54 protein-coding genes (1 of these 54 cut by a window edge) are annotated in these 57,671 nt (G+C 33.3%); 20 read left to right on the forward strand and 34 right to left on the reverse strand.

Annotation, left to right across the window (positions count from 1 at the left end; all coding sequences use genetic code 11):
* Nucleotides 1-14: 14 nt before the first annotated feature.
* The 6 genes from AAEO57_RS01940 to gcvP form a co-directional block, all read right to left on the reverse strand.
* On the reverse strand, nt 15-776 hold the full coding sequence (locus AAEO57_RS01940) for an ABC transporter ATP-binding protein (RefSeq protein ID WP_341688993.1): 762 nt from the start codon (nt 774-776) through the stop codon (nt 15-17).
* Nucleotides 776-1,522 (reverse strand): MlaE family ABC transporter permease, encoded by a 747-nt coding sequence (locus tag AAEO57_RS01945; RefSeq protein ID WP_341688995.1) that lies wholly within the window; start codon nt 1,520-1,522, stop codon nt 776-778. Before AAEO57_RS01945 ends, AAEO57_RS01940 begins: the two co-directional genes overlap by 1 nt.
* 80 nt (nt 1,523-1,602) lie before the next feature.
* The gene (locus AAEO57_RS01950) at nt 1,603-2,451 is read right to left on the reverse strand and encodes a glycosyltransferase family 2 protein (protein WP_341688997.1); all 849 of its coding nucleotides are present in this window, start codon (nt 2,449-2,451) and stop codon (nt 1,603-1,605) included.
* 95 nt (nt 2,452-2,546) lie between these two features.
* Nucleotides 2,547-3,068 (reverse strand): methyltransferase, encoded by a 522-nt coding sequence (locus tag AAEO57_RS01955; RefSeq protein WP_341688999.1) that lies wholly within the window; start codon nt 3,066-3,068, stop codon nt 2,547-2,549.
* A 236-nt stretch (nt 3,069-3,304) separates the two neighbouring features.
* On the reverse strand, nt 3,305-4,363 hold the full coding sequence (locus AAEO57_RS01960) for a 3-oxoacyl-ACP synthase III family protein (protein WP_341689001.1): 1,059 nt from the start codon (nt 4,361-4,363) through the stop codon (nt 3,305-3,307).
* Between the two features lie 350 nt (nt 4,364-4,713).
* Complete coding sequence (gene gcvP, locus AAEO57_RS01965) at nt 4,714-7,563, reverse strand: aminomethyl-transferring glycine dehydrogenase (protein WP_341689003.1); 2,850 nt, start codon at nt 7,561-7,563, stop codon at nt 4,714-4,716.
* Between the two features lie 217 nt (nt 7,564-7,780).
* Between gcvP and AAEO57_RS01970 the strand changes: the two genes are divergently transcribed.
* The 4 genes from AAEO57_RS01970 (at nt 7,781) to AAEO57_RS01985 (ending at nt 11,533) form a co-directional block, all read left to right on the forward strand.
* Complete coding sequence (locus AAEO57_RS01970) at nt 7,781-8,593, forward strand: UbiA prenyltransferase family protein (protein ID WP_341689005.1); 813 nt, start codon at nt 7,781-7,783, stop codon at nt 8,591-8,593.
* A gap of 308 nt (nt 8,594-8,901) precedes the next feature.
* Nucleotides 8,902-9,231: a hypothetical protein gene (locus tag AAEO57_RS01975; protein ID WP_341689008.1), complete on the forward strand. Its 330-nt coding sequence runs from the start codon at nt 8,902-8,904 to the stop codon at nt 9,229-9,231.
* A gap of 299 nt (nt 9,232-9,530) precedes the next feature.
* A complete protein-coding gene (locus AAEO57_RS01980) occupies nt 9,531-9,944 on the forward strand; it encodes a DUF1842 domain-containing protein (protein WP_341689010.1) in 414 nt (137 codons plus the stop codon).
* A gap of 134 nt (nt 9,945-10,078) precedes the next feature.
* Nucleotides 10,079-11,533 carry a hypothetical protein gene (locus tag AAEO57_RS01985; protein WP_341689012.1) on the forward strand — a complete coding sequence of 485 codons (1,455 nt, stop codon included), beginning with the start codon at nt 10,079-10,081 and terminating at the stop codon, nt 11,531-11,533.
* A gap of 79 nt (nt 11,534-11,612) precedes the next feature.
* On the opposite strand, the gene AAEO57_RS01990 is transcribed toward AAEO57_RS01985, so the two are convergent.
* Genes AAEO57_RS01990 through AAEO57_RS02020 form a run of 7 tightly spaced genes read right to left on the reverse strand, consistent with a single transcriptional unit; the run spans nt 11,613 to nt 15,072 of the window.
* Entirely contained in the window at nt 11,613-12,065 is a 453-nt protein-coding gene (locus AAEO57_RS01990; RefSeq protein ID WP_341689014.1) for an SRPBCC family protein, read from the reverse strand.
* Nucleotides 12,062-12,451: a hypothetical protein gene (locus tag AAEO57_RS01995; RefSeq protein WP_341689016.1), complete on the reverse strand. Its 390-nt coding sequence runs from the start codon at nt 12,449-12,451 to the stop codon at nt 12,062-12,064. Before AAEO57_RS01995 ends, AAEO57_RS01990 begins: the two co-directional genes overlap by 4 nt.
* Complete coding sequence (locus AAEO57_RS02000; RefSeq protein WP_341689018.1) at nt 12,448-13,359, reverse strand: TIGR01777 family oxidoreductase; 912 nt, start codon at nt 13,357-13,359, stop codon at nt 12,448-12,450. Before AAEO57_RS02000 ends, AAEO57_RS01995 begins: the two co-directional genes overlap by 4 nt.
* Nucleotides 13,360-13,416: 57 nt before the next feature.
* Nucleotides 13,417-13,803: a hypothetical protein gene (locus tag AAEO57_RS02005; protein ID WP_330911263.1), complete on the reverse strand. Its 387-nt coding sequence runs from the start codon at nt 13,801-13,803 to the stop codon at nt 13,417-13,419.
* Nucleotides 13,804-13,821: 18 nt separating this feature from the next.
* Nucleotides 13,822-14,169: a hypothetical protein gene (locus tag AAEO57_RS02010; protein WP_341689022.1), complete on the reverse strand. Its 348-nt coding sequence runs from the start codon at nt 14,167-14,169 to the stop codon at nt 13,822-13,824.
* Complete coding sequence (locus AAEO57_RS02015) at nt 14,166-14,513, reverse strand: hypothetical protein (protein WP_341689024.1); 348 nt, start codon at nt 14,511-14,513, stop codon at nt 14,166-14,168. The genes AAEO57_RS02010 and AAEO57_RS02015 overlap by 4 nt, the downstream gene beginning before the upstream one ends.
* 55 nt (nt 14,514-14,568) lie before the next feature.
* Entirely contained in the window at nt 14,569-15,072 is a 504-nt protein-coding gene (locus AAEO57_RS02020) for a GbsR/MarR family transcriptional regulator (protein ID WP_031455643.1), read from the reverse strand.
* A gap of 95 nt (nt 15,073-15,167) precedes the next feature.
* Between AAEO57_RS02020 and AAEO57_RS02025 the strand changes: the two genes are divergently transcribed.
* Together AAEO57_RS02025 and AAEO57_RS02030 are read left to right on the forward strand one after the other, a co-directional pair.
* The gene (locus AAEO57_RS02025) at nt 15,168-16,346 is read left to right on the forward strand and encodes a hypothetical protein (RefSeq protein ID WP_341689029.1); all 1,179 of its coding nucleotides are present in this window, start codon (nt 15,168-15,170) and stop codon (nt 16,344-16,346) included.
* A gap of 9 nt (nt 16,347-16,355) precedes the next feature.
* Nucleotides 16,356-16,844 (forward strand): hypothetical protein, encoded by a 489-nt coding sequence (locus AAEO57_RS02030; RefSeq protein ID WP_341689031.1) that lies wholly within the window; start codon nt 16,356-16,358, stop codon nt 16,842-16,844.
* 31 nt (nt 16,845-16,875) lie between these two features.
* Here AAEO57_RS02030 and AAEO57_RS02035 read toward each other — a convergent pair whose 3' ends face one another.
* Complete coding sequence (locus tag AAEO57_RS02035) at nt 16,876-18,285, reverse strand: hypothetical protein (protein WP_341689033.1); 1,410 nt, start codon at nt 18,283-18,285, stop codon at nt 16,876-16,878.
* 232 nt (nt 18,286-18,517) lie between these two features.
* Here AAEO57_RS02035 and AAEO57_RS02040 point away from each other — a divergent pair, with 232 nt between their 5' ends.
* A complete protein-coding gene (locus AAEO57_RS02040) occupies nt 18,518-19,780 on the forward strand; it encodes a cation:proton antiporter (RefSeq protein WP_341689035.1) in 1,263 nt (420 codons plus the stop codon).
* An 89-nt stretch (nt 19,781-19,869) separates the two neighbouring features.
* On the opposite strand, the gene AAEO57_RS02045 is transcribed toward AAEO57_RS02040, so the two are convergent.
* From AAEO57_RS02045 to AAEO57_RS02105, 13 genes are all read right to left on the reverse strand, one after another.
* Complete coding sequence (locus AAEO57_RS02045; protein WP_341689037.1) at nt 19,870-20,526, reverse strand: SanA/YdcF family protein; 657 nt, start codon at nt 20,524-20,526, stop codon at nt 19,870-19,872.
* Between the two features lie 133 nt (nt 20,527-20,659).
* On the reverse strand, nt 20,660-22,687 hold the full coding sequence (locus tag AAEO57_RS02050) for a M3 family metallopeptidase (RefSeq protein WP_341689038.1): 2,028 nt from the start codon (nt 22,685-22,687) through the stop codon (nt 20,660-20,662).
* 36 nt (nt 22,688-22,723) lie between these two features.
* Nucleotides 22,724-23,011, reverse strand: coding sequence for a type II toxin-antitoxin system RelE/ParE family toxin (locus tag AAEO57_RS02055; protein ID WP_341689040.1), 288 nt, complete (start codon nt 23,009-23,011; stop codon nt 22,724-22,726).
* The gene (locus tag AAEO57_RS02060; protein WP_341689042.1) at nt 23,011-23,238 is read right to left on the reverse strand and encodes a hypothetical protein; all 228 of its coding nucleotides are present in this window, start codon (nt 23,236-23,238) and stop codon (nt 23,011-23,013) included. Before AAEO57_RS02060 ends, AAEO57_RS02055 begins: the two co-directional genes overlap by 1 nt.
* Nucleotides 23,239-23,397: 159 nt before the next feature.
* Nucleotides 23,398-23,883, reverse strand: a complete 486-nt coding sequence (purE, locus tag AAEO57_RS02065; protein ID WP_012022518.1) for a 5-(carboxyamino)imidazole ribonucleotide mutase — start codon at nt 23,881-23,883, stop codon at nt 23,398-23,400.
* A gap of 68 nt (nt 23,884-23,951) precedes the next feature.
* Nucleotides 23,952-24,545 (reverse strand): hypothetical protein, encoded by a 594-nt coding sequence (locus AAEO57_RS02070; protein ID WP_341689048.1) that lies wholly within the window; start codon nt 24,543-24,545, stop codon nt 23,952-23,954.
* Between the two features lie 3 nt (nt 24,546-24,548).
* Nucleotides 24,549-25,832, reverse strand: a complete 1,284-nt coding sequence (locus AAEO57_RS02075; RefSeq protein ID WP_341689050.1) for an AAA family ATPase — start codon at nt 25,830-25,832, stop codon at nt 24,549-24,551.
* 74 nt (nt 25,833-25,906) lie between these two features.
* On the reverse strand, nt 25,907-27,055 hold the full coding sequence (locus tag AAEO57_RS02080) for a 5-(carboxyamino)imidazole ribonucleotide synthase (protein ID WP_341689052.1): 1,149 nt from the start codon (nt 27,053-27,055) through the stop codon (nt 25,907-25,909).
* 5 nt (nt 27,056-27,060) lie between these two features.
* Nucleotides 27,061-27,480 carry a type II toxin-antitoxin system VapC family toxin gene (locus tag AAEO57_RS02085; protein ID WP_341689054.1) on the reverse strand — a complete coding sequence of 140 codons (420 nt, stop codon included), beginning with the start codon at nt 27,478-27,480 and terminating at the stop codon, nt 27,061-27,063.
* Entirely contained in the window at nt 27,470-27,718 is a 249-nt protein-coding gene (locus tag AAEO57_RS02090) for a DUF6364 family protein (protein WP_341689056.1), read from the reverse strand. Before AAEO57_RS02090 ends, AAEO57_RS02085 begins: the two co-directional genes overlap by 11 nt.
* Nucleotides 27,719-27,844: 126 nt before the next feature.
* Nucleotides 27,845-28,396, reverse strand: a complete 552-nt coding sequence (locus AAEO57_RS02095; protein ID WP_341689058.1) for a hypothetical protein — start codon at nt 28,394-28,396, stop codon at nt 27,845-27,847.
* A 22-nt stretch (nt 28,397-28,418) separates the two neighbouring features.
* Nucleotides 28,419-30,515 carry a TonB-dependent receptor gene (locus AAEO57_RS02100; RefSeq protein WP_341689060.1) on the reverse strand — a complete coding sequence of 699 codons (2,097 nt, stop codon included), beginning with the start codon at nt 30,513-30,515 and terminating at the stop codon, nt 28,419-28,421.
* A 218-nt stretch (nt 30,516-30,733) separates the two neighbouring features.
* Nucleotides 30,734-32,008, reverse strand: coding sequence for a PQQ-dependent sugar dehydrogenase (locus AAEO57_RS02105; RefSeq protein WP_341689062.1), 1,275 nt, complete (start codon nt 32,006-32,008; stop codon nt 30,734-30,736).
* A gap of 185 nt (nt 32,009-32,193) precedes the next feature.
* On the opposite strand from AAEO57_RS02105, the gene hpt reads away from it, so the two are divergent.
* The 5 genes from hpt (at nt 32,194) to AAEO57_RS02130 (ending at nt 38,329) form a co-directional block, all read left to right on the forward strand.
* Nucleotides 32,194-32,724 (forward strand): hypoxanthine phosphoribosyltransferase, encoded by a 531-nt coding sequence (gene hpt / locus AAEO57_RS02110; RefSeq protein ID WP_341689064.1) that lies wholly within the window; start codon nt 32,194-32,196, stop codon nt 32,722-32,724.
* A 132-nt stretch (nt 32,725-32,856) separates the two neighbouring features.
* Nucleotides 32,857-33,429, forward strand: coding sequence for an adenylate kinase (locus AAEO57_RS02115; RefSeq protein ID WP_341689066.1), 573 nt, complete (start codon nt 32,857-32,859; stop codon nt 33,427-33,429).
* 200 nt (nt 33,430-33,629) lie between these two features.
* Nucleotides 33,630-34,904, forward strand: coding sequence for a hemolysin family protein (locus AAEO57_RS02120; protein ID WP_341689068.1), 1,275 nt, complete (start codon nt 33,630-33,632; stop codon nt 34,902-34,904).
* Nucleotides 34,905-35,009: 105 nt separating this feature from the next.
* Nucleotides 35,010-36,011: a GTPase ObgE gene (gene obgE / locus AAEO57_RS02125; RefSeq protein ID WP_341689070.1), complete on the forward strand. Its 1,002-nt coding sequence runs from the start codon at nt 35,010-35,012 to the stop codon at nt 36,009-36,011.
* A 173-nt stretch (nt 36,012-36,184) separates the two neighbouring features.
* A complete protein-coding gene (locus tag AAEO57_RS02130) occupies nt 36,185-38,329 on the forward strand; it encodes a S46 family peptidase (protein WP_341689072.1) in 2,145 nt (714 codons plus the stop codon).
* Nucleotides 38,330-38,521: 192 nt separating this feature from the next.
* On the opposite strand, the gene AAEO57_RS02135 is transcribed toward AAEO57_RS02130, so the two are convergent.
* A complete protein-coding gene (locus AAEO57_RS02135) occupies nt 38,522-44,920 on the reverse strand; it encodes an alpha-2-macroglobulin family protein (protein ID WP_341689075.1) in 6,399 nt (2,132 codons plus the stop codon).
* Between the two features lie 130 nt (nt 44,921-45,050).
* Here AAEO57_RS02135 and AAEO57_RS02140 point away from each other — a divergent pair, with 130 nt between their 5' ends.
* Together AAEO57_RS02140 and AAEO57_RS02145 are read left to right on the forward strand one after the other, a co-directional pair.
* On the forward strand, nt 45,051-45,743 hold the full coding sequence (locus tag AAEO57_RS02140; protein WP_341689077.1) for a tetratricopeptide repeat protein: 693 nt from the start codon (nt 45,051-45,053) through the stop codon (nt 45,741-45,743).
* 64 nt (nt 45,744-45,807) lie between these two features.
* Nucleotides 45,808-47,163 carry a UDP-N-acetylmuramate--L-alanine ligase gene (locus AAEO57_RS02145; protein ID WP_341689079.1) on the forward strand — a complete coding sequence of 452 codons (1,356 nt, stop codon included), beginning with the start codon at nt 45,808-45,810 and terminating at the stop codon, nt 47,161-47,163.
* A 147-nt stretch (nt 47,164-47,310) separates the two neighbouring features.
* Here AAEO57_RS02145 and AAEO57_RS02150 read toward each other — a convergent pair whose 3' ends face one another.
* A complete protein-coding gene (locus AAEO57_RS02150) occupies nt 47,311-47,952 on the reverse strand; it encodes a DUF1287 domain-containing protein (RefSeq protein ID WP_341689081.1) in 642 nt (213 codons plus the stop codon).
* Nucleotides 47,953-48,044: 92 nt separating this feature from the next.
* On the opposite strand from AAEO57_RS02150, the gene AAEO57_RS02155 reads away from it, so the two are divergent.
* The 4 genes from AAEO57_RS02155 to AAEO57_RS02170 are packed head-to-tail and all read left to right on the forward strand — an operon-like array spanning nt 48,045 to nt 50,645.
* Nucleotides 48,045-48,509 carry a GNAT family N-acetyltransferase gene (locus AAEO57_RS02155; RefSeq protein WP_341689083.1) on the forward strand — a complete coding sequence of 155 codons (465 nt, stop codon included), beginning with the start codon at nt 48,045-48,047 and terminating at the stop codon, nt 48,507-48,509.
* Nucleotides 48,510-48,513: 4 nt separating this feature from the next.
* The gene (gene radC, locus AAEO57_RS02160; protein WP_341689085.1) at nt 48,514-49,203 is read left to right on the forward strand and encodes a RadC family protein; all 690 of its coding nucleotides are present in this window, start codon (nt 48,514-48,516) and stop codon (nt 49,201-49,203) included.
* Nucleotides 49,204-49,206: 3 nt separating this feature from the next.
* Nucleotides 49,207-49,893, forward strand: coding sequence for a YjjG family noncanonical pyrimidine nucleotidase (locus tag AAEO57_RS02165; protein WP_341689087.1), 687 nt, complete (start codon nt 49,207-49,209; stop codon nt 49,891-49,893).
* A 2-nt stretch (nt 49,894-49,895) separates the two neighbouring features.
* Nucleotides 49,896-50,645 carry a hypothetical protein gene (locus AAEO57_RS02170; RefSeq protein ID WP_341689089.1) on the forward strand — a complete coding sequence of 250 codons (750 nt, stop codon included), beginning with the start codon at nt 49,896-49,898 and terminating at the stop codon, nt 50,643-50,645.
* A gap of 15 nt (nt 50,646-50,660) precedes the next feature.
* Here the strand turns inward: AAEO57_RS02170 and AAEO57_RS02175 are convergent, their stop codons facing one another.
* Nucleotides 50,661-51,938 (reverse strand): replication-associated recombination protein A, encoded by a 1,278-nt coding sequence (locus AAEO57_RS02175; RefSeq protein WP_341689091.1) that lies wholly within the window; start codon nt 51,936-51,938, stop codon nt 50,661-50,663.
* Nucleotides 51,939-52,090: 152 nt separating this feature from the next.
* On the opposite strand from AAEO57_RS02175, the gene AAEO57_RS02180 reads away from it, so the two are divergent.
* Both AAEO57_RS02180 and AAEO57_RS02185 read left to right on the forward strand, forming a co-directional pair.
* Complete coding sequence (locus tag AAEO57_RS02180; protein ID WP_341689093.1) at nt 52,091-52,852, forward strand: rhomboid family intramembrane serine protease; 762 nt, start codon at nt 52,091-52,093, stop codon at nt 52,850-52,852.
* A 68-nt stretch (nt 52,853-52,920) separates the two neighbouring features.
* On the forward strand, nt 52,921-53,427 hold the full coding sequence (locus AAEO57_RS02185) for a hypothetical protein (RefSeq protein WP_341689095.1): 507 nt from the start codon (nt 52,921-52,923) through the stop codon (nt 53,425-53,427).
* A gap of 2 nt (nt 53,428-53,429) precedes the next feature.
* On the opposite strand, the gene AAEO57_RS02190 is transcribed toward AAEO57_RS02185, so the two are convergent.
* The 4 genes from AAEO57_RS02190 to AAEO57_RS02205 all read right to left on the reverse strand — a co-directional run.
* Nucleotides 53,430-54,230: a DUF2490 domain-containing protein gene (locus AAEO57_RS02190; RefSeq protein WP_341689097.1), complete on the reverse strand. Its 801-nt coding sequence runs from the start codon at nt 54,228-54,230 to the stop codon at nt 53,430-53,432.
* 47 nt (nt 54,231-54,277) lie between these two features.
* The gene (gene rlmB, locus AAEO57_RS02195) at nt 54,278-55,012 is read right to left on the reverse strand and encodes a 23S rRNA (guanosine(2251)-2'-O)-methyltransferase RlmB (RefSeq protein WP_341689099.1); all 735 of its coding nucleotides are present in this window, start codon (nt 55,010-55,012) and stop codon (nt 54,278-54,280) included.
* Nucleotides 55,013-55,096: 84 nt separating this feature from the next.
* Nucleotides 55,097-55,987 (reverse strand): hypothetical protein, encoded by an 891-nt coding sequence (locus tag AAEO57_RS02200; protein WP_341689101.1) that lies wholly within the window; start codon nt 55,985-55,987, stop codon nt 55,097-55,099.
* A gap of 17 nt (nt 55,988-56,004) precedes the next feature.
* Nucleotides 56,005-57,671, reverse strand: partial view of a SusD/RagB family nutrient-binding outer membrane lipoprotein gene (locus AAEO57_RS02205; protein WP_341689103.1) — the 3' portion only. It continues 43 nt past the right edge of the window; only the last 1,667 of its 1,710 coding nucleotides appear in the window; its start codon lies off the right edge, out of view; it ends in the stop codon at nt 56,005-56,007.

Here is a 57,671-nt window from a genome sequence, read left to right on the forward strand (position 1 = left end):
GAAATTTTAAAATTTTATCCTTTCAAATAAGCTTCTCTTACCTTTTTGAATAAATTCGAAGAATAAACAAATTTAACAACTGCCTCATTTTCGGTTGTAAAGATTTCTTCTTTAGTTCCCTGCCAAGCTTTGAGGCCTTTCTTTAAGAAAACAATATTCTCACCAATCTCCATTACAGAGTTCATATCGTGAGTGTTGATTACCGTTGTAATATTATATTCTTTTGTGATTTCCTGAATTAAGTTGTCAATCAAAGTTGACGTATTCGGATCCAGACCAGAGTTCGGTTCGTCGCAAAATAAATATTTGGGATTGTTTACAATTGCACGCGCAATAGCCACACGTTTTTGCATACCTCCCGAAATTTCAGAAGGAAGCTTTTGATGTGCATCAACTAAATTTACCCTTTCTAAAACAAAATCAACTCTTTCTTTTATTTTAGCACGATTGTCGTTGGTAAACATTCTCAGAGGGAAAGCCACATTTTCAGCCACGGTCATCGAATCGAATAATGCGCTTCCCTGAAAAACCATTCCGATTTCAGTTCGTAATTCTCTTTTTTCATCCGGATCTAAATCAGAATACACACGTCCATCAAACTCAATCGTTCCAGAATCTGGCGCATGAATTCCTAATAAAGTTTTTAATAAAACGGTTTTTCCAGATCCACTTTGTCCAATTATCAGGTTGGTTTTTCCAGTTTCAAAAACGGTCGAAACCCCTTTTAAAACCTTACTGTCGCCAAATGATTTTTCTATGTTTTTTACTTCTATCATTATCCTAATAATAATTGAGTTAGTATATAATTAAAAAGAATAATACAAACAGATGTCCATACAAACGACACCGTACTTGCTTTACCCACTTCAAGTGCACCACCTTTCATGTAATAACCGTGAAAAGATGGAATAGTAGCTAACAACATGGCAAAGATTAAGGTTTTGATAAATGCATAGGTGATATGAAACGGAATAAATTCCATTTGAGCGCCCTGAATAAAGTCCTCACTGGTTGAAAATCCGCCGTAAGCACTTGCAAGCCATCCTCCAAATATTCCCAAAAACATACTGATTCCAATTACAAAAGGGTACATTAATAAAGCTACAATTTTTGGAAAAACAAGATAGTTCAGTGAATTAACCCCCATAACTTCCAAAGCATCAATTTGTTCAGTAACGCGCATGGTGCCTATACTTGATGTTATGTAAGACCCCATTTTTCCAGCCATAATAACCGAAATAAAAGTAGGAGCGAACTCCAAAACCACAGACTGTCGTGTGGCAAATCCAATTAAATATTTTGGAATTAAAGGATTAGTCAAATTTAAGGCAGTCTGAATGGCAACTACTCCGCCGATAAAGAAAGAGATAAAGCAAACGATTCCGAGAGAGTCAATTATTAAATCGTCGATTTCTTTAAAAATCAATTTTTTCATAACAGACCATTTCGTCTGTTTGTTAAAAATTTCTTTCAGCATTAAAAAATATCTTCCTAGTTGAGATAAATAACGAATTAACATCATAGTTTTACAAATATTGGCTAAGGTAAAAAGAAGTTACGAGTTTTGGGTTACGAGTTGCCGTTTTTCAGTGACTTTGGCAATCAAATTAACTTTTGTTTCATTTTTTGAAAACGATACTTTCTTATAAATTTAGCCTGTTCAGGAGTAACCAGTAATGGCGTTTTGTTTTTTTTTGCTTTCCAGAACCCTTTTATATAGTCCAGAAACAGAAATGGTTTTTTCTTCATCATGGCCAGTTTGGCCGAGGCAATTGCGGTGATCCAAAAGCCGTAACCTAAGGTATAAAATGCTTCGCCTTGTTTGTAGCGTGCTATTTTATTGTAATTAGCACCTGTTGGTTTTAGGTGTTTTACGTGTAAGGATTCGTCTGTGATGATTTTCCAGTCATAATATTTACACAACAATTCATCTACGGTGTCCCAGCCCATAGCAGGACGTAAACCTCCAATTTGTTGAAAAGTTTCTTTTCGGTAAGCTTTTAAGGCACCTCGTATATGATCCTTGTCGGTTAAGTTTTCCAGAATCCAGCCTCCGTTTTTTTCGATATAGCAAAATCCCCCTGCCATTCCGACTCTTGGATCAGATTCAAAATGTTTAATAATGGTTTCGAAATAATTAGAAGGAAAAATTAAATCGCCGTCTATTTTTACAATGATATCATAATCAGAATCTAAAGTTTCATAACCTTTTTGAAAAGCCTGAATCACCTTGCTTCCTGGCATATGAATCGCATCTGAGGTTTTATTTACAACAGAAATAAACGGATTTTCTTTTGCAAAGCTTAATACAACTTCTTCTGTTTTATCGGTAGAATTGTCATTGACAACCACCACCTTTGAAGGTAAAACTGTTTGTGTAACAAGAGATTGTAAAGTAAGGCCAATTAAATCCTGTTCGTTATGAGCCGGAATGACGATGTAATATTTCATAATTTTCAATTTAAATTCCAATCTTTTTAAATTCCAAATTCCAATTCAAATAGTTTTAAATTGGAATTTGGAATTTATTTTTTTGGAATTTGCTATTAGGCTTTTTCCGCGTACACAATATAATATCTGTTGGTGAAACTGCGTAAAAAAGGTCGTAATCCAAACTTTTTTACCGGGTTTGTCCATTTTTGTCTGTCGATGATTTTCCAGCCTGTTTTTTCTAAAAGCCAGTCCAGCTGCCAGTCTTCAAATTCGTGGTAGTGTCTGTCCCACATATCAGTTTTGCTTCTGTAAGCAGGAGAAAACCACAGACGCATCGGAATTGAAATTAAAAGTTTGTCTGATTTAATTTCGTTTAAAATAGTAAACGGATTTAGTAAATGTTCGAAAATTTCGAAAGCCGTTACAACATCTGAATTACTGTTTTTTAGTGAATCCTGATTCAGATCTAAATCTTCGCCTGTTGTATTATTCACGGAATATCCCGCCTCTTTCATGATTTTTGAAAACGGATTTTCGACTCCTAAGTCCAGAATAGTTTCAGAGGTTTTGATGTGTTTTTGTAAAAATTCTAAGGTAAGTCTGAATCTTTTATTCGGAAACGTTTTTTCGTACATAGTATGGATTTGAACGAAGCTTGGCCAGTTCTTAATTTTATGATTAGGTCGCAAATATACAAAGATATCTTCTCTTTTTGGTGTTTTTTAGCCCGGATAGAAATGAAAAGCCCACGACTTAAAAAGTGTAGTTTTTGCAGGCTTAAAGAAGCGACTGGAAGAAGCTTTTTTAAGGCAATAAAAACACATTTTTTGAGTGTGGACTTGTAATGGATAGCCGGAATAGCTACTAAAATTTAATATCGGTATACAAATGCATTGACATTCATTCCTGCTCCAACTGAAGCGAAAATGACAACATCACCTTTGTTGATTTCGTGATTTTCAATTTTACCCTGAATTAACAGGTCGTATAAAGTAGGTACGGTTGCAACACTGCTGTTCCCTAAATCATGAATACTCATAGGCATGATGTCTTTGGGAGCTGTTCTGTCGTATAATTTATAAAAGCGGTCGATAATGGCTTCATCCATTTTTTCGTTTGCCTGATGAATAAGGATTTTTTTTACCTCATCGATAGCAATTCCGCTTTTATCCAGACAGTCTTTCATAGCACACGGAACATTGCTCAATGCAAATTCGTAAATTTTACGACCGTACATTTTAATATATTTCACATCAGGATCCAAATCCGGATTGTATGATTTTCCGAAGAAAAGAAAGTTGGCTTCATCATTTGCGAAAGTAGCGTTTTCGTAAGATAATAATCCGGCTTCGTCAGTTGAGGCTTCTAAAATGGAAGCTCCGGCTCCGTCTGAATAAATCATCGAATCCCGGTCATGATCGTCAACGACTCTTGAAAGGGTTTCGGCTCCAATTACCAAAACTCTTTTTGCCATTCCGGATTTGATGAATGCATTGGCCTGCAAAACACCTTCGATCCAGCCAGGGCATCCAAAAAGAATGTCATACGCTACACATTTTGGGTTTTTGATATCCAGTTTATGTTTGACGCGAGTCGCCAGACTCGGAATCATATCTGATTGGATAGTTCCAGATTTCACATCACCAAAATTGTGAGCAAAAATGATATAATCTAAAGTTTCTTTGTCAATATTAGCATTTGCAATTGCTTTTTCGGCTGCAAAAAAAGCTAAGTCTGAGGTTATATGCTGGTCTTCGGCATAACGGCGGTTCTCGATTCCGGTAATGCCTTTGAATTTTCTTATTACTGTTTCGTTAGGATATCCAAAAGGAGTCCCGTCTTCATTTAAAAAAACATGTTTATCAAAATCGGTATTTTTAACTTCTTTTTGCGGAATATAACTTCCGATACCTATAATTTTTATTTTCATTGGATCCTTTTTCCTATAAATTTCAGGGCTAATTTATAAATAAATATATTACTACAGGGATAAAAATTATTATGCACGCATATAATTATGAAATAGTAATTTTTTAAGTAATAAAATGATTATTTTTTAATGATTTTTTAATTTTACAGAGATTTCAAACGATTGAATTGGGTGAAAGAGTTTGAAAAAGTTTCAGGTTTCAAGTTTCAGGTTTTGTATAAAGTATTAGTAAAGGTCTTCGACTCTGCTAAGCTTGACATCTATTAAATTATAGCTTAAACCTAAAAAAAATAAAACCCGGCGCTTTTTAAAACGTGCCGGGTTTGTATAATATTGTGAGAAACTAATTTTTAGTTTTCCATATAAGCTTCAATAGGAGCACAGCTGCAAACTAAGTTTCTGTCACCGTAAGCGTCATCCACACGACGAACTGATGGCCAGAATTTATTTTCAGCAATATAATCCAATGGGTAAGCTGCTTTTTCTCTTGTGTATGGAAAGTCCCAAGTATCAGCAGTTAACATTGCTAAAGTATGCGGTGCATTTTTCAATACGTTGTTTTTATCGTCTGCTGTTGCAGTTTCAATTTCTTTTCTGATGGCAATAAGCGCATCACAGAAACGGTCTAATTCAGCCAAATCTTCAGATTCAGTTGGTTCAATCATAAGTGTTCCTGCCACCGGGAAAGAAACTGTTGGTGCGTGGAAACCGTAATCCATTAAACGTTTTGCGATATCACCCACTTCGATCCCGTTTTCTTTGAATGAACGGCAATCCAGAATCATTTCGTGAGCTGCTCTTCCGCATTCTCCTGTATAAAGAATTGGATAATGTCCTTCGAAACGGGATTTCATATAGTTCGCATTCAAAATTGCGTGTTCAGTAGCACTTTTTAATCCTTCAGCTCCCATCATGGTGATGTATCCGTAAGAAATCAAACAAACCAAAGCTGATCCATAAGGTGCAGATGAAATAGCGGTAATCGCTTGTTCGCCACCAACTTTTAAGATTGGGTTTGTTGGTAAAAACGGAACTAATTTTTCGTTCACACAAATTGGTCCAACACCTGGTCCACCGCCACCGTGAGGAATAGCGAAAGTTTTGTGTAAGTTTAAGTGACAAACGTCAGCGCCAATTGTAGCAGGATTTGTTAATCCAACCTGAGCATTCATGTTTGCACCGTCCATGTAAACCAATCCGCCGTTTTCGTGGATTAATTTTGTAATATCGATGATAGTAGATTCATAAACTCCGTGAGTAGAAGGATACGTTACCATTAAACAAGACAAATCGTCTTTGTGTTCAATTGCTTTTTCTCTTAAATCTTCTACGTCTATATTTCCTTCCGGAGTCGTTTTGGTAACGATAATTTTCATTCCCGCCATAGCTGCAGAAGCCGGATTGGTTCCGTGTGCAGATGATGGAATCAAACATACATTACGATGACCTTCGCCACGAGAAATATGATACGCACGAATAGCCATTAAACCAGCATACTCTCCCTGAGCTCCAGAGTTTGGCTGTAAAGTTGTTCCAGCAAATCCTGTAATTACATTTAATTGCTCTTCTAATTTTTTAAGCATGGTGATATAACCTTCTGCCTGTTCAATAGGTGCAAAAGGGTGAATGCTGTTCCAGTTTGGCATTGATAAAGGCAACATTTCAGAAGCTGCGTTTAATTTCATCGTACAAGAACCTAATGATATCATAGAGTGATTCAATGACAAATCCTTACGCTCTAATTTTTTGATGTAACGCATTAACTGACTTTCTGAATGATAGTTGTTAAATACATCATGAGTTAAGAAAGAAGATGTTCTTTCTAATGAAGCAGGTAATTGACTTGCAGAAGTTAATTCAGATACCGTGAAAGTTTCTTTTCCTAAAGCTTCAGCAAAAATGGCAATAATTTGGTTGATGTCTGAAATTGAAGTCGTTTCGTTTAATGAAATAGAGATCGTATCAGCATCAGCGTAGAAGAAGTTTACTTCGTTTTTCTCTGCCACAGCTTTTACTTTTTGAGCATTTGCTTTTACCAAAATAGTATCAAAGTAAGCTGTGTTAGTTTGGAAAACTCCTAATTTATTTAAAGCTTCAGCAGTTGTAACTGCAGATGCGTGAACTTTGTTTGCAATATATTTTAATCCTTTTGGTCCGTGGTAAACTGCGTACATTCCGGCCATAACCGCCAATAAAACCTGAGCCGTACAGATATTTGAAGTCGCTTTTTCACGTTTAATATGTTGCTCACGAGTTCCTAAAGCCATACGTAAGGCACGGTTTCCATTCACATCGATAGAAACCCCAATGATACGTCCCGGCATAGAGCGTTTGTATTCTTCTTTTGTAGCGAAATAAGCAGCATGAGGTCCGCCATATCCCATTGGTACACCAAAACGTTGTGTTGTTCCTACCACAACAGCAGCTCCCATTTCTCCAGGAGAAGTTAAAGTTGCTAATGATAAGATATCAGCAGCAAAAGCAACTTTGATTTCGTTTTCTTTTGCTTTAGCAACAAAAGCACTGTAATCGTTTACCTGACCATATTTTCCTGGATATTGTAAAATAGCTCCGAAGAATTCATTTGAAAAATCAAATGTTTCATGGTTTCCAACAACTAATTCAATTCCGATTGGAGTTGAACGTGTTTGAAGTACAGATAAAGTTTGTGGTAAGATTTCTTCTGAAACGAAGAATTTGTTTACGTTGTTTTTCTTTTGATCGCGGGTACGAACGTCAAATAATAACGCCATAGCTTCGGCAGCTGCCGTTCCTTCGTCAAGCAAAGATGCGTTGGCAATTTCCATACCTGTCAACTCGATAACCGTAGTCTGAAAATTTAAAATAGCTTCCAAACGACCTTGTGCAATTTCTGCCTGATAAGGTGTGTAAGCAGTATACCAGCCTGGATTTTCAAAGATATTTCTTTGAATTGGTGCCGGTACAATCGTTGGGTGATATCCTAAACCTATATATGATTTGAAAACTTTATTTTTTTTGCCTAATTCCATGATATGAGCTGCATACTCATATTCGGTCATTGCCGGATCAAGGACTAAATCATTTTTTAAACGAATTCCATCTGGAAATGTTTCATAAAGTAATTGGTCCATGTCTGTAACACCAATTGTTTTGAACATGTGTTCAAGGTCATTTTCTCCTGTTCCAATGTGTCTTAAAGCAAAAGCATCTGTTTTCATTTGTAACTATCTAATTTTTTAAAGAGAATGTAATTGCAGGTATATTTTGGATTTAATCGTATTTTATACAGCTTTATTACATTTTATAGTAAATGTGTTGTTTTTTTGTGGCGCAAAATTAAGTATTATTAATAATTTAATGGGTATTTTTAACTTCATTTTTTATGAATTTTTCAACCAATAGGTGGGTTTGTTAACAATTGATTAGATTTGAAGTATGAAACTATTGAAACAGCTATTCGATTTTTACTTAAACAGCAGTATTCACGTGGCTTTGTCCTGTTATGCGCTGGTACGGATTACGTTTCATGTATTTCATATACAGTACGATGAACCCATGGCATTGTTTGTGTTTTTCGGAACAATTGTAGGATATAATTTCGTAAAATATGATGCACTGGTTCGCGTCAAGAAAAATCCAATCGGAACTCAGCTGAAAATTATTGCTGTTTTTAGTTTTATTTCTGTGATTTTAGTGGGCTATTATTTCTTCCATCTGAAACCGATTACCCAAATTGTCTCTGTCGGAATATTTCTCATTACGGCACTTTATACACTTCCCTTTTTTCCGAACCGAAAAAACGCCAGAAACTGGGCTGGTGTAAAAATTTATATTGTGGCGCTTTGCTGGGTCGGCGCTACACTGGTTTTACCTCTAATAAATGCAGAACTTCCTTCTACACTGGATTTTCTCATAAAATGTCTGCAGCGTTTTGTTTTGGTTTTTGTACTGATTTTGGTTTTCGAAATCATTGATTTAGCGAATGACGATCCGCATTTACAGACAGTTCCACAAACTATAGGTGTAAAGCGCACTAAATATTTGGGTTTTTTATTGTTGATTCCGTTTTGGTTTTTGGAGGTTTTTATCTCTACATTTAATTATCATGATGCTATTATTAATCTTATGATGGTTATTATATTAATGCTGTTTATTGCATTTGCAAATCCCAACCGTTCTAAATATTATACTTCTTTCTGGGTCGAAAGCGTGCCAATACTTTGGTGGCTGATGATTGTGTTTTTATAAGTTTTTAAGAATTTTTTACTGCTATTAATTTTTTAATTCTGATGTGTTTCTTTTTTGTTTTCATGACAAAGAATCTTTTTCCTGTGTCATTTTTCAATTTAAATAGAGTTGCCTGATATAGTTTTGATTCAGAAAAATAATAAGCCGGCTATTTTTTTCACTGTTGATTTTTAGTAAACAGGTTTAACAACCTTAATACTGAAACAGCAAACCCAAATTTATTCACTAGCTGTTTCCCTTAGAAATAGCGACTGCGGAAACCGAAAAGCAGCAACAGAGTAGGGAGTATAATTTTAAAAATTAATATCATGGCAATTCAAACAGTAGGAAAATTTAAATTAAATCAACAAGGAGGTTATGTTTGCAGAACAGAGTTTGTTTATTTGGACTCAAATGGTCAATTACAAAGTTCATCGCAGACAAGTAATGAACTTTTAGGGCAGTCTTACACAACAGACCCTGGAACTTTAGGTGTACCGGACGGTTCAGTTCTTTGGATGAAGATATGGGTTATGGCAGGACATGACAACCAGGCTCAACAAGCATTTATGTATCAGTCAGGAAATTCTGCGATAGCAGAATATACTTGCTCAGGAACTACCCTTGCTAATCATTTGGCTTTGGATGGTGTACACTAATCTTCGCTTTTTTATTCATAAAAACCACTAACCACACCGTTAGTGGTTTTTTTATTTTTCCTAAAACCACAGATTATTTCTTATACCATTCTTTGACCATTTTCGTGTCAAGAAATTCTCGTCTGATGACATTTTGATGTTAAAATCTATAAAACTGATATAGTTTTGGTATAGATAATAAAAGGTTACTTATTTGATAATCTTATAGGTATAGATAAAAGTGGAGCAGATCCCACAAAAAAAAACGGGGCGGTTCTGAAAAGCCTTACGAGTAAGAGATAAATATAAATTAAAAAGTTATGGCAGATTTATTAGCAGGTGCTTATTTAGCAAAAGGCACAATCGGAAATGTGGGAACACCAGGTGCTCCAGTTGCAACATTTAGTTTGGTAGTGGTACCATCACAGCATTCTGTAACAGGAACAGTGGTAATTACTCAGGCAGTAAACGGTCCTGATAGTCATATCGTTGTTCAGGTAAAAGGAAGAATTTATTCTACAGGAATTGGTAACTATACTCAGGTAGTGAGTTTGCAAGGACAATATGTACAGTCTTTCCCTCCTCCGGCGATTGGTTCTTTCCTGGCAGATTTTAATGCTCATTTGGCTATCGATAATGAGTGGAACGGCAAAGGTGGATTCTCTTACTACCAGCACCAAATAGAAAATGTACCAGTTGCAGCGGCAAAAAATCTAAAAGAACAATTGGCATAAATTTACTTTCCTGAATAATAATTTTATTTAACGATAGGAAAAAAAATGATGACCAATTGATTTTTACTTTAAAGGTCGCCTGCTTTTGGCGATCTTTTTATTTTTTGACCTGGAATTCTTTATAAGACAAAAAAATGAAAAAAAAATACTTAATTATAGGGTTATTATCTGCAATAACAGGCGCAGGAGCTTACTATTTTTATGACCAAAACAGGGCTGAAGAAAATGGAGGCACGGCTAAGTATGCCAGTCTTTCATCAGACGCATGTGATTGCGAGACTAACTGGTTTCCACATGATCAGACACCTGCGCCAAAAGAAGGAGATGGAAGTCCTTTTGATAATGAGAGCACCACAAATTGTGATTTTCACCAATGGTCATGGCAAAAATTCTTGTGGCTTACAAAAACTTTACCAAGCGGAAATCCGTTGTTTCTGGATTCTCTGAACATCGTTTCTCCTGAGATGGAAAATGTTGCTCCTCAGCTGGGATTAAAATTAGCCCTAAGCTCTATTAAACAGGCAGGACCTGAAGGAATTTTAGTTTCTAATCTTAAGTATAACAATGTTGCTGATACGGTATATTATTCTATTCACATCAATAATTTATTTAAGGACAAGGCTGTCGAAATGGCTAACCTTATTCATAGCGGAAAATTGCCTTACTCAAATTTAGAAACATTTCCTGTAGGCGCACTTGAACTAAAAGTATCATGGATTGGTATAGATGCAATTCCAAAAGAAAAACAAGCAGACTATTTTACTACGAAAGCAGCTGTTCAGAACAAAAAAGGGCAGTATGTGGCAAAAACAGTTGCTTTATTAGGCATGCATGTTGTTGGGGTTGTGAAAAATCATCCTGAATTTATCTGGGCAACTTTTGAACATAAAGAACTCGCTCCGGTTTACGACCTGAAAAATAATTCGGTAACTTCTGCAAATGAAATGATGTTTTATGAAAAAGGGACAACGTCGGGGATACAAAGTATTAAATGGAAAAATGGTCAGCCTTTAGCTCCAAACAAAGCCTTTATACTTTATGAATACGGAATTCCAAAAGATTTAGGCACGGGTTCTTATATGTCGACAAGTCAGGCTGAACCAGCTAACTTTAACAATATCAACAACATTAATAAATGTGTGGCATCCAGCCTGAAGGATGTTTTCAGAAATTATTTTTATAATGGATCTATCTGGCTGAACTTTGACGGTGTATCTCCCGAAAATCAGGCTAAGGCTATTGTAACAAGAAATATCTCCAGCGCATTGCCTGATTCGCTGGCAAGAGGTTCTGTTAATCTGGCCAATATCACAATGGAAACTTATACACAAACCTTTAGTAAAGATATACACGATATTAATAATACGAATTTAGTAAGCTGTTTTACCTGTCATCAATCCAGTAATTTTGATAAGACAGCCGGAGGAAAATCTCCTCTGTATCTAAGTCATGTTTTCGAGTCTTATTTGTACACCACAAAGCCGCAGCCAAGTGCTAAAAATGCCAATAATACTAAACTGAAACGTATTGAAGAAACAAAAACGTTGAAATTAAAACAGTTTGAAGAGTTTGTTCGTGCTAAACAATAATAACGGCTAACAGATTATACTTTTTTGGGGGAAAGTTAATCCGTTTTGTGGATATTAAAGTTGTTGTATTAAAATGTAATTATCGATTTTCACTTATTTTTTTCAGGATTTCATTTCTCATTAAAAGAAAGCGGGTCAGGTGATTTTTTAAAAACAAAGCATCGAATAATTTTCCGATAATGCCAAACGGAGTCTCATATTGCAGTTGATCTGTCATTATGGTAACTCCGTTTATTTCTTTAAAAAAATGTTCATGTTTAAAACTTTTGAATTTTCCTTCTTCCATTTCATCCACAAAATAATCGTAGAAATTCATTGCTGTAATTCGGCTTTTATGAGTCAGGTAAAATCCGAAATGTTTGCCTCGCCAGGTTACCGTTTCATTTAAATTGATTAAGCCTGATGTTACACCGGCAATTGCTTTTTCCTTTGAAGGAGCTGCAGATTGCTGATGAATATCTATATTTCTTGAGACATCAAAAACAGTTTTTAATGAAGCGTTTATTGCTGTTTTGAGGTTTATAGTTGTCATAATTGAGTAGATAATTTAAAATCTGGCTTAAAAAATAATCCTATAATAATGGTAGATATTGAATATGATATTGCAATATCAAACCAAAGTGTTCCACTAATGAGAGCTGTAGTTATCCAAATTCCAATTACTACTGTCATGATAAAGAACATTTTAACGTAAAGAGTTTTTATGTTTTTATCTTGAATAAGGACAAAGATTAAACTAAAGAGGATATATGTTGGTATTGAAAATGCAAACCCCATAATTAGCATAACTGGATACAATTCTAAGAAACCAAAAATGTTATGATGGCTGAGATTTGATAAGGCGTTTTTTATAATAAAAATTATAGGACCAAGTAATAATGTCAAAATCCAATGTCCTCCTATATATATCCAATTCATTTTTGTAATAGATTTTTAAAAGCTTCATCCATACTTCCAAATTTAAATTCAAAACCATTCTCTAAAAGTCGTTTAGGAATCACATTTCGACTTTTCAAAACCAACTCAGGCTGTGTACGAATAATAAATGATCCAATTTCTAACAAGAACGTATTCAACGGAATTCCAAAAGGAAAACCAACCGCTTTTCGAAGTTTCTGCATGAAGTCAACATTTCGAATGGGTTCCGGAGAAACGACATTAATAACGCCTGTGATTTCTTTCTGAATAATAAAATCAATAGCATTGGCGAAATCTTCTTCGTGAATCCAGCTCACAAACTGATTTCCTTTTCCCTGTGTTCCTCCAAAACCAAATTTTGCCAAAGTCTTTAACGGAATAAAAGCTCCTCCGTTTTTTCCTAAAACAATAGAAGTTCGCAAAGCTGTTTTTAAAGTATTTGGTGTTTCTGTTTTAAAAAAAGCTTTTTCCCATGAAAGAGCTACGTTTATAGAAAAGTCATTTCCGATTTCACCATTAGTTTCATCCATTTCTTTGTCTAATGAAAAACGATATATTGTAGATGTTGAAGAATTCAACCAGTGTTTCGGCGGATTTTGGCAATTTAAAACTGCTTTGTTGAGGATTTTGGTACTTTGAATACGGGATAATAAAATCTCTTTTTTATTCTTTTGAGTGTAACGGCAATCCACCGATTTTCCGGCAAGATTGATTAATACCGTTGCGTTTTCTAACTCCTTTTCCCAGCCAGAAAAGGTTTTTGCATTCCAGTTTACATATTTGATTCCGTCAATTGTTTTTGAGTTTGCTCTGGTTAGAATTACGATTTCTTCGAATTGATCTTTGAAATGATTTATAAGAACCTGTCCTAAAAAACCGGTACCCGCTGCTATAATGAGTTTTTTCATATTTTGATATTTTTAAACCTGACAGATTTTTTTAAACCTATCAGGTTTAGTTACAAATTAAGCTTTAAAAACCAGTCTTTCTTCTTCCTGAGCTTCTTTCGCTTTTCTTTTTCCTCTAAAAAAGAAATACAAATTAAAGAATAACATAATACCCAAATAAATAGAAAATCCGCCTATTTTGTAGCTTAATCTTTCAATCAGTTCTTGATAGCTGTTTTCGCTGATATTCATTTGAAGAATCATAAGGGCAAAACCAATATTTAAAAGATAAAAACCGGTTTCAAAAAGTCTGTTCGTTGCGTCAGCTATATCTTCTCTTCCTTTAAATATATCCAGCATAAATATTTTACCGTTTTTGAAAAGCGTTTTTGAAACATAATAAGTAAGAAATAATGCAATTGGTAAATAAATACTGTAACCGATTAAAATTTTTGTAGTTTCCATGACATTTGATTTTAGTTGTTATTTAATAAGTTTATGAATGTACTTTGTTATAATTATAATGTTGAGGTAATGTAATACTGATATAATAAAAATAATAACAGCTGTTTTGAAACAGATGATTTCGGTTAATTGCGTTACCGATATTATTTTTTGCCAGAAAATCAAGGTCATTGCACAATAACCAATGTTTAAAAGGTAATAGCCTAAAAGCAAAACCTGATTGATTTTTTGACAGATATCAGCATGATTCGGAATCAGTTCTGCGACATAAATATTTCCGTTTTTGTAACAGATTTTTCCAACTCTCAGAATAATAAAAATCGTAATACTGAGGTAAATGATATAGGCAATGATGTTGAGGTTCATATATTAGCTTTTTTATAAATTAATACAGAAAAATATATTACCAATATTGGAGGAAGGGCAAATTGAGTAAATTCCAAAATAGGCATATAGATAATGTTTGAGTTGCATATCCAGCAAAAGAAAAATAAGCCCACACCAGATAAATACCATTTTAGCATGTTGTCTTTGGGGTCGCAAAATAAAAGTGATACACCTGAAACAACTTGAAACAACCCAATTATTAGTGTAAATATTAACCCATAACCAATTAAATTTCCACTGCTTTCTTGTGTTATAAAACCTAAAGCAATAAGGATAATTGAAATACCAACTAAAAAAATGTTCATGCAGTTTAAAATTTTCATAATTATTGATTGTTTTAAACTTTCAGAAAAAAATGAAAGTTTTGATTAAATTTTTTTATTTCATGATTTTCATGACCAATTTCCCCAGCCAGTTATCATTAAACTCCGTCATTTTATCCAACATATTGTCTGCTTTTAAAACAAAATCGTACAATTTAGTAGTCTGATCAACAAAGTGTTTTTCTTCTGCTGAATCTTTGGCTTCGATTGTCGAAACTTCTTTTAAGATTTTAAGAGCTGGTTTGATTTCTCTTTTACTTCTTTCTCTCGAAATTTTTACAGCTAATTCGTCTAAATCTTTTTCGGCAGTAAAAAACTCTTTTCTTTCTCCGGCTTTGTATTCCTTGTAAACAATTCCCCAATCCATTAAAGCACGAAGGTTCATGCTGGCGTTTCCTCTGGAAATCTGCAATTCCTCCATAATATCTTCCATAGAAACAGCTTCGTTCGAGACCATCAATAAAGCATGAATCTGTGCCATGGTTTTATTAATGCCCCATTGAGAACCTAATGCTCCCCAGGTTTGTACAAACTTATTTTTTGCTTCTTTGAATTCCATGAAGCAAATGTAAGTAAAAGTTTTTAAACTTTCAAAAATAATTGAAAGTTATTTTTATAATAAATAGTTTGTTAAAATTTCTATATTTGCCCCGAATGAATAAAATCTCTATGAAAAGTAATTTCAAATTTAAATTAAAGAACTATGGTCAAATGTTTTTTGTATTATTTGCCATCTTCGTTGGGTGTAAACGTGTAGAAAAGACAAATGATAGTCAATTGGCAGTAGAGAAGAAAGTTGAGATTTCCTCTAAAGAAATACAACGAATCTTGAACACAAAGGTTAATCTGGAAAGCAACTTAGTTACTGATGATGTAACATTTAGCCTTCCGGATAATTATTACTTTCAAACAAGCACAATAGATACAAAAGATCTTGGCGAGGATGCAAAGATTGGGAAAATAGATTTGAAGACAAAAGAGGGGTATGATATGGTTCAACTCACAAATTCTCTTTTCACTCTTACTCAATTAGCAGATGAGTACGTAAACGTTATAAAAGATGATAGGCCTAATTTGCTTACAATTGAAGATTTAAAAAAGGATCGTGACATTGATACTGTTTATTATGAAAATAAAAACAGCATTGTTTTTAGTGAAGGTAAAACTTTTACAACATTACATTTTCAATATGACCCAAAAACGGGTTCCTACTATATTTATAATGGAGAAATTAGCTGGAGTAAGGAGATTTCTCAGGAAGATAAACTGGATCTGGCTTTTTATTTTTTAAGAAATGCTAAAAATCTTTTGAGTACAAATTTGACAAAACAAGAATTTGAATGGAAGGATTATGTAGAAAACAGACCTAAGTTTGAAATAAACATGATGAAATATTTCTTCAAAAATTTCAATAAAGAAATCAATACTTTTTTGAGCGTGGGAGAATCTTCGGCACCAGCTTATAATGGTTATTCATTTATTAAATTACATCGGATTACACCAGGTAAAGAAGGTTTGTTTTATGATTATCTAAATAAACTTGCTGAAGGTAAATTTAGGGAAGCATATGAAGAAGGTTGGGCAAAGGATTTATTTTATTCTGAGAAACAACTAAAGATAACTCCAAAAGGAAATGCTTCTGTTGTAGAAATTACTGATTTGTATGAAGGAAAAGTCTATTCAAGAGAATTTATGGTTTTTACTATATTTAACCAAAACCATAAATCTTTTATACTAAAGACCGATAATCGCCTAAATGAAAAAGTGGTAGATTTTTATGCAAAAATGTTTAATTATTATTCAGAAAATAACACATTAGAGCTATCTAAATAAAAAATAATTATGAAAAAAAATATTGCCGTTTTATTGGTTTTAGTTTTGGCGTCATGCAATCCTATTGGTGAAACTCTTGGAGAGACTCCATTGTTTGAAAATACAATTTCATCAATTGATGATATAGAATTGAAAAAAGGTGATGAAGTTGTATTTTGGTCTAAAGTTGCTACCCGAAAAGACTCATCATTTTTAAAATACAAAATGAGATACAGTATTAGCTGTGAAGGTAAAATAGTTAAATATGACAGTACTTATATTTCCGATGGGATACATGCTATAAATTCTAAAACCGAAATTGATGAAATTACACATAGTTTTGAAAAAGGAAAAGACTCAATAGAATATGCCAAAAACTGGGAGTTTGAAATAGAGAACATCTCTTTCGAAATTCCTAAGGATGGTAAATATAATTTTGATTTTAAATTTTATAGTCCTGAAATGGAATTTTTCGCAAAAAATAGCAGTAGTACATCTATTATAATTAGAAAGAAATAAAAAATGGTCGTCAATTTTTGACGACCATTTTTTATTGAAATTGTTGGATGTTCTCTTCGAACTCCAAATCATTTTGATGTTGAAAATATTCTGTATAAAATGATTTGTGAATGATGTAATAGGAAATATAATAAATCAGAAATGCCGATATTACCGCTAACCAAATGAAAGAGAAAATTTTGTCTTCTATGAAAAATAAATAGCCTTTTGTAAAATCAAAAATTTCTTTAATATCTTCATAATAACTGAAGATTGCTATTGCGAAAGGAATTATTTTGGTTGTAAATCTAAATCTTGAAAGTAGGATAATGGCAGTTATTTGTATAGGAATTTTATAAAAAACATTTACATTTCTTAATTCCTCTTGAATCGAAAAATAACTATAACAGATGAATAAAATAATTAAGACACTGTAAATTGCCAGATGTATGTTTCTTTTGGTTTTTAACTTAACAATGTAGTCTTTAATTAATTTCGGGCTTTTCTTTGAAAATAACAGCACAAAAAACGGAATCAAATTAAATATCGGTACAAGCGAAAGGGAATTAACTATACCAAAATACTTTTTAAGTGAATAATTTCTGTACTGAATCAAATTGGCTAAAAAGCGACCGCTTACAAATAAAACAAAGAAGCTGGAGAGATAAAATAAAATTTGGGTAATTTCAAGATCATTAAATGAATAGAATGAAATTCTAAAAGCGTTGCTCCCTAAATCTACAATTGACATTAATAAAATGGTGTAGCTGATTATAAATCCCCATTTAAAAAAGTTACCTGAAATAGGTTGAACATCCAACGGATTAATAATTTTTTTCAAGGAGAGAATTCGGTTTGAAATGTAAAAAAAGCCTGCTAATACCATTGCTGTTTTAAAAGCAATTAATAAGAATATAAAACAAACAATAAGATCCTGAATATAAGGAGAATCTCCTATAAAAGAAAAGTAGTTAAAAAATTCATCGACATTGCTTTCGATAATGTAAAACATAATAATCACCAATGAAAAATAAGATAAATAGGTCTTAAAATTAGCTTTTGATTTTAAATTAGCTTCATTCTTGAAATAGGAAATTGAAAAATAAAGTATTGGAATAATAAAAGTAATAAAATCGAGAACAGTGCCAATATTAGAACTATTCTCGATGTCTAGATAATAATCTATTGTATGGTATAAGTCCTTTCTTAGAATATAGTAAGGAATAAATAGCAATTGTAGTATAATGCCCTTTTGTTTGAGATTGTTTCTGTAAAAATACCAGGCAAATACCAGACTATGTAAAAACCATGCTTGAGTTTTATATAAATTGTCATAAGTAGTTGTTTCTGGTCCGTAAAAAGAAATAAAATAATTGTTGCAGTAAAAGAATGCTATAATCAAACTTAATATCCAAATAAAATCTAATGCTTTTTTTTGTGTAATCGAGAAGAGGTGGCTCATATAATAAATTGTAATAAAATTGAAATATTAGGAAGCAAATATATATATAAATATCCTTTATTAGTAAGAAAAGTTTTAGCGAATATTGCAATGTTTTATTTCAAAGAAACCCAGGAAAAATCTTCCTGAGTTACAGATGATTTATAGATATGAATTATAAAGTTGTGTTAATTCAGCCCTCAAAATTTTAGATTACATAATGAGAAGGATATTTTTGTAAAAATCACTTTTTATGGAATTATACTACACCTTTTCGGTACTTATTGTACTGGCTTCTTTCTTCGCCTATTTAAATCTGAGATTTTTAAAACTTCCGGGAACGATCGGAATCATGATTATTGCCATGTTGGTTTCGGTAGGCATTCGTCTTTTGGGAGATTCTTATTTTCCTGCTACTACCAGACATTTTTTTGAGTTAATAAAACAATTTGATTTCAACGAAATCTTAATGGGTGCTATGTTGAATTTTCTTTTGTTCGCAGGAGCACTGCACGTAAATATGGCTGATCTTAAAGAACAAAAGGTGCCCATTATGATTTATTCTACGGTTAGTGTGGTCTTGTCTGCTTTAATTATTTCCATGTTGGTGTATTACATCTCACCACTTTTGGGAATAAATATTCCTTATATCTTCTGTCTGGTTTTCGGAACCTTAATTTCTCCAACCGATCCAATTGTGGTTTTGGGAGTTTTAAAGGAAGCAAAAGTTCCAAAAAGAATCGAAACAAAAATTGTTGGAGAATCATTATTTAATGATGGAGTAGCGGTAGTAATGTTTGCAGTTGTTCTTAAAATGGCAACCGATCCAACTTTTGATGCCACATTTAGTTCAATTACCTGGTTGTTTGTAAAAGAAGGAATTGGTGGACTTTTATTAGGAGTCTTTTTCGGATTCACAGCTTCAAAAGTCATGAAGAAAATTGACGATTATAAAGTTTCTGTTTTAATTACTCTTTCGATCGTAATGGGAGGATTTTTAATTGCCCAAAGCTTACACGTTTCCAGTCCGTTGGCAATGGTTGTTGCCGGATTGATTATAGGTAATTATGGTAAGAAAGTTGCCATGAGTGAAGTCACTAAAGATTATCTGGGTAAGTTTTGGGAACTTATCGATGAAATTTTAAATGCTGTTTTATTCTTATTTATTGGTTTTGAATTGCTCTTACTTCCAGATTTGAACAAACAATTACTAACTGGTTTCGTTGCTATCTTTATAGTATTGTTTTCAAGATTAACATCAATTGTTTTACCGTGGAAATTCTTTGATATTTTTAAGTTTTTCGGAATCAGATCGGCTTATAACAAAGGCTCTCTGATGGTTTTGGTCTGGGGAGGAATTCGTGGAGGAGTCTCTATTGCGTTAGTACTTTCTATGCCAGAAGGAGAATATAAAAACCTTTTACTTGAAGTAACTTATATTGTTGTTTTATTTTCAATTGTGGTACAAGGATTAACGGTTGGGAAGTTGGCGAAAAGAGTTTTGGAGAAAGAGTAGAGAATATAGAGAATAGAGTCAAGAACAAAGATTTTATTTTTAAACCATTTGATAAAAGACTTGCAAGAATATTTGCAGGTCTTTTTTTATCACTTATCTTCTTTAGAATAATTTGATTCTCCGTTAATATTAATTTCTCCACCTAAAAAATGAGGTTCGCGATTTCTTAAAACATCGAAAAAGGATTTACATCTCGAAAGACATTCTCTAAATTGGACATACTTGTAACCCAAATATTCTCCTTTATTCGCAGAGAAACCAACTGATTTTACGCCCAATTGATTTCCAATATAGATCGCTCGGTTTAGATGGTATTTCTGCGAGATCAAAGTTGCTCGTTTGATTTTGAAAATATGTTTCGCGCGATACATCGTCGAATAGGTATCGAAGCCAGCGTAGTCAATAAAAATTTTTGTGGTGTCAACTCCGTGATCGTAACAGTAGTTTTTCATAACCGTTAATTCATCATATTCTTCACGACCATTATCTCCAGAAAGTAAAATTTTATTAATGCGTTTTGCTTTCCAAAGCATAATTCCGGCATCCAGGCGATCTTTTAAATATTTGCTTGGCTGATCTCCGTTAATTCCGGCTCCAAAAATGATTCCGACATCATTCTTAGGAAACTTTTTAACCGAATAGTAAATCTTGGTTTTAGTGGAAGAGGTGAGGTAATAATTGATGGAAACAATCGCAAGAAGTCCTATGATTACAAGGTAAAGTAAGATTCTGAAATATTTTTTCACTGCTAATTTTGTAAGATTAAGAATGTGAAGATAAGTAAATTTATCTTTTATCAAAGCATAAAAAAACCGAGGCACTTTCTACCTCGGTTCTAAATTATCTAATATTCTAAGAAGTCTAAAAATCTAAGAAAGTCTAAAGTAATCCCGCTCTTTTCAATAAAGCTTCAGGTTTTGGTTCCTGGCCTCTAAAGCGTTTGTAAAGCGTCATTGGGTGTTCTGTACCTCCTTTTGAAAGGACGTTATCTTTGAATTTTTTCGCTATTTCTGTATTGAAGATTCCATTTTCCTGGAAATATTCAAAAGCATCAGCATCCAGAACTTCCGCCCATTTGTAACTGTAATATCCTGAAGAATAGCCTCCTTGGAAAATATGAGAGAAAGCCGTGCTCATAGCATTTTCTTTTACATCAGGATACAATTGAGTGTTGGCAAATTGTTCGGTTTCGAAAGCTTTTAAATTGGTGATATTTGTTGGATCTTGTCCGTGCCAAGCCATATCTAATAATCCGAAACTTAACTGACGCAAAGTTGCTAAACCTTCCTGAAAACTCGCACTTTCCTTGATTTTCTGAACATATTCAATCGGAATAATTTCTCCCGTTTCGTAATGATTCGCAAACAAAGCCAAAGCTTCCGGTTCATAACACCAGTTTTCCATAATCTGACTTGGCAATTCTACAAAATCCCAAAAAACAGAAGTTCCTGATAAACTTGGATAAACTGTGTTTGCTAACATTCCGTGCAAACCGTGTCCGAATTCGTGGAATAAAGTGGTTACTTCATTAAAAGTCAATAATGAAGGTTTTGTTTCTGTAGGTTTTGTAAAATTACAAACGTTAGAAATATGTGGTCTTTCGTTTACGCCGTCTTTTACGTATTGTGATTTGAATGAAGTCATCCAGGCACCGTTTCTTTTTCCTTTTCTTGGGAAAAAATCAGCATAGAAAATTGAAACCAAATTATTTTCAGCATCTTTTACTTCATAGGTAATCACTTCTTCGTGATATTTATCAATGTCAAAAACTTCGGTAAAAGTCAATCCAAATAGTTTGTTAGCAACTGTGAAAGCACCTTTTAAAACTTTTTCTAACTGAAAATAAGGTTTTAGCTTTTCATCATCCAAATTAAAAAGCTGTTGTTTTAATTTTTCAGAATAATAAGCGCCGTCCCATTTCTCTAATTGTTCAATTCCGTCTAGCTCTTTTGCGAAAGCAGTCAATTCTGCAAATTCTTTTTGGGCTGCCGGTTTTGCTTTTGCTAATAAATCATTTAAAAAAGAGAAAACTTTTTCAGGGTTTTGCGCCATTCTTTCTTCCAGAACAAAATGAGCGTGTGTTTTGTAACCTAATAAATTAGCTCTTTCATGACGAAGTTTAGCGATTTTTAAAACATTCTCTTCGTTATTGAATTCGTTTTTTTGAAAACCTTTAGCACCAAATGCAATAGCCATTTTTTTACGCAGTTCGCGATTGTCAGCATAAGTTAAAAACGGAATGTAGCTTGGATAATCTAAAGTAAAAATCCAGCCTTCTTTTTCCTGATTTTTGGCCAATAATCTCGCCGCTTCGATTGTTCCTTCCGGTAAACCTGATAAATCTTTCTCATCGGTTAAATGCAATTCGAAAGCATTTGTTTCTGCCAAAATGTTTTGTTCAAATTGTAACTTTAACTTAGATAATTCTTTATCAATTTCGCGTAAGCGGTCTTTTTTGTCTTCAGCCAGATTAGCTCCGTTTCTCGAAAAACTTTTATACTTTTTATCTAAAAGTGTGGCTTGCTCCGGAGTTAAATTCAGACTTTCTTTTTGATCGTAAACGACTTTTATTTTCGAAAATAATTCGGCATTCAGTGTAATGTCATTTCCAAATTCAGCTAATAAAGGCGAAACTTCCTGTGCAATTTTCTGCATTTCGTCATTCGTTTCAGCCGAATTTAAATTGAAGAAAATACTCGAAAGACGATCTAAAATATCACCTGAAAAATCCATTGCTACAATGGTATTTTCAAAAGTCGGCGCATCCGGATTATTTACAATGGAATCAATTTCGGCTTTCGCCAAAGCAATCCCTTCCTGAAAAGCGGGAAAATAATCTTCTATTTTAATCTGCGAAAAAGGTGCAGTGTTATGTTTGGTATTGAAATATTGTGTTAATACGCTCATAGTGTTTACGCTATTTAAAAATATAAAATTAGAAAATCATAATTTGAATTTCTCTGTATCCTGAAAAGTATTCCAAAAACGAAGTAATTCTAAATTAGTATTTTCGATACGATAATAAAGTGAAATGTGTTTTGTGATGACAATTTTATAAACGCTTTTGTAGTTGGTTTTTATAAATAAAACATTGTCATTTTTTAAAAGTTCTATTGTGGTATTTACTTTCTCAATGAAATTTTGAGCGACTTTTTCAGACCATTCGGCTTCCAAATAATCGATGTTGTTCCAAAAGTCTTGTTTAGCTTGTGGAGCCCAAATTATATTCATTATTTAAAGTATTTTGAATAACGATTTTTGGTTTCTTCCATAACAACATCATGAGAAATACCTTCATTATTATCTAAAGAATAAATAGCCTCATTTATATTGTTTTTTTGTTCTTCAGAAAGGCTTTCTTTAGATTGAATGAACTCCACAATTTCCTGAATTAAATCAGGATTATCAATGTCTAAAACAATTTTAGCGAGCTCTATTTTAGAAGTTTGAATGTTCATTTTTGCTTTTTTCTCAAAGTTAAGTTTTTCTTTTAGAATTTTTTATAATGAATCGTTAATAATTCTAATGGTCTATTCCGCAAAGAATCTCAAAGAAAAAACACAGAGATTCACAAAAATTTGTGTGGCTCTGTGTCTTATTTGTGTATCTCTGTGAAATTACTTCTTTAAACCTTCAGCCGCTTTATTAACCGCAGCTTTCAATTCTTCTTTATAAGAAATAATAGTATCTAAAACTTTTTTATCGTGGCTTCCGATTATTTGTGCCGCTAAAATTCCGGCGTTTTTTGCTCCGTTTAAGGCAACTGTTGCAACAGGAACGCCACCCGGCATTTGTAGAATCGATAATACCGAATCCCAACCATCGATAGAATTGCTTGATTTTACGGGAACTCCAATTACAGGAAGCGGAGACATTGAAGCCACCATTCCAGGTAAATGCGCCGCACCGCCCGCTCCGGCAATAATTACCGAAATACCGCGAGTATGTGCGTTTTTGCTAAAATCGAATAATTTTTCCGGCGTTCTGTGTGCCGAAACGATATCTACTTCAACTTCTACATTAAATTGTTTTAATATGTCGATTGCATCCTGCATAACTGGCATGTCTGAGATGCTTCCCATTATAATGGCTACTTTGCTCATTTGTTTTTTGTTTATTTTGTTTCAGGTTTTAAGTTTCAAGTTGTTGGAAACTGTAAATACTGTTTGTTTTAATCTATTTCAGGAATCATATTCCAAATATCAATTTTGAATTCTTCTTGAATTGCTCTTAAATAAGAGATTGAATTAATTTCATTATCAATTTTGTCTTGAAAATATTTTTTTATCTCTACATCAGTTTGAAGATTTCTATCATTTATTGATTCTCTTCTTCGCTTGATATAGTTTTTTCTATCCTCAACTCTTTTTTGATTATTTAAGTCTAAAAGTACGATAAGGTTATTTGCTTCATCATCATTTGGCTTTGCAAAATATTCACCTTCATTGTAGATAACTCTACTTTCGAAATCATCAACATGTGGCAATAGTATAGGTTCTATCCAATTGTTAGTTTTTCTTTGATTTGGAAGGTGTTTGACTTTATACCAATTATAATAGTTGTCTTCTAATTGGTCTTTTAAGTTTGGATTGAAATGTTCAATGTCATTTGCATCATCAAATCCTATATAGTGTTCTGTGTAAGCACAAAATCCTTTTTGTTCTTTTAAAAGAAGTAAACCTAATTTAGAATTATCTCCTTTAGATTTATAAGTTATCTTTCCAGAAATAATTTGAGAAATCGGAGATTTAAAAACTCTTTTCATTCATTAAAAATTATACTTATCTCCAATAGATTCAATTTCATCTTGAAGTTTTTGTTTTACTTCATCATTTTCTTCGAAGAGCATTTGTCTTCTTTTTTCAAGATATTCATTGTACGCTTTTTTGCCATATTTATTTATATAATCAATTCCGAAATCATTGTAAAGCATATCATTTGGATCATCTCCAATAGGTGAGGTACCTCTACGAGCCGCTACTTTTCCTTCTTCATCAAAATATAAAATAAATCGTTCCTCCGGTTCAAATGATGCGGCAATAAATGGAGAATGAGTTGCAATAATAAATTGTGCTTCTGGAGCAAGATTTTGATAAAAATCCATTAAGTCCATTTGCATATCTGGATATAATGATCTCTCAGGTTCATCAATTAAAATTACTGAATCTTTCGTCTCTAGTTTGAATAAAGGCAATGATGTTAAAAGTAATTGCTTTGTCCCTGTACTAATTTTTTTTACTGGAATATTTTCTCCTGTAATTTTGTGTTTTAAGGGAATAATGTTTTTAGTATTTGCAATATCAACTTCAAGCTGAATCTTATCTAAAATTATATTGAACTTCTCAGAAAAATCGATAAGAGGATTACTGTTACGTTTTCTCCATTCATCAACTTTTTTTTGTGATGAATTATCTAGAACACTTCCACTATTAATCAACTCTGTTGCAAATTGTAAAAAATTTTGCAAAAAATTAATGTTTACTTCAAGTAAAGAAACCCAAATAGATTCTTCGACTCTATCATCAAAAGTTAATCTGGTGTTTAAATGATCTTTTAATTTTTCTTTTAAGCTTTTATATCTTTCAGTAAGTAAAATGGTTTCCTCTTCGAAAATTTTTAGATTTTGATTTGATAAAATATCTGGAGTTATATGATAAATTTTATTTTTAAAATCTAAGACATCACGACCTCCACCACTATAACTTTTTTCAAAAAAAGTATATTTTTTATTATCGATTTCTATAGAGGCCTTTTCTTGTTTATATTGAGTTGAATTTGCTTCAAAATTCAACTCAATATTATATGGAGCAAAAACTCCCATATCTATTATTTCATGATCATTTATAATTCTTAGATCAAAAAATGCGTCTATAACTGAATTAATCAATTCCAGCAATCCAGTTTTTCCAGTAGCACTTTGCCCAATAAAACATATTTTGTCTAAAGGTTTTCCTCTTTTTTCCTCGATATGAAAATCTTCAGGGTAAGTAAAATCAAAATCAAGATTTTCCAAATGTCTAAACTGATTGATATGTAATTTTGAAATTTTCATTTATTGAATTTTTACAAATCTAATTAAAATATAGTTGCTATTTAAATTGAAAAACTGTGACTAATCACTAATTACTATGCACTAATCACTCTAATAGTATTCTTAACTTCCTGCGCAATTCGTCTCGCTTCGGCCATATTTTCATTTACGATTGTTACGTGACCCATTTTTCTGAACGGACGCGTTTGTTTTTTACCGTAGATATGTGGCGTAACACCATCCCATCCTAAAATGGTTTCGATGTTTTCATAAACGACATTTCCAGAAAATCCTTCAGCGCCTACTAAATTTACCATAATTCCGGCAACTTTACTGTCTGTGTTTCCTAACGGAAGATCTAAAATAGCGCGTAAATGATTTTCGAATTGTGATGTATAACTGGCTTCAATAGAATAATGCCCAGAATTGTGTGGGCGAGGAGCAACTTCATTTACTAAAATTTCGTCATCCTGAGTCTGGAACATTTCAACTGCTAAAAGTCCAACGTGATTGAAGTTTTCCGAAACATTCAAAGCAATTGCTCTTGCTTTTTCGGCAACTTTTTCATCGATTCTTGCAGGACAGATTACATATTCAACTTGGTTTGCTTCTTGGTGAAATTCCATTTCTACAACCGGATACGTTTTCATTTCTCCTGATGGATTTCTGACCACAATTACCGCCAATTCATTTTTGAACGGAACCATAGTTTCGGCAATGCATTCTACGTTTGGAAGCGTATCTAAATCTGAAACTTGACGCACTATTTTTACACCATTTCCATCATAACCAAATTCGGTACATTTCCACACGAAAGGCAACTGTAAATCGTTGATTTTAGATTTTAGTTGATCTAAATTTTCAAATCTTTCGAAAGGTGCAGTTGGGATATTGTTTTTAGCGTAAAAATCTTTTTGAACGCCTTTATTTTGAATTCCTTTTAAGGTTTTTGGAGATGGATATACTTTTAAACCTTCATTTTCTAATTGCGTTAAAGCTTCCAGATTTACCAATTCGATTTCGAAAGTCAAAACATCGACTTGTTTCCCGAAATTATAAACTGTTTCATAATCCATTAAATCGCCCTGAAAGAATTTGTTGCAGGCAATTTTGCTCGGTGCTTCGTCACTCGGATCTAAAACGTAAGTTTGTATGTCAAATTTTCTCGTGTCAAACAAAAGCATTTTGCCTAATTGTCCGCCACCTAATATTCCTAATTTAAAATCAGAAGAAAAATAATTCATTGTAATTATAGTGTGTTAAGAAATTCATCCGGTGTGAATACATTGATTTCAGAAAATTTAAAATCTTTTAGATCTCTGGTAATAATGCAATCCATTGAATTTATTGATTGAGCTGATGTAATTTGAATGGCATCTTCAAAATCTTTATGGTTTGATTTTAAGCTTTTTTTTAAAATTGATTCGGTTACGGCAATTATTGAAATAGTATCCAGTAAATCTTCAATAATAGATCGTAATTCTTTTTCATCAACTACCTTTTTTGCAATATAATGCATGGTTGCAATAGAGTGTGATGAAGAGTACATCGTAATTTTATGTCGTTGGCAATAGTCGAAAATAGATATGGCATTTTTTGAAAATGGAAATCTGTTAGCAACTATATCAACCAATATATTAGTATCAAGAAAAATATGCTTAAAATCCATACTTTTCTCTGTAGTGTTCTTCTTTTACTTTTTCTTCATCAAAATCAGCAGGCAATGTTATTCTTCCAATCAGCTTTTTAACTTTTGGATGAATGTCATCGTAGGTTTGTTCTTTCTCAGTGAGATTTTTAAAATAACTTTCTACCAGTTCAGATAAGCTTCTGCCCGTTTTTTTAGCATACGATTTTGCCTGCTCGATAACTTCTTTTTCTAAAGATAATGTGAGTTTAGTATTCATATACGTAAAGTTTTTACAAATATACGTAAAATAATTATTTTGTATTTTTATTAGCCACGAATTCACGAATTTTTATAAACATTGATTATTAAAAAATAATTCGTGAATTCGTGGCGGTAAAAAAAATCATTTTATTTTCTTCAAAACTTCTTTAGCAACGGCTTTGTATGCTGCGGAATGATCTCCAAAATCTTTATCAAGAATAACTTTTAGTTCAGGATGAATCCAGTCGTAATGCTTTCCTAAAAGATATAAAGTTCTTATCGAATAGGCTTTTGTGGCTACTTTTACATCATTAATCAGCCAGTCGAAACTTACTTCGATACAATCCTGCAGATTTTCTTCGGACAAACAGATTTTATTTTCGTCTTTTTTATAATGTGATTTTACTAAAAGCTGAACGACTTTTGCGATAGGGCGAAGTGAACTTTCATCTTTCAAAACCTTCAAATTCGAACAGAAAAAATCCAAATGTGGCTGCAACCAAAGCAATTCTTCGTAAGAGACAAATTCTAAAATCCAGGAGGCTTTATGATTGTTTTTATCAGATGGAGAAAAACAAATCGAAACTAATTCATCAAATAAAGACGGATTTTCTAAAATGTATTGTGCTGCAAGGAGCCGGTTTTCCCGGGAAGCATTTACATAATCCAGTTTTTTCTGTAGTTCCGAACGCATTTTCCTGAGTTTGATTTAGCCTCTAAAATAAATAATTTAATGAAACGGTTCCGTAGTAATTTACAGGAAGCCCGGGATAATAATATCTTGGGGATGAAGTCCCAACCGGAAGTGCATTTGGTAAAATTAAAGAAGCATATTTTTCATTACTCACATTATTGATCCCAAAAGCAAAATTGGTATTTAGATTACGAAGAATTTCAAAGCGATAGCCTGTTTTTAAGTTGATGATGTTATAAGAATCTGAAAAAGCAGAATTAGCATCATTCATCGGGATTTTATTCACAAATTGATAATCGGCATTCAGATAAATTCCCAAACGGGTATTCAAAATCAATCCTGCATTGACTTTATTTGTCGGAACTCCGGTTAATTTATTTCCCGAATAGTCATTTCCGCTGTCTACAAATTCCTGAAACTCATATTTCCCGACAGAACCGCCAATGTACGAGTTCAGATTAAAAAAGGAATTGATCTGCCAATTGTGTTTCATGGTAATTTCAATTCCTTCATGCAATGTTTTTCCGGCATTAACGCCTTCATATTGATCATCACCGATTCTTTTGGCAACTAATAAATCTTTAATTTCCATTCGGTAAACAGCAATTTCGGTGTAAAGTTTTTTGTTGAAAAAATAGAATTTCCCGCCCAATTCAAAATTATAACCGTTTTCAGGTTTAATATCCGGATTGATTGTCCCGTTGCTCGTTAAAGTTTCTTCGGTGGCAGGGAGTGAAAATCCACGGCTTGCGGAGAAATAGATGGTTTGTCGCTGATTTGGTTTGAACAATAAAGAAAGTTGCGGTGAAAAAATGCCGTCATAACTGTATTTTTCAGTTTCCGTTTTTTGTGGAAGAAAATTCGTGAGTTCAAAATGTGTTTCATTATAATTTAAACCCAATTGAAGCTCAAATTTTTCAGAAAGCAACGATCTGATTTGTGAAAAAATATTGTAAAAATGTCTTTTCTGATCAGTTTCTGTCAATTGATTTCCTTGTAAACTGCCTTGTCCATTATTTTGTTTGTATAAATTTTCGAAAGTGTTTCCATTGTAATTATCTGTGAAATATTCCATTCCAAAAATAAATTGATTTTCTATTTTTCCAATTTCGAAAGTTCCGGAAAACTGAGTTCGCGCCCCTGTTGCAAAAGTGTATTGACGCAAAACATCAAAAGGGCGCGGTTCGTTGCTGTCTTTGTAATTGATAAAAACAGAAGTCGAATTATTCAAATGCTCATTGATTTTGAAATCGTAAGCTAAACCTGCCAAAGTCGATTTGTATTCTTTAAATCCTTTTGAAGCAATCCAGGTTGGTGCTCCGGACTGCGGATTATTGTCATAAGTATCTTTATTAATAGAACTTGGAATAAAAGCTTTCAGATACGTATAATTGGAGAAATAAGTCAATTTACTGTTTTGTCTTCTGAATAATTCTCCGGCAAGTGTAATTCCTTCACGTTTATAAGCACTGTTTTCACGCCAGCCATCAGATTTCAGGTTGTGATAACTTAAATTCAAGCTTGAATTTTTATCATCTAAACTATAATTTAAACTGTTTTTTAATAATCCAAAAGAACCAAAAACAGTACTAATTCCGGCAATTTGTCCTTTATTTTTTGAAAGCTGAGGCGAGATCAAAATGGCTCCGCCCAATCCCGCACCATAAATACTCGAAAGCGGTCCTTTAATGATCTCAATCTGATTCAGGTTTTCTAAATCAATATCATCAATCACGGTTTCGCTGTTTCCCGAAGTCAGCGGAATACTGCCGTAAAAAGCCCTGATTTTATTTGTTCCATAAGGCGTTCTGGCCCCAATACCACGAATCGAAATTCGGGTTGTGGTAAAATTGGAAGACTGCATAAAAACTCCGGGAATCGTATTTACAACAGTTGTGATATCTGTAGCGTTATTTTGCGTCAGTTCTTTTTTGGATAAAATCCCAATCGAAGCCGGTGCATTTTGGAGGCTGTCATTAATATGAAAGGAACTGATAATAACTTCTTCCAGTTTTTCTGTTTTTACGGAATCAATAGATTTGCTTTTTTCTTCTTGTGCAAAACTGTTTTGAAAAACAATTAGAATAAGAAGAAAAAAACAATATTTTTTTAAAATCATAAAAGGTTTTGTTGAGCAGTTTATGCTTAATTATTATACACAATCTTGTCATTTCGACGAAGGAGAAATCACACTCGGGATTCGACAAAGATTGGCGATTTTGATTGTGGAGTTTTTAGTGTGATTTCTCCTTCGTCGAAATGACAAAAATGACTAAAACCTTGTGTTTTTTGCGGTAAAATTAATTGGAATTTGGAATTTAAATTTTGGAATTTATTTTACTTATTAGCCGTCACTTTCCAAATCGTATTTCCGCTGTCGTCATTCACCAAAAGTGATCCATCATTCATAACGGTTACTGCAACCGGACGTCCGTAAACTTCAGCTTTGTCCGTATCTGAAATAAATCCGGTTAGAAAATCTTCTGGCTTTCCGGATGGTTTTCCGTCTTTAAAAGGAACAAACAGCACTTTATAACCTGAAATTACAGAACGATTCCAGGAGCCGTGCTGTCCTACGAAAGCTCCGTTTTTATATTTCGCCGGAAATTTATCTTTCGTATAAAAAGCCAATCCCAAAGAAGCAGTGTGTGCACCAACCGGAACATCCGGAACAATTGCTTTTTCGACAAGATCTTTTCTTTCGCCTTTCATTCTGGGATCAGGAATACTTCCAAAATACGAATAAGGCCATCCATAAAAACCGTCTTTTTTTACACTTGTAATATAATCCGGAACCAAATCGTCCCCTAAATCATCCCGTTCGTTTACCGCAGTCCAAAGTTCTTTATTAGCCGGATTCCAGTCCATTCCAACAGGATTTCTAAGTCCGCTTGCATAAATTTTTTCGCCTGTTCCGTCAGGATTAATTTCCAGAATTGCAGCACGGCGAATTTCTTTATCCATTCCGTGTTCTCCATTATTGCTTCCGGAACCTACAGAAACGTAAATTTTGCTTCCGTCCAGGCTTGCCAGTAAATTTCTCGTCCAGTGATTGTTGTAACCACCTGCAGGAAGTTCAAGAATTTTTTCGCCTTTAGTTTCTAATTTCAGTGGATTATTTTTATAAGGATAACGGTATAATCCGTCTGTATTGGCGATGTAGAAAAAGTCTTTTAAAACCAGCATTCCAAAAGGTTTGTTGAGGTCTTTTATAAAAATCTCTCGTGTTTCAAATTTCCCGTCTTTGTCTTTATCCCGTAAAACTGTAATTTGGTTTTTACTGGATCGTGTTCCACTTTCAACCACGAAAATGTCCTGATTTGGTGCAATGTATGTCCAGCGTGGATTTTCGAATCCGTCAGCAAATTTGGTTACCGTAAAGCCTTTCGGAGCTTTTGGTGTCTTACCATCAGACCAGCCAATCACTTTGCTTTGGTTTCTCTCTGATTCGGTTGCGTAGGGCGGAGGAAGTGTAATATTGCCAATAGCGGTTTTTACAACATTCCCGGGCTGTTTTGCAAACGCTTCTTTTTCTTCTTTTTTAACCTGACCATTACAGGCGGTTATTATAATGAATAAGGATACGGATAATAATTGTATGGTGTTTTTCATGGTATTTTTGATTAAATATTTGTCAAACAACAATTTAATGATTTATAAAATAGTTGCCTGAAACCGTTTGTAAATATTAACTGATATTTAACATTAGTAAAAAAGAACCATTACTATAAAATTTAGATACTTACAGTTTGGTTGTAATTCTGTATCTTTGTCCATTATTTTAAAGAACAAAAATAATGATACAACTTCACGATAAACAATTTGTTCCGTTTATTTCGGCTAAAGAAATTGATTTTGCTTTAACCAAAATTGTGGCGCAGGTAGAAGATGATTTTGGAGATGATACTCCTATTTTTATTGGTGTTTTGAATGGCGCATTTATGGTTGTGGCTGATTTTCTGAAAAAATATAAAAGTCCCTGCGAAGTTTCATTCATCAAAATGGCATCGTATGAAGGAACAGAAAGCACCAATTCGGTTAAGGAATTAATCGGAATCAATCAGGATCTTTCAGGAAGAACTGTTATCATTATCGAAGATATTATCGACACGGGAAATACAATCGAAGAATTAAAACACAAGTTTAAGGAGCAAAATGTAAAGCATTTTAAAATTGCAACTTTGTTCTTTAAACCGGAAGCTTATAAAAAAGACATCAAAATTGATTATATCGGAATCAGGATTCCAAACAAATTCATTGTAGGCTATGGCCTCGATTATGATGGCTTAGGAAGAAATTTACCCGAAATCTATAAGCTGGCCGAATAGAATTAAGCATTTAAAGATTAAATAAATTAAAAAATAACATAACTACATTAACAACACGATTAGAGAATTTCAAATTATTTAAGATTACAAAAATCTTTCAATTTTAAATCTTTTAATCATTAAATTACTTTTATGATTAACATTGTTTTATTTGGAAAGCCGGGAGCAGGAAAAGGAACCCAGGCAGAATTTTTAAAAGAAAAATACAATTTAACACACCTTTCAACAGGAGATATTTTTCGTTTCAATTTAAAAAATGATACTGAACTAGGTAAAAAAGCAAGAGTTTTTATGGACAATGGAGAATTGGTTCCTTGCGAATTAACTACCGAAATGTTAATCGATGAGGTAAAAAAACATCCTGATACTGCCGGATTTTTATTTGATGGCTACCCAAGAACAATCAATCAGGCAGAGGCTTTAGATAAATTTTTACCAACAATTGGGTCTAGTGTAACAGCAACAATCGCTTTAGAAGCTGATGACGAAATTTTGGTAGCACGTTTGCTTGAAAGAGGAAAAACAAGCGGAAGAGCTGACGATCAGGACGAGGATAAAATTCGAGTGAGATACCAGGAATACAACGAAAAAACAGCGCCATTAATTGGGTATTATAAACAACAAAATAAGTTTCATGCCGTAAACGGTATCGGAACAATTGAAGAAATTACAGAAAGATTGACGTCAGTTATAGATAATTTGTAGAAGCTTTTTCCAGCTGTACGTTACAAGTCCTCGCTAAAAAAACTATTTTTCCAAGCCATAAAACGAGCTTCCTCCAGTCGCTGTTTTCTGGCAGGAAAAATTAGTTTTTTTAGCTCCGGGCTTTTCTCTTCCATCTGGGCTATAACACGATTAGGTTACAAATTACATTAACGACTATTATATAACGAATAAGCCACAAATTGGAAATACTAATAATATTTTTTCTAATACTACTAAACGGAGTTTTCTCGATGTCAGAAATTGCATTGATTTCGGCTAGAAAAAACAGACTTGAAACTGCTGCAAAAAAAGGAAACAAAAGCGCTAAAACAGCACTCGACTTAGCCAATTCACCAAACAAATTTTTATCAACCGTACAAATTGGAATTACCTTAATCGGAATTTTGACGGGTATTTATTCCGGGGATAAAATCACGATGGATGTCGAAACCTTTGTTAGCGGATTCGAAGTTTTAAAACCTTACGCGCATTCAGTTGCAGTTGGAATTGTGGTTGTCGTTTTAACTTTTTTCTCATTGGTTTTAGGTGAATTACTGCCAAAACGAATTGGTTTAAATTATCCGGAATCTATTGCCAAAATGGTAGCCATGCCAATGAAAGTGATTTCGATTATCACCGCACCATTTATTTGGCTGCTTACTTCGTCAACGGATTTTTTACTGAATGTTCTTCAGATAAAACCAACTGCCGACGGAAAAGTTACCGAGGAAGAAATCAAGGCAATCATCAAAGAAGGAACCGAAGTAGGCGAAGTTCAGGAAATTGAGCAGGACATTGTGGAGCGTGTTTTTCATATTGGAGACCGTAAAGTAAGCTCTCTTATGACACACCGTAAGTCAGTAGACATGCTTCCTTTAAAAGAAGATAAAGCTAAAGTTAAAGAGCTGGTTGTTCAGGATTTGCATGCAGTGTATCCGGTTTACAATGATAACTATGATGATATTGTTGGGGTTGTAACCTTAAAAAATATTTTTGCCAATATCGAAAAAGATAATTTTGATCTGGCTACTATAATGACAGAAGCACCTTATTTAATGGAACAGACCACTGCTTACAAAGCATTGGAAAATTTCAAAAAAACAGGCGTTCATTATGCATTAGTTTCAGATGAATATGGCGTTTTTCAGGGAATGATTACGCTGAACGATATTCTTGAAGCGCTGGTTGGTGACGCATCTGAATTTTACAAAGATGAATTCCAGCTTGTAGAAAGAGAAGACGGATCATGGCTGGTTGACGGACATTATTCATTGCATGATTTTCTAACCTATTTTGAGTTAGATGAATTAACAAACGATTACGAAGTAAACACCTTAAGCGGAATGATTATGACCGAGCTTTCACATATTCCAAAAGAAGGAGAAAAATTAATTTGGCAAAAATTCGTCTTAGAAGTTGTCGACATGGACGGTGTGAAGATTGATAAAGTATTGGTAAAAGCTTTAAAAGAGTAGAGAGAATTTTGTTTCAAGTTTAAAATGTTTCAAGTTTCAGGTTAGCGTACTGCATAACCTGAAACTTGGAACCTGAAACCTGAAACTACAGATAAAAAAGAAAAAATGACAGAAGGAAATTTTGTAGATTACGTTAAGATATATGTTTCTTCCGGAAAAGGAGGAAAGGGGTCTACGCATTTACATAGGGAGAAATTTATTGAAAAAGGAGGTCCTGACGGAGGTGACGGAGGACGCGGAGGACATGTGTATTTAGTGGGAAATAAAGGTCTGTGGACACTATTTCATTTAAAATTTGCCCGTCATATTAAAGCCGGTCACGGAGGAGACGGAGGAGGAGACCGCAGTACCGGAGCTGATGGAGAAGATAAATTTATCGAAGTACCTTTAGGAACTGTCGTAAAAGATAAAGAAACGGGTGAAACCTTATTCGAAATTACCGAAGACGGTGAAAAAAGAATTCTTTCAAAAGGAGGAAAAGGAGGTTTAGGAAACTGGCATTTCAGAAGTTCAACAAATCAAACACCGCGTTACGCACAGCCAGGTTTGCCGGGTGTAGAAATGGACGTAATTCTGGAACTTAAAGTTTTGGCAGATGTGGGATTGGTAGGTTTTCCAAATGCTGGAAAATCAACTTTATTGTCTGTATTAACTTCTGCAAAACCAAAAATTGCTGATTATCCTTTTACAACTTTAAAGCCAAATTTAGGAATCGTATCCTACAGAGATTATCAGTCTTTTGTAATTGCAGATATTCCTGGAATTATTGAAGGTGCTGCAGAAGGAAAAGGTCTTGGGCATTATTTCCTGCGCCATATTGAGCGTAACTCGACTTTACTGTTTTTAGTTCCTGTAGATACGCCGGATATTAAAGCAGAATATGATATCCTGGTGAACGAATTAACCAAATACAATCCTGAAATGCTGGACAAAGAACGTCTTTTGGTAATCTCAAAATGTGATATGCTGGACGATGAACTGAAAGCCGAATTAAAAGCTGAATTAGACGTGTCTTTCAAAGATGTTCCGTATATGTTTATTTCGTCTGTTGCACAGCAAGGTTTGACAGATTTGAAAGATAAACTTTGGAAAATGCTTAACGAGTAAAAAAATAATAAGTTTTTTGAAGGTGTTCTGTTTTCAGGACACCTTTTTTGTTTGTAATAATGTTAAATTCGCAAAATAACAATAAAATAGGATTGTTGAATTTCATTTTCAACGTAGATTGAGTGTTATGATTGTGAAAATGAATTATCTTCGCATGACTTAAACAAAATAACATGAAAAAAATAATTTTATTCTTGACTATGTGTCTTATGGCTTTTCCTGTAAGAGCCGATGAAGGAATGTGGTTCTTAATGTTTATCGAAAGGCTTAACCATAGAGATATGCAGAAAATGGGGTTGCAATTGACAGCCGAAGAAATCTATAGTATTAACCATCACAGTTTAAAAGATGCTATTGTGCAGTTTAACGGAGGATGTACTGCTGAAATTGTTTCGAAAAGCGGTTTGGTCTTAACCAATCACCACTGTGGTTACGATGCTATTGCAGAACTTTCAACTGCTGAGCAAAACTATTTAAGAGATGGTTTCTGGGCAAAAGAAAGAAGTGCAGAGATGAAACCAAAATCGTTGTACGTTCGTTTCTTTGTTCGTATGGATGATGTTTCGAAAAGAATTTTGTCAAAAGTAAATCCTACAATGACAGAAACTGAAAGAAACAAAATCATTCAGCAGGAAATTGCTTTGATCGAAAAAGAAAATAACGAAGGCGGAAAATATACGGTTTCTGTTCGTCCTTTTTTTCAGGGAAATGAATATTATTATTTCGTTTATCAGGATTATACCGATGTTCGTTTAGTAGGAACACCTCCTGAAAGTGTGGGTAAATTTGGAGGAGACACTGACAACTGGGAATGGCCTCGTCAGACAGGGGATTTCTCAATGTTCAGAGTATATGCTGACAAAGACGGAAATCCTGCAGAATATTCTAAAGACAATGTGCCTTTACAGCCAAAACATTATTTGCCTGTAAGTATCAAAGGTGTAAAAGAAAATGATTTCGCTATGATTTTAGGCTATCCGGGAAGAACAAACCGCTGGATGCCAGCTGGAGGAATCGAACAAAATATAAAATATGCTTATCCTGCATGGGTTGAAGGTGCTAAAACCGGAATGGACCAAATGAAAAAGTATATGGATAAGGATGCAACTGTTCGTTTACAGTACGCTTCAAAATATGCTTCGACTGCCAATTACTGGAAAAACCGTCAGGGTATGATTGACGCATTGACTAAAGCTGGAACTGTAGATATCAAAGCAGCTCAGGAAGATAAATTCTACGAATGGGCAAGTAAACCAGCTAACAAAGAAAAGTACGAAAATGTTATTCCGACTATCAACGATTATTACAGAGAAACGAATTTAAAAGCGACTCACGATAATTATTTAATACAGCTTTTACGTACTTCAGCTTATGCAACCGGACCGGCAACTTTAGGAAACGCATTAATTGCATACTCTAAAGAAAATGACGCTAAAAAAGCAGAAATGCTGCCTAAAATCAATGCAATGGTGGAAAGTATTTATGGTGAATTTTATCCTCCATTAGAAAAAGATGTACTGACAGCACAATTAAATTTATACGCTGCAAAAGCGGCTGAATATGGTTTAGCACCACAAATCGCTAAAATGAAAGCGGCTAATAATGGTGATTTTACTGCTGATGTAGCAAAAGCAACCGAAACAAGTTTTTTCACTTCAAAAGAAAAAGTTTTAGAATACTTAGCAAGCCCAAAACCGGCTGCACTTCCACTAGATCCTTTGTATATTATATCTTCTGATTTATTGGCAAAATACCGTGCTAAAACACCGGATCAGGCAAAAGCTGATGACGGATTTGCAACTGCTTACCGTGTGTTAGTAGAAGGTTTAAGAGAATCAAAACTGAATGCTGTTAAATATCCGGATGCAAACTCTACTTTGAGATTAACTTATGGTAAAGTTCGTGCTTTGCCAGCTGATCCTCGCAACGACGCTAAAATCAACAACTATACTACAATGGAAAGTATGGTGAAAAAATATAAAGCAGGAGATCAGGAATTTGACTTACCGGCTCGTTTATTAGAATTGAATAAAGCAAAAGATTACGGACAGTATGCTGATAAAGCAGGATATATGCCAGTAAATTTCTTGACAGATAATGATATTACAGGAGGAAACTCTGGTTCACCGGTTCTAAACGGAAAAGGAGAATTAATCGGAATTGCTTTTGACGGAAACATCGAAGCAATGGCAGGAGACGTAATTTTTGACTCTAAATTACAAAGAACTATCAATGTTGATATTCGTTACGTACTTTGGATTATTGACAAATACGCTGGAGCAAAAAACATTATTGACGAATTGACGATTGCAAAATAGTCTCAATTAAGTTTTAAAAATTAAAACCGACAGATTTCAAATTTGTCGGTTTTTTTTATTGTCTTTAATTAGTATGTCAGGCTGAGCGGAGTTGAAGGCTTGTAAGTTGAGAAAAGCTTCGACTCCGCTCAACCTGACAAAAAGAAAAATTACCCTCTTTGGAATTTGGAATTTTCTTTTTTGGAACTTTGATTATTTCACTTTCACCCGAATTCCTTTAGTATGACTTGCAAATTCAGGAGCATACATACTTTGAATAGTTGTAATTCCATTAGAAAATTCTCCGCTGTTATTTACTCTGATGTCATATTCTAAAACATAAGTTCCTTTGTTGATTTGATTAAAAAAGAAATGTGTCGCAGCATCTTTGGTACTCATATAATAACCCAATCTATCTTTGTACTGATATTGTGAAAGTACATTTACAGGTTCAAAACAAGAAGCACGCATGTCTTTCAAATGAATATATTCTACATCTTCTTTAGTAGTAATAACTAATCGGACAGTGACCAAATCACCTGTTTTTAAAGGATTTTTAGTTGTGATTCTTTCTAATTCATCACCTTTCAAAGTATTTTTCTTCAGATATAATTCTTTCGAAACCGATAAAACCGCGCCGGAGTTATTTTTTATTTTATCCAAATCTTCAAAATACTGCCAGTAAAGACCTCCAAATCCTGCAACTTTAGATTTATTCTCAATTTTTACCGAAGCCATTTCTTTTTTCATTTCTTCAGCTTTCCAGTTCATTTTGATATAGCCGGTTGCAGCTTCTTTTTCGTTTTCAGCTAATTTTTTGGTTAGGATTTTTTCATCCCCAATTTTAATAACTGTATTGTCCTTTACAGAAAGCCAGTCGGTTCCCTGCATCAATAGAGCATAAATCGCTTCAGTGGTAGATTTTGTCGTTGGCCAGTTTTTAGTTTGTTTGTTTTTTAATAACCAGACTTTCATTGCATCAACAGATTTGGTGTCGTGAGTCACTTCGGCAAAAGCCTCGATCAATAAAGCCTGAGTTTCAATTGGAGCCTGATACCAATACCAGCCAGCTTTATTGCTAATCCAGTACATGCCCCAGTCTTCGTTATTGGAGGCAGTTTCTTTCAGACTTTCGATAATTGTTTTGGCGGTTTCTTTTTCTCCAAAACGATTTAGAGTCAATGCCGTAAGACCTTTTTCATATATCGAATAATTAAGCCATTCTTCTTTTGCTCTTTCGAAATAGAGTTTAGTCGCTTTTTTTAAAGTATCTGAAAGTGGGTGTTTCTCTAAATAAAAACTTCTGGTATAAAGATAATGCAAGTCAGAATACGGATTAAGCCACAATAGTTTTTCTCCTTTTTTTAAGTTACCGGTTCTCGTTTTATGGTATTCTAAAAACTTTTGATCTAAATATGGAATTCCGGTTTTGGCAATTTCATCAGTTTTTGAAGTACTGTTTTCATCTTTACTCAGTTTTGATAAATGTCCTAAACCTGCCAAAATATGTCTGGTAATATATTCGCTTTCATCGCCACCTTCAAACCATGGAAAACCTCCGGAACTATTTTGTTTCTTTTTTAGTTTTTCAAAAGTGGCTTCCTGAGATGTTTTCATTTTTTCCAAGTCAAATAAAAGAGCCAGATTCTTTTTCTTTTCGTCTTCGGTTTGTGATGCGTCATTCAGCCATGGTGTTTCTGCCAGAATAATCGATTTTAATTCTTCGTTTTCTTCTAACTTGGAATTCAGTTTTCCATTTTTTCTCCAGTCTTCAAAAACAGTTGCGATTTTAGGATTGCTCGAAATAATTTCAGAAGCCAGCGCATTGGCATAAAATCGGGCAAAAGTCTGTTCGGCACATTCATGTTCATATTCCATTAAATAAGGAAGTGACTGAATGGCAATCCACGTTGGGTTTGACGTATATTCTAAAGTAAATTGGTGATTTCTTAAAGTGCTTGAATTGTTGTTTTTTAAATTTTCAAACGTATATTCTTTAGTCGAATTTTCACGGACCCAAACCGGAATACTTTCAGTTACGAGCATGTTGTTAGTCAAAACCGGAAGTATGTTTTCTTCCCCATCAGAGAAATTACCCGATTTGGCTACGATTTTATACTGAACACCTTGTAGACCTTCAGGAATTGTAATCGTCCAGTTTGCTGTTGTATTGCCAAAAGCCGGAATTGTAAAGTTGTTAATGTTTTTAGCGTTCAGCATTTTCGCATCAATTGGCTGCATGGTTGCGGCATCAAAAAACTGTAAGCTTGCGATTCCGGTTTTGGCTTCGGCGGTAACATTCGAAATTTTGGCGCTAATAACAATCGTATCTTTTTCTCTAAAGAAGCGTGGGAAATTCGGTAAAACCATCAATTCTTTTTGTGTAATCACACTTTTTTCCAAATAGCCTGAAACAGCATCTTTATTATGTGCTATCAAACGAAGTTTCCACGCAGTCAATGCCTCAGGCGAAGTAAAATTGAAACTCACTTTCCCTTTAGAATCTGTTTTTAAATTTGGAAGAAAGAATGCGGTTTCCGAAAGGTTTTTTCTAGCTTTTACTTGCGTTAATGCTTCTAATGCTTTTTTTGTTGTGACAATTACAACACCGTTTGCCGCTCTGCTTCCGTAAAGTGTTGTTGCTTCATTTCCATTCAAAAAATCTATATCTATAACATCATCTGGATTAATTTTGTTGAAATTACTTTCAGATGAAATTTCGCCATCAATAATATACAATGTTGACGAGTCAATAGCAACGGATGATAATCCTTTAATAATCTTTTTGCCCGGAATAAATTTTACTTTATTCGTTTGAAAATAGTATTCGGGACTTGAAGATGCGGCTAATAAAGCAGGTTTCACAAATCGAACCATATCTACTTTTGCTGCAGCAGAATCGACTACAACGTTACTTGCTCCGGCTCCAACAGGCTCATCAACTGTTAGTACAGCATCTGGATCTCCTTTGATCGTTTCACTGCCTACTTTTTTATCTTTAATATCAACAATCGTAATGGCCAGTGATTCTCCATATCTACTGTTATGAAAATTAAAACCAAACCATTTTAGCCTAATTTCTTCATCTTTTAAATTGGACCATGGATATGCTTTGTTTAAATAATTAACATTAGAATAGATTTGTTCAAAACCTATTGAAGTTTTAAAATTAGCACGATTGTAATTGTAACTATTAAATTTTAATAATTCCCATTCTGTAACAGTGAACTGATCTAAAGAGCTGTCGTACATCGAAGCCAACACTTCGGCTTCCGTTTTAGTATGAAGTCCGTTTAACTTGAATGACCAGTTTTCAGGACTTCCTGGTTGTATTTTAGTTCTAAAACTTTCTACAGTCCATTCTAATTTTGGTTCTTGCGTTTTTAAAGAAACTGCAATTTCATCTGTAAAAATTTCGTTCTCAAATACACAATCAAATCCTATTTTTATTTGTTTTTCAAATTCAATTTTCAAAGGAATTTTAATCGTTGTTTCGTGATTTTTCAAATGAACAACGTTTTCAAAATAAATCTTATTTTCATAGTTGGCATTGGTTATAAGGTAAAGTTCTGGAATAACCGATGCTACTTTTATTAAAGCATAACCATCTTTTTTAGGATCAGCGTTAACTTGTTCTACGGTAAATAATTTACTTGGATCGTATTTATCTTTACTTTGTTTAATGCTAAAGTTTGAAGTCGTTTCGATAGGATTATTAAAAGTATCTTTTGCTGAAAATACTATTTTGTAGTTTCCGGATTTATAATTCGAAATAAAGTCTAAAACTATTTTTTTGTCTTTTTCTGTATCAACTTTTTTGGAGAATAATAAGGTTTCAGAATGTTCTTTATTAATTGAGTTTTCTGATATTTCATAAGGGAATAATTTTTCAAAATCTTCTTTAGAAATTATTTCCAGTTCTGGTTTGTTAAAAATTGCAGGTTTAAATTTGTTAGAAAACGGACTTACAAAATACAATTTTACTTCACCTTTAACAGCCAAAAATTCACCATTTAAATTGGTGCTGCTTAGCGTAATTTCGTTTTTTTCTTTGGTGTCAATGCGATTCGGAATTTGCGCATTCAATATTAAATCATGATATCCAATTTTTATAGATGTGTGAGCCGTATGCGTTTCGCCGTTTATATCAGTTACTGTAGCTTCGATTTCATAATTAAAAACCGGTAAATTTTCTTTTAAACTGTTTTCTGAAGGTAATGGTGTAAAATCAATAGTAAATTTTCCCGAAGCATCTGTTTTAGTTTCTCCAACAGCCAAAGTTTCATTTTCTTCACGACCGTAATAATTTCTAAAATAAGTAGTATATCTTGATACCGTATATTTTACAACAGCATCTGAAATAGAACTTCCCGCAAAAGCTTTTGCATTTCCTTTTATTTTGACTGGCACATTAAGTTGAAAGCTCTCTTTTTTAGAATCAAAAGTGACTTCAAATCTTGGACGTTTGTATTCTTCAACGTCAAAATATCTTGTAGAATTTTCCAGATTTGTATTGTTCCAAAATGTTTCGTCGGCTTTTTCAATATTTTCAGGACGATAAACCCCGATATGATAACCACCTGTTATTCCATTTTTAGGAATTACAAATTCTCCAAAAAAGGATCCATATTCGTTTGTCTTTACGTCAAATTCTGTTATCTTTTGATAATTGCCATTCGTAACGATAATCTTATAGTTTATATTGGCTATAACGCTTGTTTTAGTTTTGTTCTTTTGAATAGCAATACCTTTAAAATAAACAGTTTGACCAGGTCTGTATATAGCGCGATCTAAATAGAATTCGACTTTTGCATCTGTTCTTTTATTTTCAGGTATTTTATATTCTTCAGCATATTGAATGTAATTTTTAGGAATTACGATACTGTCATTTTCAAGAATAAATTTGATTCTTCTGGGATCATATGCATATTGATTGGAGCTTGTTTTAAATGATGCCATTCCGTCAATATTTGTCTTTTTTACTTCATTCTGAAGTTGAATGGTAACATTTTCAAGCGGCTTTCCTGTTTTTCGATCCAGAACCTGATAGGTTTCGGTTTGATCTTTTCTGGAAACAAGTGCTGAAATATTTGAAACAGCAATAGTTTCATAACCAAATGCTTTTTGTTCTTTTGCATCAGAATCACTTTCAAAATAAACCAAATAGTTTCCTTTGGGTAATTTTGGTAATAATACTTCAGTCGAATAGTGGAAGTAATCTTTTTTATCAATCAAATTATAAGTTTCAGAACTAATTTTCTTTTGTTTCTGAAGAATCAATTTGACCAAACTGTCTTTTCTAATTTCAGATCCTTCTTCAAATTTAAAAGCTTGAGATAAATCAATCTTATAAAAAGAAATGGTTAGTTTATTTACATTATTATAACTTATGTGAGCTCTTGTATTTTCATTTTCATAGCTGTTTTTTACAAGTTCAACAGAGAGAAATTTTGATAGTATATTTTGTTTTTGAACAGAAGCTAGTTTTGATGTATTTGATTTGTCATCACTTTTTATAATTTCATCAAGTAATGCCAAGGCTTCAACTTTATTGTTAGGGTATGTTTCCTTAGAAGCCAATTCCAGTAAAACTTTAGCTTTTGCTAGTTTTATATTCTGAATAAGATCATTTTTAGTCGCTTTTTTTGCCAGTCGATCTAAATAAGAACTAAAACTTTCAGCCGAATCAAGTAAAATTTCAGAACAAAATTGTGCGCGTTCAAACTGATTTTCTAATGAAGGATTATCTGTTTCCAGTTTTTGATATAAAGACACAATTTTCCTGGCATTCTCATCTTTTACTAAATCAATATTGAATTTTAAAAATGAATCTGAATCTCCTAAAAGTTCTTCTTTATGATTGTTTAAAGTAGTATGGTCAATTTTCCAACGCTCTATCCTCTCTTTATAAAAAGTAATATTTTCTTTTACTAAATAAGTATATAAATTTTCCTCTTTAAATTTTTCAAGCGAAGGAAAATCAAAAATATCTTTATAACGTGTTAATGGCGTTTTTTTTAAAATTTCTTCATTTTCTAATGTTTTTTCGAAAGTAAGAACTACATCATTTTCAGAAACAAGATCCGAAGTAATATAATCAGATTCCGGAACCGCTACAGAATCAACTTCCTGAATTTTAATTCCGGTAACAGATGCACTGTCAATCGTTGCAGCCGCTTCATCGATAAGAGCAGCTGCGCTATCAACAACTGAGGCTGCACTGTCTACATATGCCACTGCACTATCGACAACTGCGTATACGTCATCATAATAATTGTAGTTGTTTTTTAGATGTTTGGCATAAATGAGATTCAAAATCGCTTTTGAAGGTATTGAAACTCTATTGATATCTTTTTTTAAGTTTTCTGCAATTTTGGTTTTTGCATTTTCATCAAGTATCTGAAGATATTTTGATTGATAAAAAAAACATTTTATCATTTGTGGCTCATCTTTTTTAGCAACGGCTTTTTTATAAATTTTAGTAACAACCTCATTTGCAGATTTAATTTTGCCTTCGTTCTCATAAGCAATTGCTTTCTTCCATTTTTTATCATTTTGCTGTGCAAATAAAGTTGTCGAAAAAAGCAGGAAAACAAAAAGTATATTTTTCATAAAGTGATTTTACTATTTAGAGATTAGTTTCTTAAAAAGGTTGCAAAAAAAGTTTTAAATAATTTTCGTACAAATTACTAATTTATATCTAAAAGCAAATATGCATTTCATAATTCCTTATTTTTGAGTTATGAAAAAACTTCTGCAGCTTCTTTTTTTGCTTGCGCCAATTTTGATTTGGCCACAATCGAATTTTGAAAAAGCCGAAAAGCTATTTCATGCCAAAAAGTATGAAGAAGCTCAAAATCTTTTTGAAGGAATTTTAAAAACAAAACCTTCAGATATAAAAACTCTGGAATATTTGGGAGAAATTGCAGCGCATCAAAAAAAATGGATGGAAGGAGCAGAATATTTCAGGAAACTGAAAGAGCTAAAGCCTGCTGAGGCTGATTATTTTTATAAATTTGGAGGCTGTCTGGCGATGAGAGCCAATGAAGTTAATAAAATAAAGGCTTTCGGAATGGTAGACGATATGCGGGAAGCTTTCGAAAAAGCGATTAGTCTCAATCAGAAGCATATTCCTGCACGATGGGCTTTGATTGAAATTTATCTGCAATTACCGGGAATTCTAGGAGGCAGCGAAACAAAAGCAATTTCTTATTCAAATGAATTGGCGAAAATTTCGCTTGTCGATGGATATTTGTCAAAAGGAAGAATCGAAGAATATTTTAAAAGATATGATTCGGCGGAAAAAAATTATAAAAAAGCACATGAAATTGGCAATTCAAAAATTACATTTCAAAAATTATATAATTTATATTTGAACAAATTAAAAGAGCCTAAAAAAGCACAGGAATTAAAACGAAAATTTGACTCAAAATAATCAAATCTCAAATACTGAATTCTGAAATCAATTAGAATTTGGAACTTAAAAATTGAAATTTTAAATGAAAACACATTTCATCGCCATAGGCGGAAGTGCGATGCACAATTTAGCGTTAGCATTACATAATAAAGGATATCAGGTAACAGGAAGCGACGATGCTATTTTTGAACCTTCAAAATCAAGATTAGAGAAAAAAGGAATTCTTCCTGCTGAAATGGGATGGTTTCCTGAAAAAATTACTTCAGATATTGATGCCATTATTCTTGGAATGCATGCCAAAGCAGATAATCCGGAATTATTGAAAGCTCAGGAATTAGGATTGAAAATCTATTCGTATCCCGAGTTTTTATACGAACAGTCTAAAAATAAAACCCGTGTTGTAATTGGAGGTTCTCACGGAAAAACGACCATTACATCGATGATTTTGCACGTCATGCATTACCACAATATTGTAGTAGATTATATGGTAGGAGCACAGCTGGAAGGTTTTGATACGATGGTTCATTTAACAGAAGAAAATGATTTTATGGTTTTAGAAGGAGATGAATATTTATCATCTCCAATTGACCGTCGTCCGAAGTTTCATTTGTACCAACCCAATATTGCTCTGATTTCGGGAATTGCCTGGGATCATATCAATGTGTTTCCAACGTATGAAAATTATGTAGAACAGTTTGAAATTTTTATTTCTAAAATTACAAATGGCGGAATCTTAGTTTATAACGAAAATGATCCAGAAGTAAAACGTGTTTCAGAGGCCGCAACAAATCCAATTCGTAAACTTCCTTATCATACGCCGGAATATTCGGTAAGTGATGGTGTAACGTTGTTAAAAACGCCCGAAGGCGATATGCCGATCGAGGTTTTCGGGGCTCACAACTTGAATAATTTAGCTGGAGCCAAATGGATCTGCCAAAATATGGGGGTTGATGAAGCCGATTTTTATGAAGCAATAGCAAGTTTTAAAGGTGCATCAAAACGTTTAGAAAAAATTGCTGAGGGAAAAGGTAAAGTAGCCTATAAAGATTTTGCACATTCTCCAAGTAAAGTGGCGGCCACTACAAAAGCGGTAAAAGAACAATATCCAGACAGAACTTTAGTGGCTTGTTTAGAATTGCATACCTATAGTAGTTTAAATGCCGAATTCTTAAAAGAATATGAAGGAGCACTTGAATATGCAGATATTGCCGTTGTGTTTTATTCTCCGGATGCGGTAAAAATTAAGCAATTAGAAGAAGTGACTTACGAACAAATCGCCACTTCTTTCAATAGAAAAGATTTGATTATTTATACCAATCCAGCTGAATTCAAAGAATATCTATTCAATTTAAATCTGGACAATTCAGCTTTATTGTTGATGAGTTCAGGAAATTACGGAGGCTTGAACTTTGATGAAGTTAAGACTTTGATTGAGTAAATTAATAAGTTAATCGATAATTTGATAATGTGCCAATTGTTTCAGTTGGCACTTTTTTTTGTTTTAGAATTAAGGGGAAATTAGATAATGGTACACTTGTTTTTCAGTCGTCATTTTTTTTAAATTATCTAATTGACAAATTTCTAATTATCTAATTTGAATCCCTTCGTATTTAAAGTGTCCCACAATTTTATAAGCAAATAAACAATCTTCTAATACCTGACCACCACCAACATTATGAACAATAAGGTTACGTTCTCCATCATCTGATTTTTTGTTTGTGACAATTCCAATGTGAGGTAATTTGTCTTTTATCACCCAGGTAACGATTTCTCCTGTTTTATAGTCTTTCGCATTTTCAGAAACAGGTAGTTTTGTTCCTTTTCTTTCAAAGAAAACTTCTAAATTAGGAACTCTGCGATGATCGATATTTGTATCGGTTTTTGTCATTCCCCATTTTTTTAAATTAGGATATACTGCAAAATTTGCATTCATGTCTTCGTGAACTTCTTTTTGTAAATCGATTCCCAGTTTCCGGTACGCCCTGATTATTACATCGGTGCAGACTCCTTTTCCTTCCGGTATGTCGCCATTGGGGTATTTTATGGCAAAATAAGCAGGGTCATATTGTATCGATGGATCAATTATGGAAATTGCTGCTTCGGATAATTTTTCTTCAAAAGTTTTTACAACAGTTTTAGAGGCGGCACTAAAGGTTAATTTGTTGCTTTCTTTTTGATTACAGGAAAAAAAGGAGAGTACAATAAAAATGAGACAGATAGCTTTCATTGTTTTTTGTTTTAAAATTAATGATTATCAAAATAACAAATGAGTTTTTAATGAATGATTTTTCTTATTTTTGAAAATATTGATGAAACTATATGCCTGAAAAAATTAAAGTTGTTTATACAACAAGCGAAAATCCTGATTTCATATTTTTATACAACACTTTTGATGCTTTTTTGTGGGAACGCTACCCGGAATTAAAAACGGATTATTGGCAAAATAATTTGATAGAATTCAACCCCAATGTGGTTATGTTATATCTAAACGACAAACCAGTAGGTTGTGGTTGCTTTAAAAAGTATAATAATACTACGGCTGAACTGAAAAGAATGTTTGTTTTACCTGAAGCAAGAGGACTTGGATTGGCACAGCTAATTATTAAGGAAGTTGAAAATAAGGCAATCGAACAAGGCTTCGGGGTTTTGATTTTAGAAACACTGTATAAACAAATTGAAGCAATTACTTTATATCAAAAAGTTGGATTTAAAATAATTGACAACTATGAACCTTATGTGGGCAATACAAATAGTGTTTGTATGAGCAAAAACATTAATTTTTAACCAAATGCAAGTAACACATTTTCCAATTACAAACTGGTCTGAAGACGACCGTCCCCGAGAAAAATTAATGCTGAAAGGTAAAAATGCTTTAAGTGATGCTGAACTGATTGCCATTTTGATTGGTTCAGGAAGCCGTAATGAATCGGCAGTTGATTTAAGCAAAAGGATTCTCGCAAGTGTAGATACGTTAAATTCTTTAGGTAAAATGTCTTTGCCGCAGCTGACAAATTTTAAAGGAATAGGGGAGGCAAAAGCCATTGCGATTATCGCGGCACTTGAATTAGGAAGACGCAGAAGGGCAGAAGATACTGTCGAGTTAGCAAAAATCACATCCAGTAAAATTGTTTTTGAAATCATGCAGCCTATTATTGGTGAACTTCCGCATGAAGAATTTTGGGTGCTTTTTCTGAATAATTCTAATAAGGTGATTTTGAAATCTCAATTAAGTAAAGGGGGTATTTCAGGCACTATTGTGGATGTTCGAATTGTTTTTAAACTTGCGTTAGAAAATGGTGCAACTGGTCTGATATTATGTCATAATCATCCTTCAGGCGGATTGATTCCGAGTGAAGCGGATAAGCATATTACAAAGAAAATAAAGCTGGCCGGAGATCAGTTAGATGTTAAAGTTTTGGATCATTTGATTATTACTGAAACAAAATATTATAGTTTTGCGGATGAAGGAATTTTATAAATTATGAATGCAAATATTACAGACGTCTTTTTTGATTTGGACCACACATTGTGGGATTTTGACAGAAACTCAGAATTAGCTTTTAACCGAATCTTTGAAGGTAAATTTCCTGAAATCAATTGTCAGGATTTTATAGAAAAATATATTCCCGTAAATCAGGCCTGTTGGAAATTATATCAAAATGATCAAATTACACATCAGGAATTGCGTTATAACAGATTGAAATTCTCTTTTGATGCTTTGGGAATGATTGTTTCTGATGGAGATATTAATGAGATAGCAAATGATTATATTGAATTCTTGACAGACAATAATCACCTTTTTGAAGGAGCTATTGAAGTTTTGGATTATTTAAAACCAAAATATAATTTGCATATCATTACCAATGGTTTTGCCAGTGTTCAGGATAAAAAAATAAACAATGCAGCTCTTTCAGGTTATTTCCAAACAATTACAAATTCTGAATTGGCTGGTGTAAAAAAGCCAAATAGTATTATCTTTGATTATGCCGTTAATCTTGCGCAGGCTGCAAAAGAAAATTGTGTTATGATAGGCGATTGTCTGGATGCAGATGTGAATGGCGCCTTGAATGCGGGTTTGGATGCTATTTTTTTCAATGATAAAAAGGTGAATGCACCTGCGAATATTAAACAAATAAACAATCTTTTAGAACTTAAAAAATATTTATAATTATGAAAATTAAATTTTTATTGCTTTTTCTTTTTGCTTCCTTTTTAGGGTTTTCGCAATCTGTAAACGACTTTAAAGCAGTTATTGTACCTATAAAATTTGAATTTGCTAAAGGTATAAATCCATACAGATTGTCAACTCAGACAAAAGCAAATTTAGTTAAGGCAGGATTTGAAGCTTATTACGAAAATGACCAGCTTCCTGCAGAATTAATTAACCGTTGTGATTTGTTATATGCAGATGTAAAAAGAGATAATGCTTTTTTGGTGACAAAACTTTTTGTAGAACTTAAGGATTGCTATGGAAAAGTAGTATATACCTCGGAAACAGGTAAAAGTAAAGAGAAAGATTTTGAAACAGCATACCGCGAATGCCTTGATTTGGCTTTTGTTTCGATAAATAATTTGCATTACAAATATAATGGAAAAACAGGAGTAGTATCTTCAGCAATAACACCTGCTGTTAGTGTTGCAGCTGTTTCTGCAGCTCCTGCTGTTTCAGCTGTTTCAGCACCAGTTACGAATCTTTCGGATCCTAACTTGTTATATGCACAACCAACAGAAACGGGTTACCAGTTAATTGATAAGACACCAAAAGTAGTAATGAAATTAATGAAAACTTCTCGTCCCGATTCGTTTATTGCTATAAAAGACGGAGTACAGGGAACTCTAAATGCTAAAGATAATCAGTGGTTTTTTGAATATTATAAAGATGATAAATTAGTTTCTGAAAAAGTTTCAGTTAAATTCTAAAATATAAAATAGGGTTTAATAACCATATTTGTCTTTCCAGCGGTTCTTTAAAAATTCGCGGTTGCTATTCTCTCTGGAATTGCTTCCGGGATTATAAAGAACCGTTTCTTTTATAGCATCAGGCAAAAATTCCTGTTCAGCAAAATTATTAGCATAATCATGAGAATATTTATAGTCCTCACCGTATCCTAATTCTTTCATTAGTTTTGTTGGCGCATTGCGTAAATGAATAGGAACTGGTAAATCACCTGTTTGTTTAACCAGTTGTTGGGCATTTCCAATGGCCATATATGATGCATTACTTTTGGGAGAAGTAGCTAAATAAATAGCGCATTGACTTAATATAATTCGGCTCTCAGGATAGCCTATGGTTGAAACAGCCTGAAAAGTGTTGTTTGCCATGATGAAAGCTGTAGGATTCGCATTTCCAATATCTTCACTGGATAAAATCAACATTCTTCGGGCAATAAATTTTACATCTTCGCCACCTTCGATCATTCTCGCTAACCAATATACAGCACCGTTCGGATCGCTTCCTCTTATTGATTTTATAAAAGCGGAAACAATGTCATAATGCTGTTCTCCGGTTTTGTCATATAGAACAGTATTTTGTTGAACAAGTTTAAGAACTCTGTCATTTGTAATAATGATTTCATCATCTGCAGAAGCATTTACAACCAATTCAAAAATGTTGAGTAGTTTTCGGCCATCACCACCAGAGAGGCGTAACAGTGCTTCGGTTTCTTTTAAAACGATTTTTTTAGAAACCAAAAATGTGTCGGTTTTCATTGCTCTGTGTAATAAGGCTTCTAAATCGTCTTTTGTAAAGGCGTTTAAAATGTAAACCTGACAACGGGATAACAAAGCGGGTATAACCTCAAAACTTGGGTTTTCGGTTGTTGCTCCAATAAGGGTAATCCAGCCTTTTTCGACAGCTGCCAAAAGTGAGTCCTGCTGTGATTTACTGAACCGGTGAATCTCATCGATAAATAGAATCGGATTTTTGGCTGTAAAAAGACCGCCGCTTTGTTTGGCTTTTTCAATTACATCGCGAATGTCTTTTACCCCCGAATTTATTGCACTTAATACATAAAAAGGTCTTTTTGATTCCTGTGCTATAATTTGTGCCAAAGTTGTTTTTCCGGTCCCGGGAGGTCCCCAAAAAATCAATGACGGAATAATTCCTTTTGAAATTTGCTGCGTTAATGATCCGTTTGGTCCGACCAAATGACTTTGACTAATATAATCTTCTAATTTCTGTGGGCGAATGCGCTCGGCTAAAGGTGCTTCCATTTTGTAAAATTACTATTTTCAATTACTAATTTAAATTTTTTAAGAAGCTATTTGTTTTAGTTTTCTGTTGTTTGTCTTTTGCTGACAAATTATCAGTAAATATTTTTTGGAAGGTTTTTTGATGTTTTTTGTTTAATAGATTCTTTTAGGACATGACTGATAATCACTTTAAATTTTCAAATACTATAATTGGACTTCCGGTTTTTTTTGTTCTTATTTTGTGGATTATCTATTGGATTCAGATTCGGTTTGATTTCGATTTCTATCAAAACGGAATTTATCCACGTGATTTTTCCGGACTACAGGGGGTTTTATTTAGTCCGTTTATTCATGAGAATTTAAATCATCTTTATAACAACTCTATTCCGCTTGTTGTATTATTACCGGCATTACAGTTTTTTTATTCTAAACAATCTGTAGGGGTTATTGGCTACGGAATTTTATTTTCGGGTTTAATCACATGGCTTATAGGTCGTGAAAATTATCATATTGGAGCAAGTGGATTAATTTATGTTTTAGTAAGTTTTATTTTTTTTAAAGGAATCCAGACTCGTTATTATCGTTTAGTAGCGTTGTCTTTTGCTGTAATTTTATTGTACGGTGGAATGATCTGGTATGTTTTTCCTGATGTAGATCAAAATATTTCCTGGGAAGGACATTTAGGAGGTTTTATTACTGGATTTGGGCTGTCTTTGTGTTATAAAGCGCCAGAATATGCTAAGCCAATTGTTTATGACTGGCAAAGACATGATTTTGACCCAGCTCAGGATCCTTTTATGAAGCATTTTGACGAAAATGGTAACTTTATTAATACAGAAAATCCTGATGAAGAGACTGAAATAATTTCTACTTATTTTAATTCTGATGTTTCGGTTAATTATGTTATAACTAAAACAGAGTCAGAAGATAAATGATTAAGAGAATGTCAGTTTGATTAGAATTGGTTATTTTTGTTTGTGCTGGATAATCTTATATGTTTCGTATGAAAAAGATATACTTAATAACCGTTTTTCTGACTGTATTGATTAGTTCAGAAATTTTTGCTCAGTGTGATATAAAAAACAGAGTATTGGCTGACGGCACAATGGAGTTTTATTTTGAACCTGCTGTTTTTTATACAACAAAATCAAAATCTCTAAAGATAAGTATAGTAACCGACAAAGAACATTTTTTTGTTGCCTTACAGCCGACACCATTTCCTTCTAAAAAAGACGGCAAAAAAATCAAAGATGATTTGTTTATTGAACTTGCCGATAAAAAAATATATAAATTGACTCATTACGACACTCAATATAAAAATAATGATTCGATAATGCAGGTTTTATATTTAATTGACAACAAAGATATTAAGGCATTCTCAAATTTTGAAGCTATCTCAGCGGAAATTAATATGCAGGGGACAGAGTTTGTTAGAAGTTATAACTTTAAGTTACATAAACAGGCCATCATGAAACAATTGGCTTGTGTTTTTAAAGAAGAAGATAAATAAAGTTATTCGTCATGAGTTATAATCTCATTTTTCTGATGCAGTTTTTTATTAATATTTTTTAAAAGATTATTGAAAATGAGTGTTAAAGAAGCAGCATTTGTGATTTGATTTCCGTTATCACGAGGAAGATATTCATTTACATACGTCAATTCTAATTGTATATTGTCGGTAAACAAATAGCCTACCCCTATGTTTAATCTGTTACGGTCAAAAAAGCTGATTCCTGTTACTTTGGTATTTGATTTAAAAAACAATTCATCAGACGCTAGAGCATAAACAACACCTTCTCTAAGAACCTTGCTGTTGATAGGTTTAATGTACTTAATTTGCTGTCGGTAGCGTATCACATTTTCATAGTCATAATCTTCGTTTCTTATATGTCTGAGTTCGACTCTCGTTCTTGTACTAAGTGTATATCCGGTTTTATGAAAATAGTATATTCCCTGTAGGGCAAATCTCCATTCAGGAGATTTAAATTGCCCGATTTCAGGAACATCCTTGTTGTTATAATATGCCACAAATGAAGAAAGTTTCCAGCGTGGGGTTAAGTAATAATGCCCCCAGCCTCTGAATGATCTTTGAATATTATTTTCAAAAATGTTAGAAGATGATTCTGTGCTGCTATAGCTACTGTTAATATTTAATTCAGCAGACCATTTATTATTTATGGTTCTGTTAAATTGTAATTCGTTCCAAAATTGCCCATAAGTTTCAGTTTGAGCAGCACTTAAATTCATAATAAATAATGCAGCAAGCAAACTGATTTTTTTTATAGATATAAATTGTGCAGTTTGGAAGTACATCTGAATAGTTTGATTTTTATATTAGCATCTCAATTTCTACATTTTTTCTAATATCGTTGACGAACAGCTTCATATAAAAAAGCTCCACAGGCTACAGAAACATTTAGAGATCCGATAGATCCAAACATAGGTAATTTTGCTTTTTCATCAACAATTTTAAGAACAGATGGATTAATTCCCCTGTCTTCAGACCCCATAATAATGGCTACAGGCTCGTCTAAGGTAATGTCATAAATATTTTGATCTGTTTTTTCAGTTGCTGCAACAGTTTTAATTCCCGAACCCTGTAGATAAAATATAGCATCTTTAATATGCTCAACTTTGCAAATTGGAACATTAAAAACAGCTCCGGCAGAAGTTTTTACAGTGTCACCGTTTACAGGTGCCGATCCAGCCTTTTGAATAATGATTCCGTTTACACCTGTACACTCTGCAGTTCTTATGATGGCACCAAAATTTCTTGCATCAGAAATCTGGTCTAATATTAAAAATAAAGGTTTAGAGCCGGATTCAATAGTTGATTCAACAAGGTGTTCCAAATCGATAAAACCAATAGGGGAGATGGTTGCTACGGCACCCTGATGGTTATTTGGTGTTAAGCGATTTAGTTTTTCAACAGGTACGTAGGAAAAGTTAATATTGGCACGTTTCATTACCTTCATTAAATCCTTCATTAATTCACCCGAAATTTCTTTTTGGATAAATACTTTGTCTACTTCTTTTCCTGCCTGAATGGCTTCTATAATGGCTCTGATTCCAAATATTTGATGTTCTTTTTCCATAGGACAAATGTAGGTATAATGTTTTATATAAAAAAAACCACCCCAAATGAATGGGATGGTTTGTGTTATCAAATTAATTTTTAATTAGTTTGCTTTAACTAAATTGAAAGTATATTCAGCTGAGCCACTAAATCTAATCTTTAAATTTATGTCTCCAGTACATGATCCAACATTTCCAGTACCAGTAACCGTATAAACTTGTCCAGGACCATAATTCCATTGTTCATTACTAGTGACTGTAACAGAATTATTAACTGGATTTATTGTACCGATTATGTAAGATGTGCTGGCGTTTATTAAATATGGATTCGCCGTATTTAAAATTCTAAAAACATATTGACCATTTGAAGGGTTGTAAACTACAGGAACAATATCTCCAACGCTATAATCTTGCCATGTATCCGCAGTAACTTTGTAATTTCCATTAAAAAGAGAAGCGTCTTCTAAAGGACAAGAAACAATATAGTTTTGAAAAACTGAAAATAAGGTAGTATTAGCAATGTCAGAACCAAAAAGCGCTACGCCTTTTTCATCATACATTTTTAATATTGTTCCGTCTTTTTGTTTAAGATCAGCACTAATCTTTAAAACGTCTGAAGTAGTAATGTCATTTGCCGAATTTATTGAATTAAAGGCATTGTATAAATCATTTTGATTGAAATGTATTGTTGCAGGAAAACCTGAAACATTTGCCTTCAAAACGGCCCTTTCCGTTACCCCGTTTTTAGTGTAAAAACCAACGACATCCAAAGAAGAAAATTTTCCAAATCCAGTGTCGAAAGTTAATCCCAAATCAATGTCCTCACCATTTTTTAGTGCCAATAAATTTAATCCTTGATCTGTTCCGGCAATCTTTTGTATATTAGGTACAGCTCCCTCAATTGTATCAATTTTTGAGGTGCCTCCATCGTTATCACATGATACAGCTATAAAGACTAACAATATAGATGTAAATATTAATTTTAATTTTTTCATTTTTTCAATTTTTATGGTTAGTTATCCCAAAATATTTTGTAAGTGCTAGGAACTTTTTGCGCTGGCGCATTCGCATTTGTATTTAATTCATTTTGTGGCCAGTATATAGATAATTGAAAAGGATTGTTCTGTATTGTTTGTGAATCATTCAACGGAAATGCATCACCATTGTTTAATTGATACTCTTTCGTTGTGCTTAATGGGTTAGCCAATATAGGATAACCAGTCCTTCTGTAATCAGTATATTGATCCATTGGATCTCCAAAAGTACCTACCCATTTTTGAGTCATGATGATTTCTAACTGTTTGTCTGTTGAAGCAGAAGTAAATTCAGTAATGATTTTATTTATAAAGTTAGTTACAGCTGTAGATCCTGTTAGTACCGGTACAGTTTGTGTTGATTTGTTGTTGAGAACCACTTGGTCAACTTTTTCAAAACTTTTAGTAATTGCTTCTCTAAGTTTTGTAGACGCACTTCCTGGTAATTTTCCAACTTGAATTAATTCAGCCTGAATATATAAAAACTCATCGTAAGTTAATATTCTATGCGGAGCTATTCCAGTACCAGATTTTGTAGCTAAAGTAGCAACAGAACCACCTTGTCCATCATCATATCTACCCCCTGAAGTAAATATACCTGGGTATGTATAAGAGTTTTCTGCACTTTTATCTCTGTCAGGACCTGTACTTCCAAATCGGATACTAAAGAAACCTGTAGATTTATCCCAATAATCTGCATTTGGATTTCCTGTTGTTGTATTTCCTTGATCAGGAGGGAATTGATTTGGCTTTAATTGGTTATAAAAATAGTAACGAATTCTAGGGTCTGGATTTCCCGTGTGAATATTTGGATTCACCCCCCTTAAAATTTCATAAAACCAAGGGCTTTGGTATGAGCCAAACTGAGTACTTTCATAAGATTCTATAAACAATTTATTTCTTTCATTAGTTGGCGAAATCGAATTGAAACGTGCAAATTGAAAATCATCAGCATTAGATGTAAAGAAATTGTTTTCAGCAATAAGTGCATTGAAACCATTTTGATCAAAATCACTTGTTAATCTTGTTTGATTATATAATTTCAACTTGAAAGTATTTGCAAATCTTATCCATTTCCCAGTATTTCCACCATAAAAAATATCATCAGTTGTAGGCTTTTTTGTTCCTGCATTACTTGCCAAATTTGCTTTTGCAGTTTCTATCAATGCAAATACACTCGCATAAATTTCTTTTTGGTTATCAAATTTTGGAGCTAATACACCACTAGTTAATTTTGAAGCTTCAGAGTAAGGAACATCTCCCCATAAATCAACTGCGTAACTCATGATATAAGCCTTTTGCATTTGGGCTATTCCAACATAAACTAAATCTCCAGAAGCTGTACCCTGTTTGATTAAAGTTTCAATATCATTTAGGGCTAAATAAATAGCATCCCAATCATTAGTCATATTGATATTGCCAACCTGAAGTCCATACTGATCTTCTTCTTCTCTAGAAGTCATTTGATGTGTATATGTTGAAATAAGTCCACCACTATTATTATTAAAATCTCCAACTGTTGCAACAGTAGTTTCAATATTCGTTAATAAATAATTTAATGGTGCGATTGTAGGATCATCGGTGTCTTTATCAACATCTAAGTAATCACTGCAGCTACTAAAAAGTGCAGTAATAGTTAATAAAA

This window comes from Flavobacterium calami, from assembly GCF_038290035.1.
GTDB classification, from domain to species: domain Bacteria; phylum Bacteroidota; class Bacteroidia; order Flavobacteriales; family Flavobacteriaceae; genus Flavobacterium; species Flavobacterium calami.

What these genes read in the sequence shown, in the direction of transcription:
- AAEO57_RS01940 (WP_341688993.1), bottom strand. Translation starts at nt 776, where the DNA reads ATGATAGAAGTAAAAAACATAGAAAAATCATTTGGCGACAGTAAGGTT.
- AAEO57_RS01945 (WP_341688995.1), bottom strand. Translation starts at nt 1,522, where the DNA reads ATGATGTTAATTCGTTATTTATCTCAACTAGGAAGATATTTTTTAATG.
- AAEO57_RS01950 (WP_341688997.1), bottom strand. Translation starts at nt 2,451, where the DNA reads ATGAAATATTACATCGTCATTCCGGCTCATAACGAACAGGATTTAATT.
- AAEO57_RS01955 (WP_341688999.1), bottom strand. Translation starts at nt 3,068, where the DNA reads ATGTACGAAAAAACGTTTCCGAATAAAAGATTCAGACTTACCTTAGAA.
- AAEO57_RS01960 (WP_341689001.1), bottom strand. Translation starts at nt 4,363, where the DNA reads ATGAAAATAAAAATTATAGGTATCGGAAGTTATATTCCGCAAAAAGAA.
- gcvP (WP_341689003.1), bottom strand. Translation starts at nt 7,563, where the DNA reads ATGAAAACAGATGCTTTTGCTTTAAGACACATTGGAACAGGAGAAAAT.
- AAEO57_RS01970 (WP_341689005.1), top strand. Translation starts at nt 7,781, where the DNA reads ATGAAACTATTGAAACAGCTATTCGATTTTTACTTAAACAGCAGTATT.
- AAEO57_RS01975 (WP_341689008.1), top strand. Translation starts at nt 8,902, where the DNA reads ATGGCAATTCAAACAGTAGGAAAATTTAAATTAAATCAACAAGGAGGT.
- AAEO57_RS01980 (WP_341689010.1), top strand. Translation starts at nt 9,531, where the DNA reads ATGGCAGATTTATTAGCAGGTGCTTATTTAGCAAAAGGCACAATCGGA.
- AAEO57_RS01985 (WP_341689012.1), top strand. Translation starts at nt 10,079, where the DNA reads ATGAAAAAAAAATACTTAATTATAGGGTTATTATCTGCAATAACAGGC.
- AAEO57_RS01990 (WP_341689014.1), bottom strand. Translation starts at nt 12,065, where the DNA reads ATGACAACTATAAACCTCAAAACAGCAATAAACGCTTCATTAAAAACT.
- AAEO57_RS01995 (WP_341689016.1), bottom strand. Translation starts at nt 12,451, where the DNA reads ATGAATTGGATATATATAGGAGGACATTGGATTTTGACATTATTACTT.
- AAEO57_RS02000 (WP_341689018.1), bottom strand. Translation starts at nt 13,359, where the DNA reads ATGAAAAAACTCATTATAGCAGCGGGTACCGGTTTTTTAGGACAGGTT.
- AAEO57_RS02005 (WP_330911263.1), bottom strand. Translation starts at nt 13,803, where the DNA reads ATGGAAACTACAAAAATTTTAATCGGTTACAGTATTTATTTACCAATT.
- AAEO57_RS02010 (WP_341689022.1), bottom strand. Translation starts at nt 14,169, where the DNA reads ATGAACCTCAACATCATTGCCTATATCATTTACCTCAGTATTACGATT.
- AAEO57_RS02015 (WP_341689024.1), bottom strand. Translation starts at nt 14,513, where the DNA reads ATGAAAATTTTAAACTGCATGAACATTTTTTTAGTTGGTATTTCAATT.
- AAEO57_RS02020 (WP_031455643.1), bottom strand. Translation starts at nt 15,072, where the DNA reads ATGGAATTCAAAGAAGCAAAAAATAAGTTTGTACAAACCTGGGGAGCA.
- AAEO57_RS02025 (WP_341689029.1), top strand. Translation starts at nt 15,168, where the DNA reads ATGAATAAAATCTCTATGAAAAGTAATTTCAAATTTAAATTAAAGAAC.
- AAEO57_RS02030 (WP_341689031.1), top strand. Translation starts at nt 16,356, where the DNA reads ATGAAAAAAAATATTGCCGTTTTATTGGTTTTAGTTTTGGCGTCATGC.
- AAEO57_RS02035 (WP_341689033.1), bottom strand. Translation starts at nt 18,285, where the DNA reads ATGAGCCACCTCTTCTCGATTACACAAAAAAAAGCATTAGATTTTATT.
- AAEO57_RS02040 (WP_341689035.1), top strand. Translation starts at nt 18,518, where the DNA reads ATGGAATTATACTACACCTTTTCGGTACTTATTGTACTGGCTTCTTTC.
- AAEO57_RS02050 (WP_341689038.1), bottom strand. Translation starts at nt 22,687, where the DNA reads ATGAGCGTATTAACACAATATTTCAATACCAAACATAACACTGCACCT.
- AAEO57_RS02055 (WP_341689040.1), bottom strand. Translation starts at nt 23,011, where the DNA reads ATGAATATAATTTGGGCTCCACAAGCTAAACAAGACTTTTGGAACAAC.
- AAEO57_RS02060 (WP_341689042.1), bottom strand. Translation starts at nt 23,238, where the DNA reads ATGAACATTCAAACTTCTAAAATAGAGCTCGCTAAAATTGTTTTAGAC.
- purE (WP_012022518.1), bottom strand. Translation starts at nt 23,883, where the DNA reads ATGAGCAAAGTAGCCATTATAATGGGAAGCATCTCAGACATGCCAGTT.
- AAEO57_RS02070 (WP_341689048.1), bottom strand. Translation starts at nt 24,545, where the DNA reads ATGAAAAGAGTTTTTAAATCTCCGATTTCTCAAATTATTTCTGGAAAG.
- AAEO57_RS02075 (WP_341689050.1), bottom strand. Translation starts at nt 25,832, where the DNA reads ATGAAAATTTCAAAATTACATATCAATCAGTTTAGACATTTGGAAAAT.
- AAEO57_RS02080 (WP_341689052.1), bottom strand. Translation starts at nt 27,055, where the DNA reads ATGAATTATTTTTCTTCTGATTTTAAATTAGGAATATTAGGTGGCGGA.
- AAEO57_RS02085 (WP_341689054.1), bottom strand. Translation starts at nt 27,480, where the DNA reads ATGGATTTTAAGCATATTTTTCTTGATACTAATATATTGGTTGATATA.
- AAEO57_RS02090 (WP_341689056.1), bottom strand. Translation starts at nt 27,718, where the DNA reads ATGAATACTAAACTCACATTATCTTTAGAAAAAGAAGTTATCGAGCAG.
- AAEO57_RS02095 (WP_341689058.1), bottom strand. Translation starts at nt 28,396, where the DNA reads ATGCGTTCGGAACTACAGAAAAAACTGGATTATGTAAATGCTTCCCGG.
- AAEO57_RS02100 (WP_341689060.1), bottom strand. Translation starts at nt 30,515, where the DNA reads ATGATTTTAAAAAAATATTGTTTTTTTCTTCTTATTCTAATTGTTTTT.
- AAEO57_RS02105 (WP_341689062.1), bottom strand. Translation starts at nt 32,008, where the DNA reads ATGAAAAACACCATACAATTATTATCCGTATCCTTATTCATTATAATA.
- hpt (WP_341689064.1), top strand. Translation starts at nt 32,194, where the DNA reads ATGATACAACTTCACGATAAACAATTTGTTCCGTTTATTTCGGCTAAA.
- AAEO57_RS02115 (WP_341689066.1), top strand. Translation starts at nt 32,857, where the DNA reads ATGATTAACATTGTTTTATTTGGAAAGCCGGGAGCAGGAAAAGGAACC.
- obgE (WP_341689070.1), top strand. Translation starts at nt 35,010, where the DNA reads ATGACAGAAGGAAATTTTGTAGATTACGTTAAGATATATGTTTCTTCC.
- AAEO57_RS02130 (WP_341689072.1), top strand. Translation starts at nt 36,185, where the DNA reads ATGAAAAAAATAATTTTATTCTTGACTATGTGTCTTATGGCTTTTCCT.
- AAEO57_RS02135 (WP_341689075.1), bottom strand. Translation starts at nt 44,920, where the DNA reads ATGAAAAATATACTTTTTGTTTTCCTGCTTTTTTCGACAACTTTATTT.
- AAEO57_RS02140 (WP_341689077.1), top strand. Translation starts at nt 45,051, where the DNA reads ATGAAAAAACTTCTGCAGCTTCTTTTTTTGCTTGCGCCAATTTTGATT.
- AAEO57_RS02145 (WP_341689079.1), top strand. Translation starts at nt 45,808, where the DNA reads ATGAAAACACATTTCATCGCCATAGGCGGAAGTGCGATGCACAATTTA.
- AAEO57_RS02150 (WP_341689081.1), bottom strand. Translation starts at nt 47,952, where the DNA reads ATGAAAGCTATCTGTCTCATTTTTATTGTACTCTCCTTTTTTTCCTGT.
- AAEO57_RS02155 (WP_341689083.1), top strand. Translation starts at nt 48,045, where the DNA reads ATGCCTGAAAAAATTAAAGTTGTTTATACAACAAGCGAAAATCCTGAT.
- radC (WP_341689085.1), top strand. Translation starts at nt 48,514, where the DNA reads ATGCAAGTAACACATTTTCCAATTACAAACTGGTCTGAAGACGACCGT.
- AAEO57_RS02165 (WP_341689087.1), top strand. Translation starts at nt 49,207, where the DNA reads ATGAATGCAAATATTACAGACGTCTTTTTTGATTTGGACCACACATTG.
- AAEO57_RS02170 (WP_341689089.1), top strand. Translation starts at nt 49,896, where the DNA reads ATGAAAATTAAATTTTTATTGCTTTTTCTTTTTGCTTCCTTTTTAGGG.
- AAEO57_RS02175 (WP_341689091.1), bottom strand. Translation starts at nt 51,938, where the DNA reads ATGGAAGCACCTTTAGCCGAGCGCATTCGCCCACAGAAATTAGAAGAT.
- AAEO57_RS02180 (WP_341689093.1), top strand. Translation starts at nt 52,091, where the DNA reads ATGACTGATAATCACTTTAAATTTTCAAATACTATAATTGGACTTCCG.
- AAEO57_RS02185 (WP_341689095.1), top strand. Translation starts at nt 52,921, where the DNA reads ATGAAAAAGATATACTTAATAACCGTTTTTCTGACTGTATTGATTAGT.
- AAEO57_RS02190 (WP_341689097.1), bottom strand. Translation starts at nt 54,230, where the DNA reads ATGTACTTCCAAACTGCACAATTTATATCTATAAAAAAAATCAGTTTG.
- rlmB (WP_341689099.1), bottom strand. Translation starts at nt 55,012, where the DNA reads ATGGAAAAAGAACATCAAATATTTGGAATCAGAGCCATTATAGAAGCC.
- AAEO57_RS02200 (WP_341689101.1), bottom strand. Translation starts at nt 55,987, where the DNA reads ATGAAAAAATTAAAATTAATATTTACATCTATATTGTTAGTCTTTATA.